This window comes from Micromonospora sp. L32 (genome assembly GCF_052068055.1).
Classification (GTDB): domain Bacteria; phylum Actinomycetota; class Actinomycetes; order Mycobacteriales; family Micromonosporaceae; genus Micromonospora; species Micromonospora purpureochromogenes.
Genome location: NZ_JBQHDD010000006.1, coordinates 452363 through 507681 on the forward strand (window position 1 = coordinate 452363; position 55319 = coordinate 507681).

The 55319-nt window shown below is 71.5% G+C and carries 57 protein-coding genes and 1 tRNA gene (2 of these 58 running past the window's edge); 33 read left to right on the plus strand and 25 right to left on the minus strand.

Going from position 1 to position 55319, the window contains the following annotated elements:
- Positions 1-78, minus strand: the start of a protein-coding gene (locus ACTMTB_RS19490; RefSeq protein ID WP_441147485.1) for a hypothetical protein. 411 nt of this gene lie to the left of the window's left edge; 78 of the gene's 489 nt are visible here — the first part of the coding sequence; it begins with the start codon at positions 76-78; its stop codon lies off the left edge, out of view.
- A 92-nt stretch (positions 79-170) separates the two neighbouring features.
- A complete protein-coding gene (locus ACTMTB_RS19495; protein ID WP_179802973.1) occupies positions 171-686 on the minus strand; it encodes a MaoC family dehydratase in 516 nt (171 codons plus the stop codon).
- Positions 687-1242: 556 nt separating this feature from the next.
- On the opposite strand from ACTMTB_RS19495, the gene trxA reads away from it, so the two are divergent.
- From trxA to ACTMTB_RS19510, 3 genes are all read left to right on the plus strand, one after another.
- Complete coding sequence (trxA, locus tag ACTMTB_RS19500; protein ID WP_441147487.1) at positions 1243-1605, plus strand: thioredoxin; 363 nt, start codon at positions 1243-1245, stop codon at positions 1603-1605.
- Positions 1606-1735: 130 nt separating this feature from the next.
- A complete protein-coding gene (locus ACTMTB_RS19505) occupies positions 1736-2176 on the plus strand; it encodes a hypothetical protein (RefSeq protein ID WP_441147489.1) in 441 nt (146 codons plus the stop codon).
- Positions 2173-3135 carry an MFS transporter permease gene (locus ACTMTB_RS19510; protein WP_441147491.1) on the plus strand — a complete coding sequence of 321 codons (963 nt, stop codon included), beginning with the start codon at positions 2173-2175 and terminating at the stop codon, positions 3133-3135. Before ACTMTB_RS19505 ends, ACTMTB_RS19510 begins: the two co-directional genes overlap by 4 nt.
- 21 nt (positions 3136-3156) lie before the next feature.
- Here ACTMTB_RS19510 and ACTMTB_RS19515 read toward each other — a convergent pair whose 3' ends face one another.
- Positions 3157-3576 carry a thiol-disulfide oxidoreductase DCC family protein gene (locus ACTMTB_RS19515; protein ID WP_154939833.1) on the minus strand — a complete coding sequence of 140 codons (420 nt, stop codon included), beginning with the start codon at positions 3574-3576 and terminating at the stop codon, positions 3157-3159.
- A gap of 91 nt (positions 3577-3667) precedes the next feature.
- Between ACTMTB_RS19515 and ACTMTB_RS19520 the strand changes: the two genes are divergently transcribed.
- The 3 genes from ACTMTB_RS19520 to ACTMTB_RS19530 are packed head-to-tail and all read left to right on the plus strand — an operon-like array spanning position 3668 to position 5954.
- On the plus strand, positions 3668-4714 hold the full coding sequence (locus ACTMTB_RS19520; RefSeq protein WP_441147656.1) for an Rv2578c family radical SAM protein: 1047 nt from the start codon (positions 3668-3670) through the stop codon (positions 4712-4714).
- 38 nt (positions 4715-4752) lie between these two features.
- The gene (locus ACTMTB_RS19525) at positions 4753-5160 is read left to right on the plus strand and encodes a CoA-binding protein (protein ID WP_441147493.1); all 408 of its coding nucleotides are present in this window, start codon (positions 4753-4755) and stop codon (positions 5158-5160) included.
- 41 nt (positions 5161-5201) lie between these two features.
- Positions 5202-5954 carry a hypothetical protein gene (locus ACTMTB_RS19530; RefSeq protein WP_441147495.1) on the plus strand — a complete coding sequence of 251 codons (753 nt, stop codon included), beginning with the start codon at positions 5202-5204 and terminating at the stop codon, positions 5952-5954.
- 12 nt (positions 5955-5966) lie between these two features.
- Here ACTMTB_RS19530 and ACTMTB_RS19535 read toward each other — a convergent pair whose 3' ends face one another.
- Complete coding sequence (locus ACTMTB_RS19535; protein ID WP_088964115.1) at positions 5967-7163, minus strand: acyl-CoA dehydrogenase family protein; 1197 nt, start codon at positions 7161-7163, stop codon at positions 5967-5969.
- Positions 7164-7343: 180 nt separating this feature from the next.
- Between ACTMTB_RS19535 and ACTMTB_RS19540 the strand changes: the two genes are divergently transcribed.
- Positions 7344-7847, plus strand: coding sequence for a DUF4190 domain-containing protein (locus ACTMTB_RS19540; RefSeq protein WP_441147497.1), 504 nt, complete (start codon positions 7344-7346; stop codon positions 7845-7847).
- An 11-nt stretch (positions 7848-7858) separates the two neighbouring features.
- On the opposite strand, the gene ACTMTB_RS19545 is transcribed toward ACTMTB_RS19540, so the two are convergent.
- On the minus strand, positions 7859-8764 hold the full coding sequence (locus ACTMTB_RS19545) for an SDR family NAD(P)-dependent oxidoreductase (protein ID WP_441147499.1): 906 nt from the start codon (positions 8762-8764) through the stop codon (positions 7859-7861).
- A 112-nt stretch (positions 8765-8876) separates the two neighbouring features.
- On the opposite strand from ACTMTB_RS19545, the gene ACTMTB_RS19550 reads away from it, so the two are divergent.
- Positions 8877-9395 (plus strand): DUF4190 domain-containing protein, encoded by a 519-nt coding sequence (locus ACTMTB_RS19550; protein ID WP_441147501.1) that lies wholly within the window; start codon positions 8877-8879, stop codon positions 9393-9395.
- Positions 9396-9437: 42 nt separating this feature from the next.
- On the opposite strand, the gene ACTMTB_RS19555 is transcribed toward ACTMTB_RS19550, so the two are convergent.
- Positions 9438-10394, minus strand: coding sequence for an HpcH/HpaI aldolase/citrate lyase family protein (locus ACTMTB_RS19555; protein WP_088964118.1), 957 nt, complete (start codon positions 10392-10394; stop codon positions 9438-9440).
- Between the two features lie 130 nt (positions 10395-10524).
- Here ACTMTB_RS19555 and ACTMTB_RS19560 point away from each other — a divergent pair, with 130 nt between their 5' ends.
- Positions 10525-11349 (plus strand): SDR family NAD(P)-dependent oxidoreductase, encoded by an 825-nt coding sequence (locus ACTMTB_RS19560; protein WP_441147504.1) that lies wholly within the window; start codon positions 10525-10527, stop codon positions 11347-11349.
- On the plus strand, positions 11346-11639 hold the full coding sequence (locus ACTMTB_RS19565) for a hypothetical protein (RefSeq protein WP_441147505.1): 294 nt from the start codon (positions 11346-11348) through the stop codon (positions 11637-11639). The genes ACTMTB_RS19560 and ACTMTB_RS19565 overlap by 4 nt, the downstream gene beginning before the upstream one ends.
- A 24-nt stretch (positions 11640-11663) precedes the next feature.
- On the opposite strand, the gene ACTMTB_RS19570 is transcribed toward ACTMTB_RS19565, so the two are convergent.
- Both ACTMTB_RS19570 and ACTMTB_RS19575 read right to left on the minus strand, forming a co-directional pair.
- Entirely contained in the window at positions 11664-13814 is a 2151-nt protein-coding gene (locus tag ACTMTB_RS19570; protein WP_441147507.1) for an APC family permease, read from the minus strand.
- A 193-nt stretch (positions 13815-14007) separates the two neighbouring features.
- A complete protein-coding gene (locus tag ACTMTB_RS19575) occupies positions 14008-14973 on the minus strand; it encodes a DMT family transporter (RefSeq protein WP_441147509.1) in 966 nt (321 codons plus the stop codon).
- 96 nt (positions 14974-15069) lie between these two features.
- On the opposite strand from ACTMTB_RS19575, the gene ACTMTB_RS19580 reads away from it, so the two are divergent.
- Positions 15070-15768 carry an HAD family hydrolase gene (locus ACTMTB_RS19580; RefSeq protein ID WP_441147511.1) on the plus strand — a complete coding sequence of 233 codons (699 nt, stop codon included), beginning with the start codon at positions 15070-15072 and terminating at the stop codon, positions 15766-15768.
- A gap of 49 nt (positions 15769-15817) precedes the next feature.
- On the opposite strand, the gene ACTMTB_RS19585 is transcribed toward ACTMTB_RS19580, so the two are convergent.
- Positions 15818-16309: a hypothetical protein gene (locus ACTMTB_RS19585; protein WP_441147658.1), complete on the minus strand. Its 492-nt coding sequence runs from the start codon at positions 16307-16309 to the stop codon at positions 15818-15820.
- Positions 16310-16371: 62 nt separating this feature from the next.
- Positions 16372-17241 carry a PhzF family phenazine biosynthesis protein gene (locus tag ACTMTB_RS19590; protein ID WP_441147513.1) on the minus strand — a complete coding sequence of 290 codons (870 nt, stop codon included), beginning with the start codon at positions 17239-17241 and terminating at the stop codon, positions 16372-16374.
- Positions 17242-17274: 33 nt separating this feature from the next.
- On the opposite strand from ACTMTB_RS19590, the gene ACTMTB_RS19595 reads away from it, so the two are divergent.
- The 3 genes from ACTMTB_RS19595 to ACTMTB_RS19605 all read left to right on the plus strand — a co-directional run bounded on the left by ACTMTB_RS19595 (position 17275) and on the right by ACTMTB_RS19605 (position 20399).
- On the plus strand, positions 17275-18558 hold the full coding sequence (locus tag ACTMTB_RS19595; protein WP_441147515.1) for a magnesium transporter MgtE N-terminal domain-containing protein: 1284 nt from the start codon (positions 17275-17277) through the stop codon (positions 18556-18558).
- Entirely contained in the window at positions 18551-19153 is a 603-nt protein-coding gene (locus tag ACTMTB_RS19600) for a DUF1003 domain-containing protein (RefSeq protein ID WP_154939861.1), read from the plus strand. The genes ACTMTB_RS19595 and ACTMTB_RS19600 overlap by 8 nt, the downstream gene beginning before the upstream one ends.
- 97 nt (positions 19154-19250) lie before the next feature.
- Positions 19251-20399, plus strand: a complete 1149-nt coding sequence (locus ACTMTB_RS19605) for an Mrp/NBP35 family ATP-binding protein (RefSeq protein ID WP_441147517.1) — start codon at positions 19251-19253, stop codon at positions 20397-20399.
- A gap of 183 nt (positions 20400-20582) precedes the next feature.
- On the opposite strand, the gene ACTMTB_RS19610 is transcribed toward ACTMTB_RS19605, so the two are convergent.
- Positions 20583-21005, minus strand: a complete 423-nt coding sequence (locus ACTMTB_RS19610; protein WP_088964127.1) for a preprotein translocase subunit TatB — start codon at positions 21003-21005, stop codon at positions 20583-20585.
- Positions 21006-21080: 75 nt separating this feature from the next.
- Complete coding sequence (locus tag ACTMTB_RS19615; RefSeq protein WP_441147659.1) at positions 21081-22418, minus strand: trypsin-like peptidase domain-containing protein; 1338 nt, start codon at positions 22416-22418, stop codon at positions 21081-21083.
- 255 nt (positions 22419-22673) lie between these two features.
- Between ACTMTB_RS19615 and ACTMTB_RS19620 the strand changes: the two genes are divergently transcribed.
- Positions 22674-23282, plus strand: a complete 609-nt coding sequence (locus ACTMTB_RS19620) for an O-methyltransferase (RefSeq protein ID WP_441147661.1) — start codon at positions 22674-22676, stop codon at positions 23280-23282.
- A 55-nt stretch (positions 23283-23337) separates the two neighbouring features.
- Here ACTMTB_RS19620 and ACTMTB_RS19625 read toward each other — a convergent pair whose 3' ends face one another.
- Both ACTMTB_RS19625 and ACTMTB_RS19630 read right to left on the minus strand, forming a co-directional pair.
- A complete protein-coding gene (locus ACTMTB_RS19625) occupies positions 23338-24813 on the minus strand; it encodes a leucyl aminopeptidase family protein (protein WP_441147519.1) in 1476 nt (491 codons plus the stop codon).
- Positions 24814-24957: 144 nt separating this feature from the next.
- The gene (locus ACTMTB_RS19630) at positions 24958-25125 is read right to left on the minus strand and encodes a DUF3117 domain-containing protein (protein ID WP_007455245.1); all 168 of its coding nucleotides are present in this window, start codon (positions 25123-25125) and stop codon (positions 24958-24960) included.
- A 190-nt stretch (positions 25126-25315) separates the two neighbouring features.
- On the opposite strand from ACTMTB_RS19630, the gene ACTMTB_RS19635 reads away from it, so the two are divergent.
- Together ACTMTB_RS19635 and ACTMTB_RS19640 are read left to right on the plus strand one after the other, a co-directional pair.
- Positions 25316-26134 carry a PaaX family transcriptional regulator gene (locus ACTMTB_RS19635; protein WP_088964130.1) on the plus strand — a complete coding sequence of 273 codons (819 nt, stop codon included), beginning with the start codon at positions 25316-25318 and terminating at the stop codon, positions 26132-26134.
- 4 nt (positions 26135-26138) lie between these two features.
- Positions 26139-26930 carry an enoyl-CoA hydratase/isomerase family protein gene (locus ACTMTB_RS19640; RefSeq protein WP_441147525.1) on the plus strand — a complete coding sequence of 264 codons (792 nt, stop codon included), beginning with the start codon at positions 26139-26141 and terminating at the stop codon, positions 26928-26930.
- Positions 26931-26978: 48 nt separating this feature from the next.
- On the opposite strand, the gene ACTMTB_RS19645 is transcribed toward ACTMTB_RS19640, so the two are convergent.
- The 4 genes from ACTMTB_RS19645 to ACTMTB_RS19660 are packed head-to-tail and all read right to left on the minus strand — an operon-like array spanning position 26979 to position 29388.
- The gene (locus ACTMTB_RS19645; protein WP_441147527.1) at positions 26979-27560 is read right to left on the minus strand and encodes a hypothetical protein; all 582 of its coding nucleotides are present in this window, start codon (positions 27558-27560) and stop codon (positions 26979-26981) included.
- Positions 27557-28156, minus strand: coding sequence for a DNA-3-methyladenine glycosylase I (locus ACTMTB_RS19650; protein WP_441147529.1), 600 nt, complete (start codon positions 28154-28156; stop codon positions 27557-27559). The genes ACTMTB_RS19645 and ACTMTB_RS19650 overlap by 4 nt, the downstream gene beginning before the upstream one ends.
- 42 nt (positions 28157-28198) lie before the next feature.
- Positions 28199-28696: an SRPBCC family protein gene (locus tag ACTMTB_RS19655; protein WP_357612772.1), complete on the minus strand. Its 498-nt coding sequence runs from the start codon at positions 28694-28696 to the stop codon at positions 28199-28201.
- Complete coding sequence (locus ACTMTB_RS19660; RefSeq protein ID WP_441147531.1) at positions 28693-29388, minus strand: DivIVA domain-containing protein; 696 nt, start codon at positions 29386-29388, stop codon at positions 28693-28695. The genes ACTMTB_RS19655 and ACTMTB_RS19660 overlap by 4 nt, the downstream gene beginning before the upstream one ends.
- Positions 29389-29542: 154 nt before the next feature.
- Between ACTMTB_RS19660 and folP the strand changes: the two genes are divergently transcribed.
- Positions 29543-30412, plus strand: a complete 870-nt coding sequence (gene folP / locus ACTMTB_RS19665; RefSeq protein ID WP_441147533.1) for a dihydropteroate synthase — start codon at positions 29543-29545, stop codon at positions 30410-30412.
- 12 nt (positions 30413-30424) lie between these two features.
- Here the strand turns inward: folP and ndhC are convergent, their stop codons facing one another.
- The gene (gene ndhC, locus ACTMTB_RS19670; protein WP_441147535.1) at positions 30425-30802 is read right to left on the minus strand and encodes an NADH-quinone oxidoreductase subunit A; all 378 of its coding nucleotides are present in this window, start codon (positions 30800-30802) and stop codon (positions 30425-30427) included.
- Between the two features lie 146 nt (positions 30803-30948).
- Between ndhC and ACTMTB_RS19675 the strand changes: the two genes are divergently transcribed.
- The 3 genes from ACTMTB_RS19675 to ACTMTB_RS19685 all read left to right on the plus strand — a co-directional run bounded on the left by ACTMTB_RS19675 (position 30949) and on the right by ACTMTB_RS19685 (position 35557).
- Positions 30949-32391: a hypothetical protein gene (locus ACTMTB_RS19675; RefSeq protein ID WP_441147537.1), complete on the plus strand. Its 1443-nt coding sequence runs from the start codon at positions 30949-30951 to the stop codon at positions 32389-32391.
- Positions 32392-32682: 291 nt separating this feature from the next.
- Positions 32683-34530: a 2-oxoacid:acceptor oxidoreductase subunit alpha gene (locus ACTMTB_RS19680; protein WP_441147539.1), complete on the plus strand. Its 1848-nt coding sequence runs from the start codon at positions 32683-32685 to the stop codon at positions 34528-34530.
- Positions 34523-35557 (plus strand): 2-oxoacid:ferredoxin oxidoreductase subunit beta, encoded by a 1035-nt coding sequence (locus ACTMTB_RS19685; RefSeq protein ID WP_441147541.1) that lies wholly within the window; start codon positions 34523-34525, stop codon positions 35555-35557. The genes ACTMTB_RS19680 and ACTMTB_RS19685 overlap by 8 nt, the downstream gene beginning before the upstream one ends.
- 96 nt (positions 35558-35653) lie before the next feature.
- On the opposite strand, the gene ACTMTB_RS19690 is transcribed toward ACTMTB_RS19685, so the two are convergent.
- A complete protein-coding gene (locus ACTMTB_RS19690) occupies positions 35654-36670 on the minus strand; it encodes a potassium channel family protein (protein ID WP_441147543.1) in 1017 nt (338 codons plus the stop codon).
- Positions 36671-36824: 154 nt separating this feature from the next.
- Here ACTMTB_RS19690 and ACTMTB_RS19695 point away from each other — a divergent pair, with 154 nt between their 5' ends.
- Positions 36825-37412, plus strand: a complete 588-nt coding sequence (locus ACTMTB_RS19695; protein WP_441147545.1) for a helix-turn-helix domain-containing protein — start codon at positions 36825-36827, stop codon at positions 37410-37412.
- Positions 37413-37552: 140 nt separating this feature from the next.
- Positions 37553-38149: an ATP-dependent Clp protease proteolytic subunit gene (locus tag ACTMTB_RS19700; RefSeq protein ID WP_441147547.1), complete on the plus strand. Its 597-nt coding sequence runs from the start codon at positions 37553-37555 to the stop codon at positions 38147-38149.
- Between the two features lie 260 nt (positions 38150-38409).
- On the opposite strand, the gene ACTMTB_RS19705 is transcribed toward ACTMTB_RS19700, so the two are convergent.
- Positions 38410-40191 (minus strand): adenylyl cyclase, encoded by a 1782-nt coding sequence (locus tag ACTMTB_RS19705; protein WP_441147549.1) that lies wholly within the window; start codon positions 40189-40191, stop codon positions 38410-38412.
- A 176-nt stretch (positions 40192-40367) separates the two neighbouring features.
- On the opposite strand from ACTMTB_RS19705, the gene ACTMTB_RS19710 reads away from it, so the two are divergent.
- From ACTMTB_RS19710 to ACTMTB_RS19720, 3 genes are all read left to right on the plus strand, one after another.
- Positions 40368-40688 carry an ArsR/SmtB family transcription factor gene (locus ACTMTB_RS19710; protein WP_441147551.1) on the plus strand — a complete coding sequence of 107 codons (321 nt, stop codon included), beginning with the start codon at positions 40368-40370 and terminating at the stop codon, positions 40686-40688.
- The gene (locus ACTMTB_RS19715; protein WP_441147553.1) at positions 40685-41158 is read left to right on the plus strand and encodes an SRPBCC family protein; all 474 of its coding nucleotides are present in this window, start codon (positions 40685-40687) and stop codon (positions 41156-41158) included. Before ACTMTB_RS19710 ends, ACTMTB_RS19715 begins: the two co-directional genes overlap by 4 nt.
- Before the next feature lie 464 nt (positions 41159-41622).
- Positions 41623-42147 (plus strand): GNAT family N-acetyltransferase, encoded by a 525-nt coding sequence (locus tag ACTMTB_RS19720; RefSeq protein ID WP_441147555.1) that lies wholly within the window; start codon positions 41623-41625, stop codon positions 42145-42147.
- A 119-nt stretch (positions 42148-42266) separates the two neighbouring features.
- Here ACTMTB_RS19720 and ACTMTB_RS19725 read toward each other — a convergent pair.
- Positions 42267-42342: transfer RNA gene (locus ACTMTB_RS19725), tRNA-Arg, on the minus strand.
- A gap of 552 nt (positions 42343-42894) precedes the next feature.
- A complete protein-coding gene (locus ACTMTB_RS19730; protein WP_441147557.1) occupies positions 42895-43029 on the minus strand; it encodes a hypothetical protein in 135 nt (44 codons plus the stop codon).
- Positions 43030-43052: 23 nt separating this feature from the next.
- Here ACTMTB_RS19730 and ACTMTB_RS19735 point away from each other — a divergent pair, with 23 nt between their 5' ends.
- The 4 genes from ACTMTB_RS19735 (at position 43053) to ACTMTB_RS19750 (ending at position 49830) form a co-directional block, all read left to right on the plus strand.
- Positions 43053-43373: a hypothetical protein gene (locus ACTMTB_RS19735; RefSeq protein WP_441147559.1), complete on the plus strand. Its 321-nt coding sequence runs from the start codon at positions 43053-43055 to the stop codon at positions 43371-43373.
- An 88-nt stretch (positions 43374-43461) separates the two neighbouring features.
- A complete protein-coding gene (locus ACTMTB_RS19740; RefSeq protein ID WP_441147561.1) occupies positions 43462-45450 on the plus strand; it encodes a type I restriction-modification system subunit M in 1989 nt (662 codons plus the stop codon).
- Complete coding sequence (locus ACTMTB_RS19745; protein WP_441147563.1) at positions 45447-46718, plus strand: restriction endonuclease subunit S; 1272 nt, start codon at positions 45447-45449, stop codon at positions 46716-46718. Before ACTMTB_RS19740 ends, ACTMTB_RS19745 begins: the two co-directional genes overlap by 4 nt.
- Positions 46711-49830 carry a type I restriction endonuclease subunit R gene (locus ACTMTB_RS19750; RefSeq protein WP_441147565.1) on the plus strand — a complete coding sequence of 1040 codons (3120 nt, stop codon included), beginning with the start codon at positions 46711-46713 and terminating at the stop codon, positions 49828-49830. Before ACTMTB_RS19745 ends, ACTMTB_RS19750 begins: the two co-directional genes overlap by 8 nt.
- A 977-nt stretch (positions 49831-50807) precedes the next feature.
- Here ACTMTB_RS19750 and ACTMTB_RS19755 read toward each other — a convergent pair.
- On the minus strand, positions 50808-51704 hold the full coding sequence (locus ACTMTB_RS19755; protein WP_441147568.1) for a TauD/TfdA family dioxygenase: 897 nt from the start codon (positions 51702-51704) through the stop codon (positions 50808-50810).
- A gap of 160 nt (positions 51705-51864) precedes the next feature.
- On the opposite strand from ACTMTB_RS19755, the gene ACTMTB_RS19760 reads away from it, so the two are divergent.
- From ACTMTB_RS19760 to ACTMTB_RS19770, 3 genes are all read left to right on the plus strand, one after another.
- Positions 51865-52278 (plus strand): NUDIX hydrolase, encoded by a 414-nt coding sequence (locus ACTMTB_RS19760; protein WP_441147570.1) that lies wholly within the window; start codon positions 51865-51867, stop codon positions 52276-52278.
- Between the two features lie 133 nt (positions 52279-52411).
- Positions 52412-53551, plus strand: coding sequence for a helix-turn-helix domain-containing protein (locus ACTMTB_RS19765; protein WP_441147572.1), 1140 nt, complete (start codon positions 52412-52414; stop codon positions 53549-53551).
- Between the two features lie 386 nt (positions 53552-53937).
- Complete coding sequence (locus ACTMTB_RS19770) at positions 53938-54501, plus strand: GIY-YIG nuclease family protein (RefSeq protein ID WP_441147574.1); 564 nt, start codon at positions 53938-53940, stop codon at positions 54499-54501.
- 20 nt (positions 54502-54521) lie between these two features.
- Here ACTMTB_RS19770 and ACTMTB_RS19775 read toward each other — a convergent pair whose 3' ends face one another.
- Positions 54522-55319, minus strand: partial view of a sacsin N-terminal ATP-binding-like domain-containing protein gene (locus ACTMTB_RS19775; protein WP_441147576.1) — the 3' end only. It continues 4464 nt past the right edge of the window; 798 of the gene's 5262 nt are visible here — the last part of the coding sequence; its start codon lies beyond the right edge, outside the window; it ends in the stop codon at positions 54522-54524.

Consider the following 55319-nt stretch of genomic DNA (forward strand, 5'->3'; position numbering starts at 1 on the left):
GGCGGAGTAGACGGCGGTGGTCAGCGGTGCGGCACGGCGTCCGGCAGAGGGCGGCTCTCCGGCGAGGGAGTGGCTCATCTAGACCTCCGGCGTCAGCATATGCCCCGGATCGCGAAAAGGGCCCCTTCCCGACCAGAACGCGGTGGGAAGGGGCCCCGTCGGGGCTGCGGTCAGCGGGGCTCGGGGAAGCTCGGCCGCTCCGGGTCGACGCCGTCCGGCACCGCCGCGGCGGCGTACTCCTTCTTGGGGACCATGACCTTGCGCCGGAAGACGCAGACCAGGGTGCCGTCCTGGTTGTAGCCGCGGGTCTCCACCGCGACGACGCCCCGGTCCGGCTTCGACCCGGACTCGCGCTTGTCCAGCACGGTGGTCTCGCCGTAGATGGTGTCGCCGTGGAAGGTCGGCGCGACGTGCCGCAGCGACTCGACCTCCAGGTTGGCGATCGCCTTGCCGCTGACGTCCGGCACGGACATGCCGAGGAGCAGCGAGTAGATGTAGTTGCCGACCACCACGTTGCGCTTGAACTGGCTCGCCGACTCGGCGTAGTGCGCGTCCATGTGCAGCGGGTGGTGGTTCATGGTGAGCAGGCAGAAGAGGTGGTCGTCGTACTCGGTCACGGTCTTGCCGGGCCAGTGCCGGTAGACCGCGCCGACCTCGAACTCCTCGAAGTAGCGGCCGAACTGCATCCTTGTCCCCTTCGACGGGCGGCGATGGAGTTCGGCACAGCATGCCTTACCGGTGGTTAAGGCGATGACGGGGGCGGCCGCCGAGTGGAAATGTCACACCGGGCGCATCCGGGGGGAGACGCAATGAGCGGCGGGGCCCTCCCCGGCACCCGCCGCCCACGCTCTGATGCCAGAGATTCTGCCGTACGGGGTGGACACATCGACAGAGACGGACGTCACATTTACCGTTTTGTGACATCACTGTGAGTAATCGACGGCACCGTGCTATGCGATCTTTAGCGGCACAGTCACCCCTTGTCAAGGCTGAAGTTACCGATTCGTACCGGCGGGTGGCGTGGATCTCCTTGGAAACGCTCCCATCACGGGAGGTGACGCAAGTGCGTGGTGCATTTGCGTTCCGCAGCGCGGAGTCGACAGATACGGTTCGATAGGTTGCCCGACCTGCGGCCGGCCCCGTCCCGGGCCGCGCCGGTTTCGGCCCGCCCGGGCCGGGAATTCAACCGGGGCTGCCCTGGTTCTACGGGACGAAAAAGCAATCCGCTGATCGGAGAGTGCAATGGCAACGGTTGAGCTGACCACGGCCAACTTCGACGAGGTGACCGGAAGCGACGGCATCGTGCTGGTCGACTTCTGGGCCGAGTGGTGCGGCCCGTGCAAGCGGTTCGCCCCGGTCTACGAGCGCTCCTCGGAGAAGCACCCGGACATCGTCTTCGGCAAGGTCGACACCGAGGCGCAGCAGGAGCTCGGCGCGAAGTTCGACATCCGCTCCATCCCGACGATCATGGCGATCCGGGACGGCGTGATCGTCTTCGCCCAGCCGGGCGCGCTGCCCGAGTCGGCGCTGGAGAACCTGATCGAGCAGGTCCAGGCCCTCGACATGGACGACGTGCGCAAGCAGCTGGCCGAGCACAAGCACTGAGCACCGCCCACGACGGCCGGGCTCCCCACCAGGGGGTCCGGCCGTCGGCGTACCCGCCGACACGCAGGGCCAGCGGCAGACTGCGCATGGACACCGTCGTGACGTCCCGATCCCGTATCGTCACGACCCGATGGAGACGTTGACCCCCCGCGGCCGCGCGGTCCGGCTGGGCGCGACCGCGCTCGGTCTGGCCCTGCTGCTCGCCGGCACCCTCTGGGGGGTCGACGACCACTTCCCGTTCGGGCCGTTCCGGATGTACTCCACGTCGGAGCCACCGAACGCGCCCGCCCCCGACACCCGGGTGGAGGGCGTCGACCGCACCGGCGCGGTGATCGCGCTCGGTCAGGACGCCACCGGGATCCGCCGCGCCGAGATCGAGGGCCAGCGGGACCGCTACGCCGCCGACCCGACGCTGCTGCGGCAGGTCGCCCACGCGTACGCCGAACGCCACCCCGGCGCGCCGGACCTGGTCGAGGTCCGCATCGTGATCCGCTGGTACGGCATCCGCCAGGGCCGACCCACCGGACGGTGGACCGACGAGACCACGGTGCGCTGGCAGGAGGCCCGGTGACCCGCTGGCTGACCGAAGCGGTCCCCCGCGGCCGGGTGGCCGCCTTCCGCACCCTGGTCTACCTCTTCGTCGCCGCCGACCTGGTCGTCTTCACCCCGTGGGTACGCACCCGGGTCGACGTACCGGGCGAGCTCTACCAGCCGTTGCTGATCGGCCGGCTGCTCCCGCTGCCCACCCCGACCCCCACCATGGTCGCGGTCATCTTCTGGACGCTGCTGCCACTGGCCCTGCTCGCCGCGACCGGCCGCGCGCCACGACTGCTCGGCTGGTCGGTCTTCGCGCTCTACTTCGAGTGGATGATCATCGCGATGAGCTACGGGAAGGTCGACCACGACCGGATCGGGTTCCTCGTCGCGCTGGCCGCCCTGCCCACCGTCGGCCGCGCCCGGCACGGCGACCCGACCCGCACGGAGGCCGGCGGCTGGGCGCTGCGGGTCACCCAGATCGCCGTGATCTGCACGTACTTCCTCGCCGCCTGGGCCAAGCTGCGTTTCGGCGGGCTGGACTGGGCGACCGGCTCGGTACTCGCCCGGGCCATCATCCGGCGCGGCACAGACCTCGCCGACCTGATCGCGCAGGTGCCGTACCTGCTGCTCGTCGCCCAGTTCGGCATCCTCGCCTTCGAGTTGCTCAGCCCCGTGGTGTTCCTGCTGCCCGAACGCTGGCGGGTGGCCACGGTCGGTTTCTTCTACTCGTTCCACCTGGTGACCATCGCGACGATCACCATCTCGTTCGCGCCGCACCTGGTGGCGATGACGAGTTTCCTGCCGCTGGAGCGGATCAGGCCGGTGGTGCGGGCCCGCCAACTGATCACCCGTCGCCGTGACGGCGCCGCGCCGACCGGCCCGGCACCGGACTCGCCGGCACCGGAGGACCAGGGGCCGGCACCGGACGACGTACCCGCTGCGGCGCCACCGATGGCCGGCCCGGCACCGGCGGTCGGGCCGGCGACGAAGTAGCCCGGCGACGCCGGCGGCGGGTCAGGCGTCGGTGGTGGGGCGGCCGCTCGGGCCGTACAGGCGCTCCCGCGCCTCCTGGGGCAGGGCGCAGGCGGCGGTGCCGCCGGGAAGCCGGTGCCGGTTGCGGGCCACCCAGCGGTACGCGGGCCAGGCGGCGAGGCGGACCGGCGGAACGCGCAGCCCCGCGCCGGCCACCCGCCACAGCGGACCGCTCTCGCCCAGCAGCCGGGCGATGGCGTCGGGCCCGGCGGCGCGGGAGCCGTCGGCGCCGACCCATTGCACCGCCTCCTCGCACTCGGCCTCGGTCAGCCCGAGGGCGTCGAGGTCGGCGAACTGCCACGGCACCACCCGGGCGCCGGTCGGGATGCGCCGCTCGATGAACTCGGCGCACCGGGTGCAGAACGCGCAGTCCCCGTCGTAGACGAAGGTCGACCTCTCCATGGCTCCATCCTCCACCCGCCGCCCGGCGGGCGGGAGCCGGTGTCCGGCGGGTCACTTGCACTCTTCTCGTACACATGTTCGAATGAGTGTCATGCGCTGGGAGAACCTCTCCGCTCCCCCGGACGAGGGGCATCCCGACGGGTCAGCGCCAGCGACTCCACCCCTGCCGCTGGCGCTGCCCGGCGCGATCGCCCGCACCTTCGACACCCCCGGCTTCGCCGGGATGACCTTCTACGAGGTGCAGGCCAAGTCGATCATCAACAAGGTGCCCGGCGCGTCCCGCGTCCCGTTCGAGTGGACGATCAACCCGTACCGCGGATGCAGCCATGCATGCACCTACTGCTATGCGCGCAACACCCACACCTACCTGGACCTCGACGCGGGTGCGGACTTCGATAGCAAGGTGATCGTCAAGGTCAACGCCGGCGAGCTGGTCCGGCGCGAGCTGGCCGCCCCGCGTTGGCGCGGCGCGCACATCGCGATGGGCACCAACGTGGACTGCTACCAGCGGGCCGAGGGTCGGTACCGCTTGATGCCGCCGATCATCGAGGCGCTGCGCGACTTCGCCAACCCGTTCTCCATCCTGACCAAGGGCACGCTGATCCTGCGGGACCTGCCGCTGCTGCGCCAGGCCGCCGAGGTGACCCGGGTCGGCGTCTCGTACTCGGTGGGGTTCGTCGACGAGGCGCTGTGGCGGGCGGTCGAGCCGGGCACCCCGAGCCCGCGCCGGCGACTCGACGCGGTACGCGCGCTCACCGACGCGGGCTTCGAGGTGGGCGTGCTGATGGCGCCGATCCTGCCCGGGCTCAGCGACAGCGACGAGTCGATCGACGCGACGGTGGCGGCGGTGGCCGCGGCCGGGGCGGCCAGCGTGACGCCGCTGGCCCTGCATTTACGCCCCGGCGCCCGCGAGTGGTACGCGCACTGGCTGGCCCGGGAGTTCCCGCACCTGGTGCCGCGCTACCGCGAGCTCTACCGGGCGGGCGCGTACGCGCCGCAGGCGTACCAGCGGGAGTTGACCGCGCGGGTGCGGATCGCGGCCCGCCGGCACGGGCTGCACCGGGGCGAGCGGGGCGACAATCGGCGGCTGCCGACCCCCGAGGTGCTGCCCGCCGCCGAGCAGCTGTCCCTGCTGTAGCCGGCGGGCCACCGCACCGGTGGGGTTAGAGTCGGCGGGTGCGTACCGCTCAGCAGATCCTCGCCGACTCGGCCGTGATCGCCGTCGTGGGCGCGTCCCGCGACCGCCGTAAGGCCGCGCACAGCGTGCCGTTGCAGATGCAGCGGTACGGCTGGCGGATCATCCCGGTCAACCCGACGGTCGACGAACTCTTCGGCGAGCGGGCGTACGCGTCGCTGGCCGACATCCCGCACCCGGTCGACCTGGTGGACGTGTTCCGGCCGGCGGCGGACGCCGTGCAGGTGGTCCGGGACGCCGCGGCGATCGGCGCGCCGGCGGTGTGGCTGCAACTGGGCATCGTCTCGGCGCAGGCGCGGCGGATCGCCGAGGAGGCGGGCATGGACTACGTCGAGGACCGCTGCCTGATCGTGGAGCGCGCCGCCGCCGGGCTGACCCGGCTGGGCTGACCGGCCGGGTTTTGCTGGCGGCCGACCCGTACCCTGCGCCCATGCCTCTGCCGCGGACGCTGCGCCTGCCCCCGACCCGGGACGGACTCTGGTCGCGCCGCCTGCTCTCCCTGGCCGTCGCCGCGGTGGTCGCGGTGGCGGTGGCCGCGCCGCTGCTGGCACTGACCCGGTCCACCACCTTCGACAGCTTCGCCTGCGTCGCCTGGCTGATATTCGGCGTGCACCAACTGGGACGGCGCTGGTGGCCGCGGCGGAACGGCCGGCTGGCCTGGACGGCCCGGGTGGCCGGCCGGGACGCGGTCGAGCCCGGACTGGTGGCCCGCCGGTCGCTGGCCGGCTGGACGGATCTCCTGGCGGACCTGACCCTGGTGACCGGGACGGCGGTGGTGATCACCTCGTGGTTCCCGACCGACCGGGAGTGGGGCCGGATCGTCCGGACACTGCTGGTCCTCGGCGCGGCGGCGGCAGTGGGACGGATCGCCTACCGGGAGGCGCGGTTCACCGGCCGGTTGGCGCTGACCGCCGGCGGGATCCGCTACGGCAGCCAGTCCTACGACTGGTCGAACATCGACCGGGTCAGCCTGCACAAGCGGGACGGCCGGCTGAACGGGGTACGGCTGCGACCGGTCAGGTGGCAGTCGCTGGAACCGGCGCCGGTGGTCGGTGGTCGGGACACCGCGGTGCCCGAGCAGCGGCTGGCCGCCGCGATCGAGGAGTACCGGTCGCGCCCGTACGTGCTGGCGGGCGGGCCGGTCACCGCCCCGGAGCCGGCTGCCGAGCCGGCCGGACGGTGACCGGCGCACCGGTCAGAGCTTGTACTCCTTGAGCAGGCCCCGGGAAATGATGGTCTTCTGGATCTCCGAGGTGCCCTCGCCGATGAGCAGGAAGGGCGCCTCCCGCATCAGCCGCTCGATCTCGTACTCCTTGGAGTAGCCGTAGCCGCCGTGGATGCGGAACGCCTCCTGGACGACCTCGGCGCAGTACTCCGAGGCGAGCAGCTTGGCCATGCCGGCCTCGACGTCGTTGCGCTGGCCGGCGTCCTTGAGCCGGGCGGCGTTGACCATCAGCGCGTGGGCGGCCTCGATCTTGGTGCCCATCTCGGCGAGCTTGAAGGCGATGGCCTGGTGCTTGGCGAGGGGCTGGCCGAAGGTGCGGCGCTGCTGGGCGTACTGGACGGCAAGCTCGAAGGCGCGGATGGAGATGCCACACGCCCGGGCGGCCACGTTGACCCGGCCGACCTCGATGCCGTCCATCATCTGGTAGAAGCCACGGCCGACCTTGTCCGCGCCGCCGAGGACGGCGGACGCGGGGACGGTGACGCCGTCGAGCACCATCTCGGTCGTCTCGACGCCCTTGTAGCCCATCTTGTCGATCTTGCCGGGGATGGTCAGGCCGGGCGCGGTCTCGCCGAAGCCGGGCTCCTTCTCCAGCAGGAAGGTGCTCATGTTGCCGTAGACCGACTCCGCGCCGGTGTCGGTCTTGACCAGGGTGGCCACCACCGACGAGTACGCCCCGTTGGTCAGCCACATCTTCTGGCCGTTGAGGACGTAGTTGTCGCCGTCGCGGACGGCCTTCGACTTGATCGCCGAGACGTCGGAGCCGGTCTCCGGCTCCGACATCGAGAACGCGCCGCGCACCTCGCCGGTGGCCATCTTCGGCAGCAGCCGGGCCTTCTGCTCGGCGGAGCCGTGCTGGGAGATCAGGTACGCCACGATGAAATGGGTGTTGACGATGCCGGAGATCGACATCCAGCCCCGCGACAGCTGCTCGACCACCAGGGCGTAGGTCAGCAGGGACTCGCCCAGGCCGCCGTACTCCTCGTCGATGGTGAGACCGAACAGGCCCATCTCCCGCATCCCGTCGAGGATGTCGGTCGGGTACTCGTCGGCGTGCTCCAGCCGCTGCGCGTGCGGGATGATCTCCTTGTCGGCGAACTCCCGGACGGTTTCCAGGATCGACCGCTGCACGTCGGTCAGGCCGGGCGTCTGGGCGAGTCTGGCCATCTCAGCCTCCGGGGGATCGGCGCATTACTCATGGGTAACTGAACGCTCGGTCAGTATCGGCCCCGGGACGGTCGAGGCCAAGGTGACCAGTCCACACAACCGCTGTGAAAAGGTTCACCGCTGCGGGTAGCGTCCGCAAGTGAGGAGCGCTGTGACCTGCGGCGGAGGAGGCGAACGGACGTGAGTCATCCACCACCCGGCGAGCCGGAGCAGCCGCCGTCGCCGTACGAGCAGCCGGGCCAGCCGTCCGGGCTGCCCCAGTGGGGCCAGCAGCCGGACCAGCGGCAGTGGGGCCAGCAGCCGGACCAGCCGCAGTGGGGCCAGCAGCCGGACCAGCCGCAGTGGGGTCAGCAGCCGCAGGAGCACCAGCAGTGGGCGCAGCAGCCGGCGTACCCGCCGCAGGGCCCGTACGGCCAGTACGGTCCGCCACCGGGAGGCGGCGGCGGACCGAACACCATGGCGATCCTGTCGCTGGTCTTCGCCTTCGTCTTCGCCCCGGCCGGGATCGTCCTCGGCCACCTGGCCAAGCGGCAGATCCGGCGGACCGGCGAGGACGGTGACCAGCTCGCCACTTGGGGGCTGATCCTCAGCTACGTCTTCACCGCGATCGGCCTGCTCGCCTGCTGCGGCTGGATCGCCCTGGCCGTCTGGGCCAACTCCGACGGCGGCGGCACCTACAACTGACCCGGGCGGGGTCAGCGGAACTGCGCCTCGCGGACGCTGTTGCCGCCGTCCACCACCAGCATCTGCCCGGTGATGTACGAGGCGGCCGGCGAGCAGAGGAAGGTGATGGCGGCGGCCACCTCGTCCGGGGTGCCGGGGCGCCCGACCGGGGTGCCCATCCCCTGCTTGATCTCGGCCACCGTCGAGGCCGCCGTGTAGATGGTGCCCGGGGCCACGGAGTTCACGGTCACCCCGTCGGCGATCATCTCCATCGCCAGGGCACGGGTCAGCCCGACCACGCCGGCCTTGGCCGCCGCGTACGCCGCCTCGGTGGGCAGCGCGTTCACCGGCCCGGCGGTGGCCGCCAGGTTCACGATCCGCCCCCAGCCCCGCTCGGCCATCCCGCCGATGAAGGCGCGGCTGCACAGGAACGCGGTGGTCAGGTTCCGGTCGATCTCGCCCCGCCACTCGTCGTAGCTGAGCTGGGCCACCGGGCGCAGCACCTCCGGGCTGGCCCGGCTGGCCAGGCCCGCGTTGTTGACCAGCACCTCGACGTCGCCGAGCTGCTCGGCCACCGCGTCGGCGAGCGCGCCGACCTCGGACTCGTCGGTGAGGTCGGCGACGAAGCCGGTGACGCCCAGCTCGCCGGCCCGTTCGTGGATCCGCCGGGTGGTGGAGACGATCGCCACCCGGGCGCCCAGGTCGGCCAGCCGGCGGGCGGTCGCGTACCCGATGCCGTCGGGGCTGCCCGCGCCGGTGACCAGGGCGACCCGCCCGTCCAGCCGCATGGTGACCGGCTCGGCCACCGGAACCGGCTCGTCCTGGTCGTCCGGCCCGACGGTGGCGACGGCGCGGGTACGCCGGGCCAGCCCGGGGCGGCTCACGTCCCGCCTCGGTCGGCTGCCGGAACGGTCGGCACCACGCGCGTCGATAGCCATGCCGAGATCCTGCCCGCTCGCGACGTCCCGGGCAACGCGGCACCACGGGGACCTCTTGTTTGTCCGGTCATGACTACCCTGACGGCGCACCCACACGCGACGGAGAGACCTGATGACCTATCCCCCACCGTCCGGCGGCTGGAGCAACCCGGCCGGCGACCCGACACTGCCGGTCAGCGGCCAACCGATCCCGGCGCAGCCGACGGGCAGGGACCCGTACGCCCCGCCGGACCCGTACGCCGCCGCCGTGCCGCCGCAGGCGGCGCCGGTCGATCCGTACCAGCCGCACGGCTACCCGCCCCCGACCGGCTACCCCGGGTACGGCTACCCGCCCGCCCCGCAGACCAACGGCCTGGCCATCGCCGCGATGGTCGTCTCGATCCTCGGCGCGCTCGGCCTCTGCGGCTACGGGCTCGGCGGCTGGATCGGGCTCATCGGCGCGATCCTCGGCCACGTGTCCCGCAAGCAGATCCGGGAGAAGGGTGAAGGCGGTGAGGGCTTCGCCACCGCCGGCATCATCGTGGGCTGGATCGCCACCGTGATCGCGCTGCTGGCCACCATCGCCATCGTGGTGTTCTTCGTCTGGCTGGCGAACCAGGACCCGTCGACCTACGACAGCAGCACCTACTGACCGGTGCCGCCGCCCCGGTCGCCCGGGGCGGCGGCGTACGGCTCATTCCGAGGGCGGGGTGAAGCTGGAGGTGCGGGTCATCCCGGCGGCGCGCCCCTTGGCGGCGATCACCAGGGCCATCTTGCGGGACGCCTCGTCGATCATCTCGTCGCCGAGCATCACCGCGCCGAGCTTGCCGCCGGCCTCCGAGGTGTAGTGCTCGTAGGCGTCGAGGATCAGCTCGGCGTGGTCGTAGTCGGCCTGGGCCGGCTGGTAGACCTCGTTCGCGGCGTCGATCTGGCCGGGGTGCAGCACCCACTTGCCGTCGAAGCCCAGCGCCGCGGAGCGCTTGGCCACCTCGCGGAACGCGTCGACGTCGCGGATCTGCAGGAACGGGCCGTCGATGGCCTGCTTGTCGTGCATCCGGGCGGCCATCAGGATCCGCATCAGGATGTAGTGGTAGGGGTCGCCCGGGTAATCCGGGATCAGCGCGCCGACCACCAGCGACTTCATGTTGATCGAGGCCATGAAGTCGGCCGGACCGAAGATGATGGTCTCGACCCGGGGCGAGGCGGCGGCGATGGCGTCGACGTTGACCAGGCCGGCGGCGTTCTCGATCTGCGCCTCGATGCCGATCCGGCCGACCTCCAGGCCCAGGGTCTTCTCGATCTGCGTCAGCGTCAGGTCCAGCCACTGCACCTGGGCGGCGTTCTGCACCTTCGGCAGCATGATGCAGTCGAGGTTCGCGCCGGCGCCCTCGACCACCTCGATGACGTCCCGGTAGGTCCACGGGGTGGTCAGGTCGTTGACCCGGACCACCCGGGTCTTGCCGGCCCAGTCGCCCTCGTTGAGCGCCGCGACGATGTTCTTGCGGGCGTCCGGCTTGGCCAGCGGGGCGACCGCGTCCTCCAGGTCGAGGAAGACCTGGTCGGCGGGGAGGCCCTGGGCCTTGCCGAGCATCTTGACGCTGGAACCCGGCACGGCGAGGCAGGACCGGCGGGGGCGACCGACTGCGGCCATTGGATGCGCTCCTTCCAGCGTCCGGCGGGCACGCCGACGCCACCTGGATGACGAGAACGAGAACTTAACGATCCCAAAGGGCGTTGTGACGCCACGGTAACCTCGTGCCGTGACCGGGGTGAATGGACCTGTGGAAGATCTCACTGAGCGTCGGATCGTGGTGGTGACCGGGGCCAGCTCCGGCATCGGCCTGGCCGCCGCGACGGCCCTGGCCCGCCGGGGCGACCAGGTCGTGCTGGTCGGGCGGGACCCGGGCCGGCTCCAGGCCGCCGGCGACCGGGTACGCGAGGCCTGCGGCGAGCGCCCCGAGCTGTTCCGCGCCGACTTCGCGGTGCTGGACGACGTACGCGGGCTCGCCGAGCGGCTGCGGGCCGCGTACGACCGGATCGACGTGCTGGCCAACAACGCCGGGGCGATCGTGCTGGAACCGCTCACCACCGTGGACGGCTTCGAGCTCTCGATGCAGGCCAACCACCTGGCCCCGTTCCTGCTGAGCAACCTGCTGGCCGACCGGGTCGGCCGGATGGTGGTGACGGCCTCCGGCGCGCACCGCAGCGGGGCGCTCGACCCGGACGACCTGAACGCCACGCTGCGCCCGTACCGGCCGGTCCGCGCGTACGGCACCAGCAAGCAGGCGAACATCCTGTTCACCGCGGAGGCGGCCCGGCGCTGGCCGGACGTCCGGTCGTACTGCTTCCACCCCGGGGTGGTGCGGACCCGGTTCGGGGCGGACAGCCGGCTGGTCGCCCTCGGCATGCGGCTGCTGCCGTTCCGCAGCCCGGAGCGGGGCGCGGAGACGCTGGTCTGGCTGGCCAACCAGGACCCGTCCCGGCTGGTCGACGGCGCCTACTACGCCGACCGGAAGCTGCGCCGGCCGCTGCGCAAGGCGGCCGACCCGCAGCTCGCCGCCCGGCTCTGGACGGCCAGCGCCGAGGCCGTCGGCATCGCCGGATGAGCGCGCCGGACGAGGGGCTCTTCCTGGTGGCGGTGGTCGACCTGGCACCCGACGCCGTCGACGCCGGCCACCGGTACGAGGACGCCGTGCTCGGGCTGCTCGGGCGGCACGGCGGACGGCTGGAACGGCGGTTGCACAGCACCGACGAACGGACCGAGGTGCACCTGATCCGGTTCGCGTCGCGGGCCGGGCTGGCGGCGTTCCTGGCCGACCCGGACCGGCTGGTCCAGCGGGCGGCGATCGGCGACGCGGCACCGACCACCCGGGTGATCGAGGTCCACGACCGCTGACCGCCCACCGGGCGGCCCCGGCGGTCACTCGCGGAGGTGCACCGGGACGCTGGTGACCACCACCCCCGGCAGCGGCCGCAACGCCCGGCGCAGCCGCTGCTCGGTCCGGCTGTGCAGCGGGCGGTGCCAGCTCCGGCGCAGCACCACCTCGGGCACGATCACGGTCAGCACCAGCTCCGGCCCGGTGTCGTGCAGCGCCTCCAGGTAGTGCGCCAGCGGCCCGATCACCGCCCGGTACGGCGACACGATGGTCTCCAGCCGCACGTGGTCCCCCCAGGCCCGCCACTGCTCGCGGAACCGGTCCGCCTCCGCCTCCTCCGGCGCGATGTGCACCGCCAGGGTCGGCTGGCCCAGCGACACCGCGTACGCCAGGGCGCGCAGCGATGCCCGGTTGAGCCGGGCCATCGGGACCACCACCAGGTGGCGTACCTGTTGGGGCAGTTCCTCGCCCTCGGCGGGCCCGGCGGCGACGGGCGCGACCGGCGGCGGGTGCAGGGCCAGCGCGGCGTGCAGGTTCCGGTAGTGCCGGTGCACCCGGTGGAAGAGGAACACGAGCAGCGGTACGGCGATCACCACCACCCAGGCGCCCTCGGTGAACTTGGCGACCGCCGCGGTGACGAGCACCAGCCCGGAGAGCGTGGCGCCGACCGCGTTGACCGCCAGCCGGCCCCGCCAGCCGGCCCCGCGCCGGCGACGCCAGTGCACCACCATCCCGGCCTGGGAGAGGGTGAAGGCGAGGAACACCCCGACCGCGTAGAGCGGGATCAGCCCCTCGGTGTAGCCGCCGAAGGCGACGAAGACCAGCGCGGCGGTCGCGGCGAGCGCGACCAGGCCATGGCTGAACGCCAGCCGGTCCCCCATGTGCAGGAAGCGGCGCGGCGCGTGACCGGCCCGGGCCATGAAGAACAGCAGCCGGGGGAAGCCGTTGAAGGCGGTGTTCGCCGCCAGCAGCAGGATCAGCGCGGTGGCGGCCTGGATCAGGCCGTACCAGGGACCGGTCGGAAAGGTGACCCGGGCCAGCTGGGAGAGCAGGGTCTCCTCCGTCGTCGGCACCAGGCCGGCCAGGTGGATCAGCAGGGTGAGCGCGGCGAAGAGCAGCACCAGCATCGCCACCATCCAGCCCAGGGTGGTGCGGGCGTTGCGCCACTCGGGCGGGCGGAACGCCGGGACCGCGTTGGACACCGCCTCGATGCCGGTCATCGACACCGCGCCCGAGGCGAAGGCGCGCAGCACCAGCAGCAGGCCGAGCCCCTCGGCCGCCGGCACCGCCGGCGGCGGCACCGGCGTGAAGCCGCGTCCGGTGACCCGCAGGTAGCCGACCGCCAGCAGGGCCAGCAACGCGACCACGAAGGCGTACGTGGGGAGCACGAAGATGTTGCCGGCGGTCCGGACCCCGCGCAGGTTGGCGGCGAGCAGCACCGCGATGACCAGCACCCCGAGCGGGACGGCGAACGGCGCCAGCCCGGGCAGCGCCGAGGTGACCGCGTGCACCCCGGCGGCCACCGAGACGGCCACGGTCAACACGTAGTCGAGGATCAGCCCGGCCGCGGCGGTCAGCCCCGCCGCGGTGCCCAGGTTGTCCCCCGCGACGATGTACGACCCCGCGCCGTGCGGGTAGGCGTGGATGGTCTGCCGGTAGGAGACGCCGACGGCGATCATGAGCACCACCAGCGCGGCGGCCAGCGGCAGGGAGAGCCCCAACGCCGCGCTGCCGGCCAGCACCAGCACGGCCAGCATCGCCTCCGGCCCGTACGCCACCGAACTGAGCAGGTCGGAGGAGAGCACCGGCAGCGCCACCAGCTTGCGCATCCGCTCGTAGAGCACCGCCGCGCTGGACAGCGGCGGCCCGAAAACGGCCCGCCGCAGCCGGGTCAGCGCCCGGCCGAACCGGGTGCCGGGCAGGTTGGCCGGTTCGGTGGCGACCAGTTCGTCCGGCTGCTCCCGGCGGAACATGGCGATCGGGGCCAGCCGGCCGAAGCGGGTCGGGGTGGGACGCTCCCCCTGCCGACCGAGGGTCGGGTCGATCGGCAGCTCGCCCGGTTGGTCGGCGCGCCAGCGGTCGCCGATCCGGCGCAGGGTGCCCAGTTCCTCCGGGTCGAGCGGCGGGAACTCGGCCGACGGGGTGACGACGGTGCCGCTGTCGGCCTCGTCCTCGTCGCCCGGTCGCCCCGCCATCTCGCCACACCTCCCTCCGCACTCTCACGCGCGAGCGGCGGTCGTGGCGGCGGAATCGGCGTTCTCCCGCGAAGCGCCGAGCGGGCGGTGGCAGCCGGCGGTGGGCCGAGCGGGCCGATCCGGGGTCGGGCGCCGGGTGGCCCCGGCGTCGGGCCGCTGGTCGACCGACCGGCGGGGACGGGGCGAGCCGGAGTCAGGCCGCCGGCGGGGCGGCGTCGGCGGGGACCGGGGCCGGTGCGGGGCGGCGGCCGGCACGGGCGCCACCGAGCACCACCACGGCCACCCCGACCAGCAGCAGGGCCAGCCCGGGCAGGGCGAGCGGGCGGGGCAGCTGAGCGAGCCAGACCCAGCCGATCAGGGCGGCGCCGGGCGCCTCCAGCAGGATCAGCACGCTGACCGTGGTGGCCGACACGCGGCGCAGGGCGTAGTTGAACATCGAGTGCCCGAGCAGCTGGGCGCCGGCGACGAGGCCGAGGATGGCCAGCCAGGTCGCGGAGTCGTACCCGCGCAGTGGCACGCCGCCGACCAGGCACACCACCAGCAGGATCAGCGCGCACACCCCGTAGCAGATGGTGGTGTAGGTGGTGGTGCTGATGGTGGCCCGGGCGCGCTCGCCGAACGCGGTGTAGACCGCGGCGAACAGGCCGCCGGTGATCGCCAGCAGGTCCCCGGCGAAGGCCCGTCCGGAGACGGCGACGTCCGCCCCGGTGGCGAGCACCGCGCCCGTCACGGCCACCGCGATGCCGACCCAGACGGCGTACGGCAGGTGCCGGCCCTGCCAGCGGGCGATCAGCCCCTGCCAGATCGGCTGGGTGGCGCCGAGCGCGGTGGCCGCGGCGACCGAGGTGAGCTGCGCGCTCGGCATCCAGGTGGCGAAGTGGGCGGCCAGCGCCACGCCGGAGAGCACGCAGTACCAGCCCTCCCGCCGGCCCGCCCCCACGGTCAGCGCCCGGAACTCGGCCCGGCGGCGGGCCAGCGAGAACGGGCCGAGCACGGCGACCGAGAGCAGGTTGCGCCAGAACGCGACGGCCAGCGCCGGGGCCGCGGCGAAGGCGATCAGCGGGGCGGAGGAGGAGACGGCGGCGACGGCGAGCGCGAGGACGCCGACGGTCAGCGGGTCCACCGTCGGGCGGTGCGGGGTGGGGGACACGGAGAGCAATACTCACACAACTTTGGACACCACTCAGCGTCAACGCTCCGTTACGATCATGCGCGTCCGCGCCGGCGATCCCTCGACGTCCGGAGGCGCTTTCCCATGCCCAGGTACCCTGCGGTGCTGTTCGACTTCTTCGGCACCCTGACCCGCTGCGTCCAGCGCGGCCCCGCCCACGAAACCACCGCCGACCTGCTCGGTTGTCCCGTCGACACGCTCGCCGCGGTCCTCGACCGCACCTTCTACCAGCGGGCCAGCGGCCGGCACGGCAACGCCGAGGCGACGCTGCGCTGGGTCTGCGTCCAGGCCGGCGTCCACCCCTCCGACGACGCCATCCGGGCTGCGGTGGCCTCCCGGCACCGGGCGGTACGCGCCGACACCCGGCTGCGCGACGACGCGGTACCCGCGCTCGCCGCGCTGCGGGAGCGGGGCATCCGCACCGGCGTGGTCAGCGACTGCACCCACGAGCTGCCGGCGTTCCTGCCGCAGCTGGCCGTCGCCCCGCTGCTCGACGCGCGGGTCTTCTCCGTCCACGTCGGCCGGTGCAAGCCGGACCCGGCGCTCTACCTGGCCGCCTGCCGTCGGCTCGCCGTGCGGCCCGAGGACTGCCTCTACGTCGGTGACGGTGGCAGCCGGGAGCTGACCGGTGCGCAGCGGGCGGGGATGACCGCCGTGCGGCTGGTCGCCCCCGACCTGGCCGGTCACCTGGTCTTCGACGCCGAGCCGGACTGGGACGGCCCGGTCGTCGGCTCGCTGAGCGAGGTGGTCGAGCTGGTCGACGCGGTGCCGGTGGGTTGCTGAGCGCTCAGCGGCTGTCGGGAAACACCGGGCGAGGTTTCCCGACAGCCGCTCAACGGCGGCGGACCTTGTGCAGGCGGAACGGTTTGCGGGTGGCGCGCACGGCGGGAGTCTCGCGCGGCACCTCGGCCAGCGAGTCGGCCGGCAGGTCCGTGCCGGCGTCCGGCGCGCCGGCCGGGGCGAGCCGGGTCAGCGCGCAGCCGTCGGCCGCCCAGCGGGCCACCAGGTCGGCGGTGGGTCCGGAGGCGTTCAGCCGCTTCGCCGCCACCAGCGGGGCGGAGGTCTCCCACGCCTCGGTGGCCGGCGCCAACCGGGTCACCTGGGCCGGCCAGGTCACGATCCGCCCGCCGTGGTCGCCGCGCAGGGTCACCCGCGCCTGCGCCGCCTCGGCCAGCCCGGGCGCGGACTGCTCGCCCGGCCCGCTGACCACGAAGAGCGACCCCTCCAGCGGCACGCACCACAGCGCCAGCGCCGGGCCGTCGCCGACGCTCACCCAGGCCACGGCCGCCTTCTTCATCGCCTCGTCGACCAGGGGCGTCGACATCGGGTCGTCCACCTCGTCCGTCACACCGGCATCCTCTCGTACGTGGGGCGTGCGGTCACCGGTCAACCGACGAACGGCGGGACCAGGATCTCGCCCCGGGCCACCGCCATGACCTGACCGGAGACGGTGGCGCCGACCGCCGCCCCGTCGGCCGCGGTCACCGTGCAGGCCAGCGCCGACGGGCGGTGGATCTCGATGCCCTGGCGGACCGCGTACTCGGAGCGCCCGTCGCCGGGGAGCAGCCCGCTGGCGACCAGCCAGACGCCGAGCCCGAGGGCGGCCGAGCCGGTCGCCGGGTCCTCCGGCACGCCGAGCCCGGGCACGAAGACGCGGGCGTGCGCGGTTTGCGTCTCGGCGTCCCAGGAGAAGACGCTGACATGCTCCACCCCGTACCGTTCCGCCGCCGCCGCGTTGACCTTGGCGCGGGCCACCGCGTCCGGGCGGACCGGAAGGTAGGGGAACTCCAGCCCGCAGCCGGCCACCCGGGGCGCCGGGCCGGCGTGGTCGTCGGCGGTGAGGCCGGCCATCTCCAGCAGCGGCTCCGGGTCCAGCTCCGGCCCGAGGGTGGGGGTGCCGCCGGTCAGGGTGGCACCGGTCTCGCCGACCTCGATCGGCAGCACCCCGGCACCGCACTCCTGGGTGATACTGCCCACACCGAACATGCCGCGCCGGCTGGCGGTGACCGCCGCGCCGACGCTGGGGTGCCCGGCGAACGGCAACTCCGCGGCCGGGGTGAAGATCCGGGCCCGGTAGGTGGCCCCGACCTGGGTGGGCGGCAGCACGAACACCGTTTCCGAGAGGTTGAACTCCAGCGCGAGCGCCTGCATCTGTTCGGTGGCGAGCCCTTCGGCGCCGAACACCACGGCCAGCGGGTTGCCGGCGAACGGGCGATCGGTGAAGACGTCCACGATCTCGTAGGCCAAGGTCGACATGTTGATAAACACTAGGCGCTTAGGCTGGTGCCCGTGAGCACGCCGAACCGGGTCTACATCGCCCGACTCGCCGGAGTCGCCGTCTTCGACCCGAACGGCGACCAGGTGGGTCGGGTCCGTGACGCGGTGGCCCGGATCCGTGCGACCCAACGTCCCCCCGAGGTGGTGGGTCTGGTCGCCGAGATGCCGATGCGCCGGCGGATCTTCCTGTCCATCAACCGGATCACCACCATCGACGCGGACGCGGTGGTGCTCGGCACCGGCACCCTCAACCTGCGCCGCTTCGAGAAGCGCCCCAACGAGCTGCTGGTGCTCCAGGAGCTGCTGGACCGGCGGGTCCAGCTCGAACCGGGCGGCCAGCCGGGCGCGGTGGTCGACGTGGCGATGGAGTGCAGCCGGGGTGGCGAGTGGTCGCTGTCCCGGGTCGCCGTCCGCGAGCAGACCGGCCGGCTCACCCGCCGCGGCCACCTGCACCAGGTCGAGTGGGACCGGGTGCGCGGGCTGAGCGGCATCGCCGCCAACCGGGGTACGGCCAACCTGCTCGCCGTGCTGGAGGACATGCGCCCCGCCGACCTGGCCAACGCCCTGCAGGACCTGCCCGACGCGCGGCGCAACGAGGTCGCGGCGGCGCTGGACGACGAACGCCTCGCCGACGTGCTCAGCGAGCTGCCCGAGCACGACCAGGTGGAGATCCTCGCCGCGCTGGACCGGGAACGGGCCGCCGACGTGCTGGAGGAGATGGACCCGGACGACGCCGCCGACCTGCTCAACGAGCTGCCGCCGCCGGAGCAGGACGTACTGCTGGACCTGATGGAGCCGAACGAGGCCGACCCGGTCCGCCAGCTGCTGCGCTACGCCTCCGGTACGGCGGGCAGCGTGATGACCTCCGAGCCGGTGATCCTGCCGCCGGACGCCACCGTCGCGGAGGCGCTCGCCCGGATCCGGGAGGAGCAGCTCTCCCCGGCCGTCGCGGCCCAGGTGTTCGTGGCCCGCGCGCCGATGACCACGCCCACCGGCCGTTACCTGGGCATGGTGCACTTCCAGCGGCTGCTCCGGGAGCCGCCGGCGGAGATGCTCGGCGGGGTGGTGGTCAACGACATCGACCCGTTGCGGCCGACCACCCCCCTGCCGGAGATCACCCGCCGGATGGCCACCTACGACCTGGTGGCGATGCCGGTGGTGGACCGCAACAACCGGCTGGTCGGCGCGGTCACGGTCGACGACGTGCTCGACCACTCGCTGCCGCGCGACTGGCGGGACCGGGACGCCGTACCGGCCCCGGCCCCCGCCGAGGGGACGGACAGCGCTGATGGCTGACCAGCGACGGGCCGAGCGACTGGACCAGCCGCGCGAGCCCCGGGGCGTCAAGCTGCCCCGGTTCGACCCGGAGGCCTTCGGCCGGTGGTCCGAGGGGATCGCCCGGGGCATGGGCACGGCGAACTTCATCGTCTACATGACGGTGGTCATCGCGCTCTGGTTCGGCTGGAACACCCTGGCCCCGGCGCACCTGCGCTTCGACCCGTACACCTTCACCTTCCTCACCCTGATCCTGTCGTTGCAGGCCTCGTACGCGGCCCCGCTGATCCTGCTCGCGCAGAACCGGCAGGCCGACCGGGACCGGGTGGCGCTGGAGGAGGACCGGCGGCGGGCCACCCTGCAGAAGGCCGACACGGAGTACCTGACCCGGGAGATCGCCGCGCTGCGGATCGCCATGGGCGAGGTGGCGACCCGGGACTTCCTCCGCTCCGAGCTGGCCCGGCTGGCCGAGGAACTGGACGAGGCGGCCCAGCGCCGGCAGCGGCTGGAACGCCGGCAGCAGGAGAAGGCCGTGCGGCGAGGCGGCGAGGGCCTCGACGAGCCCCGCGACGACCTGGACGGCGACTACGCCCGCGACGGCCGGCCGGAGGGCTGACCGACGGGGGCCCGGGTCCGCCGGAGGGGCCATCGATTCGCTCACACCGGCCCCGCTGGCGGCGGCGACGGATCACCCCCGACGTAGCATTGCGGGCATGTCAGCTCCCGTCAGCACCATCTCCGACGCGATCCAGGCCGCCCTGGCCACAGTCAACGACCCGGAGATCCGCCGCCCGATCACGGACCTCGGCATGGTCCGCTCCGCCGTGGCCGGCGAGGACGGCGTCGTACGGGTCGAGCTGCTGCTCACCGTCGCCGGCTGCCCGCTGAAGGACAAGCTGCGCTCCGACATCACCGCCGCCGTGGGGGCGGTCCCCGGCGTGACGGGCGTCGAGATCGAGTTCGGCGTGATGAGCCCCGAGCAGCGCCAGGAGCTCCAGTCGAAGCTGCGCGGCGGCAACGCCACCGCGGAGCCGGTGATCCCGTTCGCCCAGCCCGGCTCCCGGACCCGGGTGTACGCGGTGGCCAGCGGCAAGGGTGGCGTCGGCAAGTCGAGCGTGACGGTCAACCTGGCCGCCGCGCTGGCCGCCCGGGGCCTCTCGGTCGGCGTGGTCGACGCGGACATCTACGGCCACTCGGTGCCCCGGATGCTCGGCGCGGACGGCCGCCCGACCCGGGTCGAGGACATGATCATGCCGCCGCAGGCGCACGGCGTGAAGGTGATCTCGATCGGCATGTTCACCCCGGGCAACGCCGCCGTGGTGTGGCGCGGCCCGATGCTGCACCGGGCGCTCCAGCAGTTCCTCGGCGACGTCTACTGGGGCGACCTGGACGTGCTCCTGCTCGACCTGCCCCCGGGCACCGGCGACATCGCCATCTCGGTCGCCCAGCTGCTGCCGAACGCCGAGATCCTGGTGGTGACCACGCCGCAGGCCGCGGCCGCCGAGGTCGCCGAGCGGGCCGGCGCGATCGCCCTGCAGACCCACCAGCGGGTCGTCGGCGTCATCGAGAACATGGCCTGGCTGGAGCTGCCCGACGGCTCGCGGATGGAGGTCTTCGGCGCCGGTGGCGGCCAGGCCGTGGCCGACTCGCTGAGCCGGACGATCGGCGCGCAGGTGCCGCTGCTGGGTCAGATCCCGCTCGACACCCGGGTACGCGAGGGCGGCGACGCCGGCAACCCGATCGTGCTGGCCGAGCCGGACGCCCCGGCCTCGAAGGCGCTGGCCCAGATCGCCGACCGCCTCGCCGTCCGCCGCGAGTCCCTCCTCGGCAAGCCCCTCGGCCTCAAGCCCGCCGGCCGCTGACGACCCACCCCACCCGCGCGCTCCGCGCGCCCCAAGATCCGCCCAGATACAGAGAAAGAGTGGCCTTCCGCGCTCGGGAGGCCACTCTTTCTCTGAATGTGCACGCTGCGCGCCATGCCGGGGTCGGGTGCGCGAAGCGCGCGCGACCCGTGGGCGTGGTGCGGGTGGGGAGTGCGGGACGCGTCAGGTGGCGTCGTCGTAGCTGGGGCGGGGGGCCGGGGCGGGCGCGCCGCCCGTGGCGGTGGCCTTGCGGCCGCCCCTGCCGCGCGGGTCGGCGGCGTCGGCGACGTCCTTGAGCTCGTTGTGCACGCCGGTCACGTCCGCCCGCAGGTTGTCGTAGACGCCCTGCAACGGCTTCCGGATCGCCTGCTCGTCCTCTTCGCTGAGCAGGTGCTTGCGGATGAACGCCTTGGGGTGCAGGTCCTCCAACTGGATGTCGGTGCCCAACTCGCGGCTCAGGTCGCCGGTCGCGTTGCGGGCCATGCCGCGCAGGTTCCGGACCATCCGCAGGCCGTCGTTGATGACGTTGGGCAGCCGGTCACCGAAGATCAGCAGCGCCAGGAGCAACAGCGCACCGATCTCCCACCAGTTCAGGTTGTCGAGCACTGCTGGGGCCTCCTCGTCGGCGTCAAGGCAAGACTACGCACGTCGGGTGCCCGGCCGGGAGGGGGTGACCGGTCCTCACTTGGCGTCTGCGGCGAGCGTCACCGAGGTGTTCTGCCGGGCCGACCCCCGCCGGTACTCCACCGTCACCACGGATCCCGGGGCGAACTTGCGCACCAGCGCGATCAGGTCGGTCGGCTCGGTCATCGGGCGGCCGTTCAGCTTGAGGATGACGTCCCCGGCCTTCAGCCCCGCGCCGGCCGCCGGCCCGGACGGCTCCACCGCCGCCAGCCGTACGCCGGCGCCGCCGGTAACCGTGCCGGCGCCGCCCACCTGCGCGCCGATCACCGTACGGCGGGCCTTGCCGGTGCCGATGATGTCCTGCGTGATCCGCTTGGCCTGGTTGATCGGGATGGCGAAGGCGAGGCCGATGTTGCCCGCCTCCTGCCCCTCGGCGACCAGTGACTTGATCGTGGAGTTGACCCCGATCACCCGGCCGGCGGAGTCGACCAGCGGGCCGCCGGAGTTGCCGTGGTTGACCGCCGCGTCGGTCTGGATCGCCGCGTAGTAGCGGACCGGGCCGCCGGGCTCCCCGGCCTGCATGGTGCGGTCCAGGGCGCTGACGATGCCGGCGGTGACGGTGTTGGCCAGCGAGAGCGGCGAGCCGAAGGCGAGCACCGGGTCGCCGACCGCCAGCGCGTCGGAGTCGCCGAACTCCACCGGACGCAGCCCGGTGCGGCTGACCTTGATCACGGCGATGTCCGACTCCGGGTCCTGGCCGACGACGGTTGCCGGCGCGGTGCTGCCGTCGTTGAAGACCACCGAGGCCCGGCCGGTGGCGCCGGAGACCACGTGGTCGTTGGTGATCACGTGCCCGTCGGCGCTGGCGATGAAGCCCGAGCCCTCGCTCACCCCGCCCAGGCTGGACACCCGCACGGTCACCACGCTGGGCAGGACCTTCTCGGCGACCCCGGCCAGCGACTCGGGGCGACGCTGGGCCAGGCCCGGCGCCTCGGCCGGTCGGGCGCCGAGCACCACCCCGCCACCGGCCCCGCCGCGGACCGCGAAGGCGTACCCGAGGGCTCCGCCGAGGGACCCGGCGAGCAGCGCGGTGATCAACGGGACGAGCAGCAGCTGGCGCAGTCTCGGGCGGCCCGGGGCGTCCGGGTCACTGACCGGTTCCGGCGCGGCCCCGGCGTCGGGCGCGCCCGGGATGACCACGGCGGCCGGCGCGTACGGGTCACGCCACGGGTCGGCCAACGCGTCGGACCACCAGGGCGATGTCGTCCCGCCCGGGGCGCCGTGCGGCGCCGTAGGCGGCCCCACCGGCGTCGCCCCGGCCGGCGGTCCCGCCGATGCCGGAGTCCCGCCGGGCTGGCGCCAGTCCCAGCCGTCGGTCACGTCGGTGCCTCCCAGTCCGTCCCCCGACCCCCCGTGCCGCGTGGTGCGGCGGCCGTCGCGAAACGAGGGATACCGCTTCCAGGATTGCACGGATGAGCCGGATGGCATCAGCTCTTGCCGGGCGTGATCGTCGACGGCGGACGGCGCGGCTGCGCGCCGGAAGGCTCGCCTCTAGGCTCATACCGCCAACCCGCCCCCCGCACCACTCCCGCCGCCCGGAGGTGTCCCATCGCCACGGTCGCCAATTCCGGCACTCCGACGGCGCAGGCGCTGCAGTTCGCCGAGTCGTACGTCGGCGAGGACCTCGTCCTGCGGACCGCCCGCAGCCTCGCCCGGGAGGTGGGCCTCGACGCGGTGACGCCCGGGGCCGGGGCGGCGCTGCGCCTGCTCGCCGCCGCCGGCAACGCCCGGGCGGTGGTGGAGATCGGCACCGGCACCGGGGTCAGCGGCCTCTGGCTGCTGCGCGGGATGCGGGCCGACGGCGTGCTCACCACCATCGACCTGGAGGTCGAGCACCAGCGGATCGCCCGGCGCATCTTCGTCGAGGCCGGCTTTCCGTCGGGGCGTACCCGGATCATCACCGGCCGGGCGCTGGACGTGCTGCCCCGGCTCGCGGACGGCGCCTACGACCTGGTCTTCGTCGACGCCGAGGCGACCGGCTTCGCCGCGTACGTCGACGCCGCCCTGCGGCTGCTGCGACCCGGCGGGGTGCTGGCCCTCAACGGCACCCTGGCCGGCGGGCGGATCGGCGACCCGGCCGCGCGGGACGCCGAGACGGTGACCGTCCGCGAGACGATCAAGGCGCTGCGGGAGTCCGAGCACTGGATCCCGGCGCTGCTGCCGGTGGGGCACGGCCTGCTCGCCGCCGTGAAGTGCTGACCCGACGCCGACCGCCCGGGCCGGCGTCCGCCGCGCGCCGGCCGGGACCGCCGGCTCAGTCCAGCGTCGCCAGCCAGCGCAGCAGCCCGCGTACGCCCCAGCCGGTCGCGCCCCGGGTCAGTTCGGCGTCGTCGCCGTCGGCCCAGGACGGCGCGGACATGTCGATGTGCAACCACCGGTCGCGCAGGTCGCCGGTGAACTCGCGCAGGTAGAGCGCGGCGGTCACCGAGCCGGCACCGACGGCGGGCGAGCTGTGCAGGTCCGCCAGGTCACTGCCGAGGTGCTCGACGTAGTCGGCGGCCAGCGGCATCCGCCAGGCGGCCTCGCCGGCGGCGTCGACGGCGGCCAGCAGGTCGGCGGCGAGCTGGTCGTTCTCGCTGTAGAGGGCGCCGGTGCGCTTGCCGAGCGCGACCGCGTTGGCACCGGTCAGGGTGGCCAGGTCGATCAGCAGGTCCGGCTGGAGTTCCCGGACCGCGTAGGCCAGCGCGTCGGCGAGGACCAGCCGGCCCTCGGCGTCGGAGTTGGTGGTCTCGCTGGTCAGGCCGCCGTAGTGGCGGACGATGTCGCCGGGACGGAAGGCCGACCCGCTGACCATGTTCTCGGCCAGCGGGGCGAGCGTGGTGATCCGCACCGGCAGCCGCAGCGCGGCCGCGCCCAGCGTCGCCGCGACCACCGCGGCCGCCCCGGCCATGTCCTTGCGCATCAGCTTCATCGCCGGCACCGGCTTGATCGAGATGCCGCCGGTGTCAAAGGTGATCCCCTTGCCGACCAGCACCACGTGGGTGCGGGCGTCGACGGGCCGCCAGTCCAGCTCCACCAGGCGGGGGGTGCTCGCCGAGCCGCCGCCGACGGCGAGGATGCCGCCGAAGCCCTCGGCGGCCAGCTCCTCGGGCCCGCGTACCCGCAGGTGCAGGTGGGGCTGGTCGGCTGCGGCGGCCTCGACCTGCGCGACGAACCACTGCGGGTTCTTCACCGAGGACGGGGTGTTGGTGAGGTCCCGGGCGAGCCGGGTCATCCGGGCGGTGGTCTCGGCGACCTCGACCGCGTCGCGGTACGCGTCCGGGTCGTCGACCAGCAGGTCCACCCCGGTCAGCGCGGGCGGCTCGCCGGCCTCGGTCATCCGGAACCGGTAGGAGGCGAGCAGCAGCCCCTCGACGAGGGCGCGGACCGCCTCCGCGCCGGTCCCGGTCGGCACCGAAAACGTGATGTGCGTCTCATCCTTGCCGGCGCGGGTCAACGCCGCCCCGGCGGCCCGCCAGGCCCGGTCGGCACCGTCGCCGATGCCGAGCAGCAGCAGCCGGGCCGGGGTGCGGGCCGGTCGCAGGTGCGCGTACGTCTCACCGGCCCGGCCGGTCAGCCGGGTGGCCGGCAGCAGGGCGGTCGCCTCCGCCAGCACCTCGTCGGGCAGGGCCGGCCCGGTCGGGGCCAGCGTCGCCGGGGTGTCGCCCCCGTCGGTGTCGGCCGCGGCGCGGACGGGCAGGACGAGGGTGTCGAGCCGGTCCGGACCGGCTGACAGGCGGATGGCGAGCACGCTGGACCGTACCTCCGGGAAAGGATCGTGGTGCGGGGCCTGGCCACCCGCGTACACAGGTGAAGACCCTGAGCCACCGGCCGTGGCCGGTGGCTCAGGGATACGACGAACCGCCCGCGCGTCGCCGCGCGGCCTGTCGGTCGATCAGCCGGCGGCCGCCTTCAGTGCGTCACCCAGTGCATTGGCCTCGTCGGGAGTCATCTCGACGACGAGCCGGCCACCGCCCTCCAGCGGGACCCGCATGACGATGCCCCGGCCCTCCTTGGTGACTTCCAGCGGACCGTCGCCCGTCCGCGGCTTCATCGCCGCCATGTTGTCTCCCCTCAGACCTGTATCAGGGTCGGTGGGTTGCCCCACAGCCACTTCGTCACGACCATCCGCAACGTACGCGGAGGTGTCGACCAACGATTTTCCCTGATGAACACCGCCGGACCCAAACCGAAGCAGCATTGATGTAACAGCATCTAGCTTATCTTGAGAAGGCCTGTCACAATGTGCGGTCATGCAGGCACGGTCGGCACTCTTCGACCTGTACGGCGACTACCTCCGACCGAGGGGTGGCCGTGCACCGGTCGCCGCCCTGGTCAAGCTGCTGGCGCCGCTCGGGATCGCTCCTCCGGCCGTGCGCACCGCGGTCTCCCGAATGGTCCGCCAGGGCTGGTTGGACCCGCTCCGGCTGGCCACCGGACCGGGATATTCGATCACACCGAAGGCCGCCCGGCGACTCGACGAGGCGGGCGCCCGGATCTACCGCACCGGCCGGGTCACCTGGGACGGCCGGTTCGACCTCCTGGTGCTCCAGACCCCGACCGCCCGGCGGGACCGGCAGCGCCTCGCCGCCAACCTGGCCTTCCTGGGCTACGGCACCCTCGACGAGCACACCTGGGTGGCCACCCGGGCGAGCGAGGACGTGGACCTGCTCCTGGAGGAGGCGGGCGTGCGCTACGAGCGGTTCACCGCCGCGCACGCCGCCGGCACGCCGGGCGCGATGGGGGTGGTCCGCCGGGCCTGGGACCTCACCGAGATCGGGCACGCGTACGAGCGGTTCGTCGCCGAGCAGCGGCCGCTGCTGTCCGGGGTGACCGTGCGCAGCGGCGACGAGGAGGCCTACGCGGCCCGGTTCCGGCTGGTGCACGCGTGGCGTACCTTCCTGTTCCGGGACCCGCAGCTGCCCCCGGCGCTGCTCCCGGAGCGCTGGCCCGGCACCGCCGCGGCCAGCTTCTTCGACCGGCACGCGGCCCGGCTGCGGCCGGCCGCCGACCGGTACGTCGAGCACTGCCTCGACGCCAGCAACCGCATCGCCCGACAGAAGGGTCGTTAGAAACGTGACCGAGCCGCTGCTCGTCGACCGCACCGACGCCGTGGTCACCCTGACGCTGAACCGCCCCACGGCGATGAACTCGCTCGACGTGGCGCTCAAGGAGGCGCTCCGGGACACCCTGGCCGAGCTGGAGGCCGACCGTTCCTGCCGGGCCGTGGTGCTGGCCGGCGCGGGCGGGCAGTTCAGCGCCGGCCAGGACCTGCGCGAGCACGTGCAGACCCTCCAGTCGACCACCACGAACCCGCTGGACACCGTGCGGGCGCACTACAACCCGATCGCCGCCCGGCTGGCCAGCCTGCCCAAGCCGGTGGTGGCCGCGGTGCGCGGGATGGCGGCCGGGGCGGGCGCCTCGCTGGCCTTCCTCGCCGACTTCCGGGTCGGCGGCCCGAAGACGAAGTTCCTGATGGCGTTCGCCGGGGTGGGGCTGGCCGCCGACACCGGAGCCTCCTGGACGCTGCCCCGGCTGGTCGGCCACGCCAAGGCCGTCGAGCTGCTGATGCTCGCCGAGCCGGTCGGCGCCGAGGAGGCCTGCCGGCTGGGCCTGCTCAACAAGCTGGTCGACGACGACGAGCTGGTGCTGCCGACCGCGCAGGAGCTGGCCGCCCGGCTCGCCGCCGGCCCGACCGTCGCGTACGCGGCGATCAAGCGTCAGCTCTCCATCGCCGACGCGGGCACCCTCGCCGACGCCCTCGCCGCCGAGGCGCAGGCCCAGGCGATCTGCGGCGCCACCGCCGACCACAAGGCCGCCACGATGGCGTTCGTGGAGAAGCGCAGGCCGGTCTTCGAGGGCCACTGACGGCGCTGTCGCCGGCCCGGTCCGCCGGGCCGGCCGGCGCTCACCGGGTCAGTCGTCCTCTTCCGGGTCCTGGTTCGCCTCGGCGCCCAGCACGAACGCCTGCATGGCCAACTCGTCGCCGGACGGGGAGACGAACGCGGGCAGCTCGGCCGGGCCCAGCTCCTGCACGTACGACCAGAAGAGCCGGACCGCCTCGGCCCGGGAGTCCGCCTCGATCGGGAGGTCCAGGCTGACCAGCCAGGTGCGGCGCAGCGGCGGCGGGCCGAGCCGGTCGGCCAGCTCGCGGTAGATCCCGGAGTCGAGCGGGGTGACCGGCCCGGCGACCGGCACCTGGTCGGCCGAGGCCGGCTCGTCGAAGGCCCGCCGGGTGTACGTCACGACCAGCGAGTCCGCACCCGCGCGGGCCACCCGACCCAGGGCCACCAGCCGGGGCGGCTCCGGCACCAGCACCGCCACCGGGTCACCCGGACGCGGCCGGGACTCCCCGACCGGGGCGGGCAGCTCCAGGGTGTCGTGGTGGACGAGGCGTTCGGCGTCGTACCGGCCGGCCGGCAGGAGCACCGCCCAGGCGCCCTCAGCCGGCCCGTCGACGTCCGTCGTCCCGCTGGCGCGGTGGTCGGTCGCGGTCATGCCCCCATCTCATCACGGGCCGCCTCGGCGGCGGCCACGTGGCAGCCGGCCAGGTGATCGTCGACCATGCCGGTGGCCTGCATCAGCGCGTACGCGGTGGTGGGGCCGACGAAGCGGAAGCCGCTCTTCTTGAGGGCCTTGGCCATCGCGGTGGACTCCGGCGTCAGGGCGGGGACCTCGGCGAACGACTCCGGCCGGGCGGCCCGGGGCGGCGGCGCGTACGACCAGAGCAGCGCGGAGAGCCCGTCGGGCAGCTCCAGGGCGGCCCGCGCGTTGGCGATCGCCGCCTCGATCTTGGCGCGGTTGCGGACGATCCCCGCGTCGGCGAGCAGCCGGGCCACGTCGGCCTCGCCGTAACCGGCGACCCGCTCGATCCGGAACTCGTCGAAGGCCAGCCGGAACGCCGGGCGCTTGCGCAGGATGGTCAGCCAGGACAGGCCGGACTGGAACGCCTCCAGCGTCAGCCGCTCGTAGAGCGCGTCGTCGCCGCGCAGCGGCCGGCCCCACTCGGTGTCGTGGTAGACGGCGTAGTCCGGGGTGCTCGACCCCCAGGCGCAGCGGGTCAGGCCGTCGAGGCCGGTCACCAGGTCAGTCACGGCGTACACGGTAGGGCAGGGCCCCGACAGGCCCGGGTGAGGTCAGGGCAGCCGGCCCTGCTCGACCAGCCGGGCGAAGCGCTTCAGCGCCAGGGTGAGGCTCGCCTTGGAGCCCGGCCAGAGCAGCGGCCACGCCACCCGGCCGGCCGGCCCGCCGGGCAGGTGGAACCACTCGTGCCAGACCACCTGGGTGCGGTCCCGGGCCAGCGGGGTGCAGCGCAGCACGCCGGGACCGCGGAGCAGCTTGCCGCAGTGCACGACGCCGACCTCGTACGGCGCGTCGACCCGGACCACCCGCATCTCGTCGCGCAGCACCGCCGGTCCGAGCGTGGTGACCGCCTCGACCAGGGTGCCCTCCCCGCCGTCGCCCTCGACGACGCGGACCCTGGTGAACGGGATCCACTCGGACTGCCGCTCCCAGTCGGTGAGCGCGGCGAAGACCCGGGGGGCGGGGGCGTCCACGATCACCGTGGCGGTGAACTCGCCGGCCCCGGGCTGGGCGGCCTCACGCAGGCCGTCCACGCCCTCCGGGCCGGTCACAGCGACTCCGAGCGGACCCTGTCGCCGGGCCGCCCGCCGGCCGGGTCGGCATCGGAGTCGGTGCCGTCGGAGCGGGGGTCGGTGTCCACGGCCGCGGTGCGCAGGGCGGGCGCGGCGTCGTCGGACGCCTCCGGCGGGGCCCCGGCGTCAGCGGCGGCGGTGCGCAGGGCCGGGGCGTCGAGCGGCCGGGCGTCGTCGACGTCGAGCGGCCGGATGCCGTCCGGGGCCGCCGCGCTCGGCTCGACGTCCCGCGGCGCGTCGGTCGACCCGTCCGGCGGTGTCGCGGCGGCGCCCGCGAGTTCGGCGTACCCGGGGTCGGTGGCCGGGGCGTCGCCGGCCGCCTCCACGCGGGCGCGGCGCAGCGCGTCGGCGTCGGCCAGCCGGCCCTCGCGCAGCGCCGCGACCTCGGCCTCCAGCACGCCGATCAGCTCGGCCTTGTAGCCGATGTCGTAGGCCGCCCGGCGCATCGCCTGGTCGACCTGGGCCATCCGGTAGCCGCGCAGCGTGGTGTCGAAGCGGACCTCGCCGACGTCCGCCTCGCGCAGCGGGCGGCTGCCCGGCAGCGGCACGGCCCGGCCGTCCGGCTCGGCCGGGGCCAGCCCGGCGTCCCGGCCGGAGACCAGCACCGTCACCCCGAACACCACCGCCGCCACGGTCAACGCGATGACCAGTACGAGCAGAACCTGACCCATGGACAGATCGTGGCACGGCGACCGCCCCCCGAGCGACCCCAACCACCGCAGCGCCCCGGATCCCCTGGTGACGTCCCGGCCCGGCGGCGCGTCGGCCGACCGGATAGCGTCGTCAGCGGCCGGGCGACCCCGGCCGGCGACGGCGGGAGGCGGGATGGCCGGGGCGCTGCGGCTCGGTGGGCGGACGTTCGCACCGGGCGAGTTGGTGGTGATGGCGATCGTCAACCGCACGCCGGACTCGTTCTTCGACCGGGGCGCGACCTTCGCCCAGGACAGCGCGCTGCGCGCGGTGGAGGCCGCGGTGACCGAGGGCGCGGAGATCATCGACATCGGCGGGGTGAAGGCCGGGCCGGGCGACGAGGTCGACGTCGCCGAGGAGATCCGGCGGACGGTGGACACCATCGCCGCCGTCCGGGCCGCCTTCCCCGACGTGGTGATCTCGATCGACACCTGGCGGGCCGAGGTCGCGGTGGAGGCGGTGGCGGCCGGCGCCGACCTGCTCAACGACACCTGGTCCGGCGCCGACCCGGCGCTGGCCCGGGTCGCCGCGCAGACCGGGGCCGGGCTGGTCTGCTCGCACGCCGGCGGGCTCGCTCCGCGTACCCGGCCGCACCGGGCCGCCTTCGACGACGTGGTCGCCGACGTGGTCGGCACGGTGACCGGGCTCGCTGAGCGCGCGGTGGCCCTGGGGGTACGCCCCGACGGCATCCTGATCGACCCGGCGCACGACTTCGGCAAGAACACCCGGCACTCGCTGGAGATCACTCGCCGGCTCGACGAGCTGACCGGGACCGGCTGGCCGCTGCTGGTGGCCCTGTCGAACAAGGACTTCATCGGCGAGACGCTGGACCTGCCGGTGCCGGAACGACTGGAGGGCACCCTCGCCGCGACCGCCGTCTCGGCCTGGCTCGGTGCCCGGGTCTTCCGCGCCCACCAGGTACGCCCCACCCGCCGGGTGCTCGACATGGTCGCCTCGATCCGCGGCGACCGGCCCCCGACGCTCACCCGCCGCGGCCTCGCCTGACCGGCGCGGGCGTCAGGTCCAGCGGAGGATGTTCTTGCGCCAGGCGTAGAGGATGCCGAGCGCCACCACGGCCACGAAGATGCCCATCTCGGCGACGGTGACCAGGCCGAAGCCGGGGCGGTCGAAGACCAGCGCCCAGGGGAAGAGGAAGACCGCCTCGACCGCGAACAGGACGTAGAGGTACGCGTACACGTAGTAGCGGATCTGCATCTGCGCCCAGTCGCCGCCGACCGGGTCGAGACCGCACTCGTAGCTGGTCCGCTTGCCCCAGGGATCAGCCGGACGGGCAGGACGTAACACCCGATTGGCCGAGAACGCCGTAACGAAGAAGAGGGCGCTGGCGAGCAGCAGGAGCCCGAGCGTCGCGTACGAGCCCAGGTAACCGGTCACGGTGGGTCAGCCTACCGGCCACCGGTCCCGCCCGACCGGCCCGGGAGGCGTACCGAACACGTTACGAATTTGTTTCCCGGTGGGACTAGTGCCCTCCGGCAACTGTTACCGAATAATGAAGGCGCACCCAGTGTCACGGAGGACAGATGGCCCGCGTGGACGTACGCCCCGGCCGCCGGGCGCTCGCCTGGCGTACCTCCTCGCTGGTAGCGGCGTCGCTGGCCACCGGGCTGGCGGTCGCGCTCGCGGCCGCGCCGGGCCTGGCCACCGCCTCCCCGACGATGCTGCGGGTGATCACCACCGCGACCGACGCGACGACGCCGGGTGGTGAGCCGACGGACGGGACCACCCCGCCGGTCGAGCCGACCGCCACCGCGCCGCTGCCGACCACCGCGCCGCCGACGCTGCCCCCCGACCCGGAGCCGACCACCCCGGCACCCGAGCCGACCACGGCCACCCCGACGACGCCCGCCCCCGGCGACCCCGCCCCGACCACCACCGCGCCGACCACCACCGCGCCGGCCCCGCCACCGCCCCCGCAGGGTGGCGGCGGCCGGCCGGTGCCGCCGGGCGACCCCGCGCCGAGCCAGCAGGACACCGGTGCCCTCGGGGTACGGGTCACCACCCGCGACATCGTGCTCGGCCCCGGCTACTGGAACGCCCGGAGCACCACCACCACGCTGCGGGTGACCGTCGCCAACACCGGGACGCTCGCCGGGCGGGTCCACCTCGCCTACACCCTGCCCGCCGGGGTGACCGACGCGGGCACCCCGGGCTGCGCCGCCGTGGGCGGCGGCAACTGGCAGTGCGGCGAGTGGGCCGCCGCCCCGGGCGCGAAGTTCACCACCCTGATCCGGGTCCGGGTCGACGGACAGGCGTGGCGGAAGATGCCGCTCAACGGCTCGGTACGGGCCACCGCGTCCGGCGCGGGGACGGCCACCGCAACGGACAACGAGGGCTTCGCGGTCCTCTTCCCGCCCGGCCCGCCGGCGCCCGGGATGAGCCTCGACGCCGACGAGGTGGCCTTCGACATCAGCGGCGGTCCCGTCGAACTGGCCGTCCGGCTGGGCAACACCGGCCGGGTGGACGCCGCGGGACGGGTCGAGGTGGTCCTGCCCGACGGGGTCAGCGTGCTCTCCACGCCCGGCTGCGAGGTGGTCTCGCCGACGCGTACCCGTTGCGACGCCGGGACCGTGGCGGCGGGCCGTACCGCCACCCTGCGCCTGCCGGTCGCCGCCACCCCGCAGGCCCAGCGCGAGGCGCCGCTGGCCGGAGCGGTGATCGCCCAACTCGACCCACGCTCCGGGCGGACCCGGCAGATGCAGATGAGCTTCCGGATCACCGCGGCGGTGGCGCTGGCCACCCCGCCGGCGGCCACCCCGGTCCCCACCGGCTCGCAGGGCGTGATCGCCGCGGGCGGTCAGACCTCCGACGGGGGCGCGATGACCTCGGCGCAGCGGATCGCGGTCACCCTGATCGTGCTCTCCGGGCTGCTGGTGGTGCTGGCGCTCGTGCTGGCCACCAGCTCGTTGCGGCGCCGGATGAGCGGGCCGGTGCCGGACCCGTCGGCGAATCCGGCATCCGACTGAACCGGCCGGCCCGGTAAGGGTCGGCGGCGGTGATCTCGATTACGGCGGTCACCCCGAAACGGCCCACAACCGGACGAACAACCTTCGGATTCGTTCCCACTCGTCGGACCTCCACCAAGGATGCCCTAACGGCTCGACGTAGGCTCTGGGGTGAGAAACGACAGCGGGCCGGACCAGCCACGGGCGGATCGGCGCAGCGGCGCGTCAAGGAGGTCACGTGGCGGGGCAAGGCCGGGTCACCATCAGGTTCAGCCGCCCGCGCGACGGGGCTGAGCGAAGCGAGGTGCAGGCGTGACCAAGCAGATCCGTCAACTGGACCGGGTGGTCATCCGGTTCGCCGGTGACTCCGGCGACGGCATGCAGTTGACCGGCGACCGGTTCACCTCGGAGACGGCGCAGCTGGGCAACGACATCTCCACGTTGCCCAACTTCCCGGCCGAGATCCGGGCGCCCGCCGGCACGCTGCCCGGCGTGTCGAGCTTCCAGGTGCACTTCGCCGACTACGACATCCTCACCCCCGGCGACGCGCCGAACGTGCTGGTGGCGATGAACCCGGCGGCGCTCAAGGCCAACCTGGCCGACCTGCCCCGCGGCGCGGACATCATCGTCAACACCGACGAGTTCACCCGGCGCAACCTGGCCAAGGTGGGCTACGAGTCCAGCCCGCTGGACGACGACTCGCTCGCCGGCTACGTGGTGCACCCGGTGGCGCTGACCTCGATGACGGTCGGCGCCCTCGCCGACCAGGCGGTGTCCAAGAAGGACGCCGAGCGGGCCAAGAACATGTTCGCGCTGGGCCTGCTCTCCTGGATGTACTCCCGGCCGTACGAGTCGACGCTGCGCTTCCTGGAGCGCAAGTTCGCCGCCCGTCCGGAACTGGTCGCCGCGAACGTGGCCGCCTTCCGGGCCGGCTGGAACTTCGGCGAGACCACCGACTCGTTCTCCGTCCGGTACGAGGTGAAGCCGGCCAAGATGCTGCCGGGCACCTACCGGAACATCACCGGCAACGCGGCGCTCTCGCTCGGCCTGGTGGCCGCCGGCGTCCGCTCCGGGCTGCCGGTGTTCCTCGGGGCGTACCCGATCACCCCGGCGTCGGACATCCTGCACGAGCTGAGCAAGCACAAGCGGTTCGGCGTGATCACGATGCAGGCCGAGGACGAGATCGCCGCCGTCGGTGCCGCACTGGGCGCCTCGTACGGCGGTGCGCTCGGCGTCACCACCACCAGCGGCCCGGGCGTGGCGCTCAAGAGCGAGACGATCTCCCTCGCGGTGGCGCTGGAGCTGCCGCTGGTCATCGTCGACGTGCAGCGGGCCGGGCCGTCCACCGGCATGCCCACCAAGACCGAGCAGGCCGACCTGAACATGGCACTGCACGGCCGGCACGGTGAGGCCCCGGTCGCGGTGATCGCGCCGAAGTCGCCCTCCGACTGCTTCCACGCGGCGCTGGAGGCGGCCCGGATCGCACTGACCTACCGCACCCCGGTGATCCTGCTGTCCGACAACTACGTCGCCAACGGCTCCGAGCCGTGGCTGCTGCCCGACGTGGAGTCCCTGCCCGACCTGCGGGTCGAGTTCGCCACCGAGCCCAACGGCGAGGACGGCACCACGTTCCTGCCCTACCTGCGCGACCCGGAGACCCTGGCCCGGCCGTGGGCCATCCCGGGTACGCCGGGGCTGGAGCACCGCATCGGCGGCCTGGAGAAGGCCGACAAGACCGGTGACATCTCGTACGACCCGGCGAACCACGACTTCATGGTGCGGACCCGGGCGGCCCGGATCGAGACGATCCCGGTGCCGGACGTCGAGGTGGAGGACCCGGACGGCGACGCCCGGGTGCTGGTGCTCGGCTGGGGCTCGACGTACGGGCCGATCGGCGCGGCCTGCCGGGGCCTGCGCCAGCGCGGCCTGTCGATCGCGCAGGCGCACCTGCGCCACCTGGCACCGATGCCCGCCAACCTCGGCGAGGTGCTGCGCTCCTACGACCGGGTGGTCATCCCCGAGATGAACCTCGGCCAGCTCGCCCACGTGATCCGGGCCAAGTACCTGGTCGACGCGATCGGCTACAACCAGGTCCGCGGCCTGCCGTTCACCGCGGCCGAGCTGGAGACGACGCTGGAAGAGGTCCTGAAGAATGTCTGAGCCCGTCGCCCTGAAGCTCACCGCCAAGGACTTCAAGTCCGACCAGGAGGTGCGCTGGTGCCCCGGTTGCGGTGACTACGCGATCCTGGCGGCCGTCCAGCAGTTCATGCCGGAGCTGAACATCGCCCGGGAGAACACCGTCTTCGTCTCCGGGATCGGCTGCTCGTCGCGCTTCCCGTACTACATGAACACCTACGGGATGCACTCGATCCACGGCCGCGCCCCGGCGATCGCCACCGGCCTGTCGGTGTCCCGGCCGGACCTGTCGGTCTGGGTGGTCACCGGCGACGGCGACGCGCTGTCGATCGGCGGCAACCACCTGATCCACGCGCTGCGCCGCAACGTCAACCTCAAGATCCTGCTGTTCAACAACCGGATCTACGGCCTGACCAAGGGGCAGTACTCGCCAACCTCAGAGGTCGGCAAGATCACCAAGTCGACCCCGGTCGGCTCGGCGGACGCCCCGTTCAACCCGCTGTCGCTGGCACTGGGCGCGGAGGCCACCTTCGTCGGCCGCACCATCGACTCGGACCGCAAGCACCTCCAGTCGGTGCTGCGGGCCGCCGCCCAGCACCAGGGTTCCGCGTTCGTGGAGATCTACCAGAACTGCAACATCTTCAACGACGGCGCGTTCGACCAGCTCAAGGAGCCGGCCACCCGGGACGACTACCTGATCCGGCTGGAGCACGGGCAGCCGATCACCTTCGGCAAGGACGGGCAGTTCTGCGTCGTCCACCCGCCGCGCGGGTTCGGGCTGGAGGTCCGGGAGACCGCGGCCACCCCGGCCGAGGAGATCGTGGTGCACGACGCCGGAGTCAACGACCCCGCGTACGCCTTCGCCCTGTCCCGGCTGCCCGGTCTCGACCTGCGCAACACCCCGATCGGCGTGTTCCGCTCGGTCGACCGCCCGTCCTACGACAGCGTGGTGCAGGAGCAGGTGGCCGCCGCCAAGGCGAAGGTCACCGAGACCCCCGAGCAGCAGCTCGCCGGCCTCCTCGCCACCGGCGACACCTGGACCATCCTCTGACCCACCCGCTCCACGCACCTCTTACGGAGAAAGAGTGGCTATTCCGGACGGAATAGCCACTCTTTCTGTGTAAGTGCGTCCGGGCGCCCCCGGGGGTCAGGGGTGGGTGGCGGTGGTTTGGGGGCGGTCGTCGCGGACGTGGACGAGCATGTCGCCGGTTTCGATGACCGCGCCGGCCTTGTCGGCGAGGGTAACCACCTTGCCCCGGCGGACCAGCGCGATGACCAGGGACTCCAGCTCGCGGGGTGACTTGCCGACCTCGTGCCGCTCGGCGGAGCGCATCGCCAGCGCCATGCCCTGGCCGGGGGTGAGCAGGTCCTCCACCACGTCGATCAGCGGCGGCGCCGAGGTGGAGAGCCCCAGCAGCCGGCCGGCGGTGGCCGAGGAGACGATCACGTGGTGCGCGCCGCTCTGCCGCAGCAGCGGGGCGTTCTCCGCCTCGCGGACCGCCGCGATGATCCGGACCTGGCCGGCGGTGAGCTGCCGCGCGGTGAGCGCCACCAGCACCGAGGCGTCGTCGCTGTCGGTCGCGATGATCACCGCCTTGGCGTTGCGGACGTGCGCCTCCTCCAGCACCGACGAGCGGGTGGCGGAGCCCTCGATGGCGACCAGGCCGGCGGAGGTCGCCTGCCGCAGGGCGGTGCCGCTGCGCTCCACCACCACGATCCGGGACTTGTCCAGGCCGTTCTCCAGCAGGGCGGAGACCGCGCTGCGGCCCTTGGTGCCGTAGCCGCAGATGATGACGTGGTCCTTCACGGTTCTCCTCCACCGCCCCAGCCGACGGCCGGTCCGGTACTGCTCGGTCAGGACTTCCAGGGTGGTGCCGACCAGGATGATCAGGAAGAGCACCCGGGCGGGGGTGATGAACAGGACGTTGACCAGCCGGGCCGACGGCGAGAACGGGGTGATGTCGCCGTACCCGGTCGTGGAGAGGGTGACCACCGTGTAGTAGGCGCAGTCGAGCAGGGTCAGCCCGTTCTCGTCGACGTCGCGGTAGCCGTTCCGGTCGAGGAAGACCACCGCGACGGTCAGCAGCACCAGGCCCACGGCGGCGGCCAGCCGGAGGCTCAACGCGCTCAGCGGGCCCCGCCGCTGCGCCGGGAAATGGATCACCGTCGGTCCTGCTTCCCCCGGATCGCCTGCACGTCCACAACATAGCGGTTGGGCAGGCATCCGCACGCCGGGGTGGCCGACCGGGCGGGTGGGCGGGCACGACGACGGGCATGATGGGGGAAGTTCCGCCGACGCCGACCGCGAGGAGGCCCGCATGTCGTTGCTGCGCCGGGTGATCGGTGGGGTCCTGCGCCGGCTACGGCTGCGCCAGGGCCGGACGCTGCGCGAGGTCGCCGAAGCGGCCGGGGTGTCGCTGCCCTATCTCTCCGAGGTGGAGCGGGGGCGCAAGGAAGCCTCCTCCGAGGTGCTCGCCGCGATCTGCCGCGCCCTCGGCATCAACCTGTCCGACCTGCTCGAAGAGGCCCGCGACGACCTGCGCCGGATCGAACGGCGGATCCCCGCCGCGCCCCGGGCCGCCCTGTCCCGGCTGGACCGGGTGCCGGCCGCCCGCGGCGAAACCGGCCCGACTGTCCGGATCGGCTTCCAGCCCGCCGGGGCGACGCCGCCGGTGTCGGTCGCGCCGACCTCCTTCCGGCACCCGGCCGGGCCGGTGCTGCGGCTGGGCGGGCCGATCCTGCACGTCGGCGGTCCGGCGTCGCCCGTCGGGTCGACCGTCGGCGGGGCGGGGCTGCGGGTCCGGTTGATCGCCTCCGCGCCGGCCGGGCGCCCCGGCCCGCGTACCTCCAGGATGCTGGCCCGCCGCCGGGCCCGAACGGGCCGGCGGCGGCTGACCGCGGTGTAGGCCGGCCGCGGTTCTGCCGTCGGCGGATCTGCCGCCGGCAGAAATCCTGGGGCCGCGACCGGCGCCGGGCGCAGGCTGGAGACCGCCGGTTCCCGGGCGGTGCTCCTCGCCCGCCGGCGCCAGTCTGGAGGGCGGTCGCGATGATCGGGTACGACGTGCGCATGCTGGACGGCGGTCAGCCGACCTTCGGGGACCACGTTTTCGAGCGGCTGCTGCGGGAGCGGATCGTCTTCCTCGGCACCGAGGTCACCGACGCCACCGCGAACCAGATCTGCGCGCAGATCCTGCTGCTCGCCGCCGAGGACAGCGAGCGGGACATCTTCCTCTACATCAATTCGCCGGGCGGCTCGGTGAGCGCGGGGATGGCCGTCTACGACACCATGCGCTACGTGCAGAACGACGTGGCCACGCTGGCGCTCGGCTTCGCCGGGTCGATGGGGCAGTTCCTGCTCTGCGCCGGCGCGGCGGGCAAGCGCTTCGCGCTCCCGCACTCGCGGATCATGATGCACCAGCCCTCCGGCGGGATGGGTGGCACCGCCGCCGACATCACCATCCAGGCGGAAAACATGCTGCACGTGAAGCGGACCATGCAGGAGCTGATCGCCCAGCACAGTGGTCGCACCCTGGAGGAGATCCAGCGCGACTGGGACCGGGACCGCTGGTTCACCGCCGAGCAGGCCCGCGAATACGGCCTGATCGACCAGGTGATCGCCCGGGTGGACCAGCTCGCCGGCTGACCGGCGGGCCACGAGCGGGGGTCCCGTGCTGACGCGAATGCTGGACACCGACGATCCCGGCCCGGAGCGGACTCGCCCCCTCGATCGCGTCCGCCCGGCCGTGACCTGCGATCCTCGGTGCATTTCGAGCCTATGCCGGGCATGCGCCGCGCCGCTCAGCAAGAAGGCGCAGCGCTTTCGGAGCGAATCGTGTTACATGACCGCCCGCCCCCGGTACGGGGACGGGCGGTCACCGCCGCGCGGTCGCCCGCGCGCCGTGCTCACGGGTAACTGATCACCGGGCTGGTGCCGTAGCTGCCGACGACCGGGGTGCCGACCTCGTTGACGGTCCTCTCGATGCCGCCGCTGCCGTCGAGGAAGACGGTCACCATGTTGTGGAAGCGGACCCCGGGCCGGCGCGGCGCCTCGATCCCCCGGTCGCAGCGGATGTCCACGCCCTGGTTGAAGTAGGAGTAGACGCCCAGCCCCCAGGCCTCGTGCTCGCGTACCCGGTCACCGACCTTGTAGGACGCCCAGCCCCGGCCGGTGGGGCTGGTCCAGGCGGCCTGGCTCGGCGGGTCGTAGGGCAGCTCGCTCTGGTAGAAGATCGTCCGGCCGCGCTCGCCGTTCCAGATGGTCTGGTAGCGCTGGTAGTGCTCCACGAAAAGCCCGTACGCCGTCACGTCGTCGCCGTTGACGATCACGCCGGTGCCGGCGGTGTTGGCCGTCCAGCCGATGCCGTTGCCGTGGTCGCCGCGCCAGGCCCAGACGTTGTCGATCAGCGTGTGGTCGCTTTCCACCACCAGGCTGGTCCGTGCGCGCCCGACCCAGGGCCCGCCGATGCGGATGAAGACGTCCTGCACCGAGATCGGGTCGTCGGCGTGGTCGCGGCGGGAGTGCCGGTGGCCGATCTGGACCAGCACGTCCGACTCCGCCTCGCCGGCGTCGACCAGGATGCCGGCGATGCGCACGCCGTCGACGTCGGCGACCCGCAGCGCGGCGTCGCCGCCGGTCGGGGCGAGGCTCGGCATGCCGAGGCCGAGCACCACGGTGCCCGGGTGGATGACCCGCAGCGCGCGGTCCAGGCGGTAGACGCCCGGGGTGAGCAGCAGATGCCGGCCGCGAGCCAGCTCGCGGTTGATCCGCTGCGCGTCGTGGCTCGGACGGGCGATGAAGAAGTCCCGCAGCGGCAGCGAGCGGGTCGTCCCGCCGCCGGCCGCCCAACTGGTGCCGGCGGTGTCGCGGCGCAGCCCCGGCACGGCGACCCGCCAGCGGCCGGCGGCGTCCACGAACAGGTACGGCTTCTCCCGGGTCACCGGGCTGGTCGGCAGCGTGGTGTACGGCGGGTTCGGGAAGCCCTGGGCGGGTGCGCCGAGCACGCCGGAGAAGACCTGGTTCCAGACCCCGTTGGTCCAGTCGCCGCCCAGCTCGCTGTCGCGGGTCAGCCACTGCTGCTGGGAGCCGTTGATGGTGATGCCGTCCACCTTGGAGTCGGCGATGAAGCCGCCGCTGGAGTAGCCGCCGTTGCCGGGCTCCAGCCAGAGGATGCCCTTGACGTGCACCCGGCGCATCGGCGACGCCTGGGAGACGGCCCACTGGTTCGACCAGTCGGTGGGGGTGATGGCGAGGTTCTCCGCCGAGCGCCAGAAGTTGGTCAGCGCGGAGATGCCGGCCGGGGAGTTCGGGTCGGGCTGGCCGACGACGCGTACCGCGCCGTGGATCTCCACGTCGTCGGGGTGCTCGCCCAGGCCGGCCACGGTCGTGTAGTAGCCCAGCCGAGCGTTCACCTCGTAGCGGCCGGGCTTGAAGAGCACCGCGTACCGGTCGGTGCCCATCTCGTTGTGCTCCTGCCGGGCGAAGAGCCGGTCCACGGTGGACTGGATCTCGGCGGCCGGGGTGCTCGGGTCGTAGACGAAGACGTTCGGGCCGAAGTCGGGCTCGTCCTCGTGGTGGCGTGCGGGAGCGGCGGAGGCGGCGGAGGCGGGGGCGAGTCCCGCCGCGGCGGCGGTCGCGGCAGCGAGGGTGAGGAGCTGCCGACGGGACGGGTGGAGGTGGGCTGTCATCGACCTACCTGTCGGTGTGGGCTGCCGATCGGCGTCGTGAGAGCGCTCTCTCGGCGACGCGGCCGACATCCGGGCTGACATGGGTGGGGAATGAGCTTGTTTCTACCCCGCCGTGCCCGATCGCGCCAGAGGGGCGGCCCTTGACAGGGGTATCGGAAAGCCTAGACTTACCGTTCGTGGCCACTTACCAAGGGCGGATGTTGGACGCCCTGGGCGACGCGACCCGGCGGTCCGTCTTCGAACTGCTCGCCGCCGGCCCCCGTTCCGTCGCCGAGATCGCGGCCGAGCTGCCGGTCAGCCGTCCCGCGGTCTCGCAACACCTCAAGGTCCTCAAGGAAGCCCGACTCGTCTCGTCCACCCCTGTGGGCACCCGCCGCGTCTACGCGCTCGACCCACAGGGCCTGGCCGCCGTACGTGCCTACTTCGACCAGTTCTGGAACCACGCCCTGGCCGCGTTCGCGCAGGCCGTGGAGCAACCGCCCGAGGAGGCACCGTGACAACCGAGACCACCGGAGGGACCGTCGTACGCACCAGCGTCGAGGTCGCCGCCCCGCCCGAGCACGCCTTCACCGTCTTCACCGCCGGCATGGACCGCTGGTGGGAACGCTCGCACCACCTGCTGCCCGGCGAACTCAAGCAGGTCGGCGTCGACCCGCACGTCGGCGGACGACTCTGGGAGGAGAACGACGCCGGCGAGGTCTGCGTCTGGGGCACGGTCCTCGCCTGGGATCCGCCGCGCACCTTCGCCTTCGCCTGGCTGATCGGCCCCGACTGGAAGGTCCCGCTGCCGGACGCGACCGGCAGCCGGGTCACCGTCACCTTCACCCCCACCGAGACCGGCACCCGGGTCGACCTGGTCCACGACCAGCTCGACGCGCACGGGACCGGCTGGGAGGGCGTCCGGGACGCGGTGGCCGGTGAGGGCGGTTGGCCGGCCGGGTTGCGGCTGTACGCGGCGACCGTCTGACCGGTGCGCTGCGGGGTCGGTCCGGATTGTGGGGGCCGGCCCCCGCTGCCTCCGGTGCTCGCCCTCAGCCGGTGGTGGTCGCACCGGAACTCGGAGAGCCACCCGCGCACCCGGTCGTCGTAGTGGAGGTACGGCTCGTCCGGCCCGTGCCGCAGGATGTCGAGCGGCCGGCACATCGCCTCGTCGACCTCGTCGTCCGCCAGGTCGCTCCGGGTCCGGGTGGCCCGGCGTCCCACCTCGTCACGCGGCTCGTCGCTGTCGACGGACCTGCCCGATCGGTTCGCGGCGTGTCGCGGTGTCACGTCCTGCGGACAGCGCAACAAGCCGCAAACGGCGATGGCCCTGGCGACCGACTCGGAAGCTCGCCCGCACCCCGCGAAGCGGCGATCGCCCCCCGCCCCCATGGCATCCCCCTGATGCTCGGCCCCGTACTGGTGCGCCGTGTGGACCGTTACCGTCGCCGCATGCCCGAGCTGATCGCGCCCACCGTCCGCCTGCACGCAGCCTGGCTCGAAGCACATGACGAGTGGGGTCCCGGCGTCCACGAGGACGGTTTCGGACTCATGCCGTCCGACGAGGTGGACCCGCCCAGCGGGTTCGCGGCCTGGGTGGCCCGGCTGGCTGACGAGTCGGAGCCGGCGAAGGCGCAGGATGCCGGTCGGGTGCCGTGCACGTACCGGTGGATCGTCGAGGGCGAGCGGGTGCTCGGCGGGATCGCCCTGCGGCATAAACTCAACGACTTCCTGCTGCGGGTCGGCGGCCATGTCGGCTACGGCATCCGGCCGTCCGCGCGCCGGCGTGGGCTGGCCACCTGGGCGCTGGGCCGGATGCTCGGCGAGGCACGGGCGCTCGGCCTGGACCGGGTGCTGATCACCTGCGAGGCGGACAACATCGCCTCGGCGAAGACGATCGAGCACCACGGCGGTGTCCTGGAGGACGTCCGGGACACCGAACTGGGCACCGCACGGCGGTACTGGATCAAGCTCTAGCGACAGGTAGACCCTTGGGGAGGATCTCGGCGGGCAGCCTCAGACCTGCCCGCCGTCCGGGCCGGGACAACGAGAGCAATGTCGCGGACCAAGGAGGTTGGGGTGTGCAGGCGCTGACCTGGTGCCCCCGGCAGGATTCGAACCTGCGACACACGGTTTAGGAAACCGATGCTCTATCCCCTGAGCTACGAGGGCGCGAGGGCCCAGCTTACCTGCCAGCGGATAGCCACGAGTGCCCAGGAGCGCCCACCCGTGCTCACCGCTGGCAGCCGCCGTTGCTGCGACCGGTGGAGCAGACATCGAGCATGCGACCATCGCCTGGCAACGCCTGGTACCCACCGCTGCCCGACAATGACCAGAGCTACCTCGGCCTGCCCATGACTCACCGAGCACGTTCCGAGCGCTACCACCGGTTCCGCTCGGTCAGGCGCCGGGGGCGCGACAGGCTGCCGGCCCGTGCGGCGAGGCGCGTCAACAGCCAGTGACGCCGGCGTCGCGAACCGTCTGATCCGTAGGAGGGTCCCGCATCCGCTGTTAACCGCCTCGCCTCCCCGCTGGCTCGTGGTCGGCGTTTATCCGGTGGCGGCTGCTGGGTCAGGCTGGGGTCAGAGACTGCCAGCTTGCGAATCGCACAAGATCGGGCGGACGCGCGGGGTTGTCCGCTGTTCGGCGCGGTCTTGCACGGCCCGACTTGGCCCCAAATACACCGGCCTGTGGCCCATGGATGGCCCGGCAGGTTCGATGTGGTCAGGGAATCTGGTTCAGCGCCAGCCCGCCGGCGAGGAGGAGCGGCGCTGTCGCCACCGGCCAGGGCCACCAGCGGCGGGTCAGGCCGAGCCGGATCGGCGAAATCCCGAATCCGCCTCCCGACGGGTTGTTCATGCTCGCCGGCGCTGGGATGCGTCGTGGCGGAGCCCGTTACCCTGCTCGTCTGCTGCCAGAGCGGTTCGGGTTGGCGTTCACTCTCTGGCGCGGGCCGCCCGCCGGCCGGCTACAACGGGTCGGTGGAGAGCTGGCTCGCCGGCGAGGTCGCGCGGAAGCGGGCGCTGTTCGCTTACGCCCACGCCGACATGCGCGGTCGGCAGCCGGAGATCCCCGCCGAGCTGGCAATGCTGCGCGCCCGCGCCGAGCTGACCGCGCTGCCGTCGCCGAGCGCCGGGCGGTACTCACCGGGCCGGACGGCTTCAACGGCGCGGGCGCGAGCGTCAGTGATGATCGGCGGGTGACAAGACTGTCGGTAGGCTTGGGTCCCCCGAGCCGCTGCACGTTTGGTGTAGGGCAACACGTCGACCCACAACCTGGAGCACCGACCACGTGAGCGCGCTCAGCAACTTTGTGTGGGGCATCGCCGATGTCTTGCGAGGCCCGTACAAGCCGAACCAGTACGGCAGCGTGATCCTGCCGTTCACGATCCTGCGCCGGCTCGAGTGCGTGATGGAGCCGCACCGCGAGGTCATGACGGCGATGGTCCAGGAGGCAGCCGATGGCGGGTACGGCGCGATGTGGATCGCGAACCAGCTGCGCCGCCGTACCCGCACGGATGAGAGCGCGGGCCTGTCGTTCTGGAACACCTCCGCGTTCAACCTCAAGAAGGCGCTCGAGGATCCGGACAATCTCGCGGCGAATTTGATCGACTACGTCAATGGCTTCAGTGCGGACATCGACGTCTTCAAGAACTTCGGGTTCGAGGCGCAGATCAAGGAGCTCGACGAGCACAATCGTCTCGGCCTGGTCACCCGCGAGTTCGCCGAGATCGACCTGCACCCGGACAAGGCGGACAACGCCGCGATGGGTGATCTGTTCGAGAACCTGATCTACAAGTTCGCTGAGGCCTCGAACGAGCAGGCCGGTGACTTCTACACCCCGCGCGATGCGATCCGCCTCCTGGTCGACCTCGTCTTCGCCGAGGACCCCGAGGCGTTGCGCGCCCCCGGCGTGTCCCGCAGCGTCTACGACCCGACGGCGGGCACCGGCGGCATGCTTTCGGTCGCCGAGGAGCACCTGCTGGCGATGAACCCGAAGGCGAACCTGAGCCTGTTCGCCCAGGAGATCAACAAGCACTCCTACGCGATCTGCAAGTCCGACCTGCTCCTAAAGGGGCAGGGCGTGTCCAACGTCCGCCTGGGCGACACCCTCGCCGAGGACAAGTTCGCCGACCGCGGCTTCGACTTCATCCTGTCCAACCCGCCTTTCGGACAGGACTGGAAGGCCTCGGAGAAGCAGGTCCGCCGCGAGCACGAGGCCGCCAACGGGCGCTTCGCCCCAGGCCTGCCCGGGATCGGCGACGGCGCCATGCTGTTCCTGCTTCACGTTGCTTCCAAGATGCGCGACGTCGACGAGCAAGGCCGAGGCGGCCGGGCCGGCATCGTTCTCAACGGGTCCCCGCTGTTCAACGGAGGCGCCGGTTCCGGCCCGTCCGACATCCGCGGGCACCTGCTTGAGAACGACCTCGTCGAGGCCATCGTCGCCCTGCCGACCGACATGTTCTACAACACCGGCATCGCGACCTACCTGTGGATCCTGGATAACACCAAGCAGCCCGAGCGCAAGGGCAAGGTCCAGCTCATCGACGCCACCGGGTTCGCCACCAAGATGCGCAAGTCGCTGGGCAACAAGCGCGTCGAGATCAGCGAGGCAGACCGGGCTAAAGTCCTACAGGCCTACGGCACGATGGCGACCTCGGACATCTCCAAGGTCTTCGACGCCCTCGACTTCGCCTACTGGTCAGTCACCGTTGAACGCCCCCTGCGCCTGAACTTCGCTTGCACGCCCGAGCGCATCGAGGCCGTGGCCGAACACAAGCAGCTGAGCAAAATCGGCGGCTTGGTCGACTCGCTCGGCACCTTCGGCACCGAGCTGTACCGCAATCGCGAGGACTTCCTGCGAAAGCTCGGCAAGCATCTCGGATCCGACGGCGTCCGCCTCACCACCGCGCAGCGCAAGACCCTGTGGCAGACCCTCGGCGAGCGCGACGACGACGCCGACATCTGCACCGACTCCAAAGGCAATCTCGAGCCCGACACCGGGCTGCGCGACACCGAGATCGTCCCGTTCGGCTGGGGGGACCACCCCAAGTCGCACGACGCGAAGGACGAGACGATCGCCGCGTACTTCGACGCCGAGGTCAAGCCCCACGTCCCTGACGCCTGGATCGATGAGTCCAAGACGAAGGTCGGCTACGAGATCCCCTTCACTCGCCACTTCTTTCAATACGTCCCCCCGCGGCCGCTGGCGGAGATCGACGCCGACCTGGACAGGGTCGTCGCGGAGATCCTCGACATGCTCAAGGAGGTCGAGGCGTGAGTGAGCAAGCGAACCGCATTCAAGTTCCTCAGAGGCGTTGGGAGCAGGTCCGCTTGAAGTGGCTGTTCCAGCCCTCAGCCGACGCGAACCGGCCGGACGAAGAGGTTCTGTCGGTGTACCGAGACTATGGGGTCATCCCGAAGTCCTCACGGCGCGACAACTTCAACGTGACGCCGCAGAACCTCGACAGGTATCTTCTCGTCCGCCCCGGTGACCTCGTGGTGAACCGGATGAAGGCATGGCAGGGCTCGCTCGGCATATCCCAGCACCGCGGCATAGTCAGTGGCGATTATGAGGTGCTGCGTCCGCGGAGCGATGATCTGCAACCGCGATTCGCGCACCACCTTCTTCGGTCGAGCGTTCTTGTGAGCGAGTACCGAGGTCGATCTACGGGCATTCGACCCTCTCAGTGGCGCCTCTATTGGGAGCAGATGGGCAACATCGCGGTGCCCGTTCCCTGCGTGGAGGAGCAGCGGCGGATCGCGGACTTTCTGGACCGCGAGACGGCTCAGATCGACGCCCTGGTTGAAAAGCAGGAGCAGTTGATCGCTGGTCTCCGTGAACGGCGCGTTGCGGTCGTCAGCGACGCGCTAACCGCTGCCGACGATTCCTTCCTCGTGCCGCTGAAGTACATGCTGGCTGGCATTGATCAGGGAATAAGTCCACAGGCCGAAGCGCGTCTTGCGGATGAGCCGGGCACGTGGGGGGTTCTCAAGACAGGTTGTGTTAATCGAGGTACCTTCCGGCAGGAGGAGCACAAGCGGCTTCCCGATGATTTCGAAGTTGATCAACGCCTAGCAGTCAAGGTCGGAGACGTGATCGTCTCCCGGGCAAGCGGAACCCCTGCACTGGTTGGATCGGCTGCCATCGTTCGTTCGGTCAGGTATAACCTGATCCTGTCGGACAAACTGTTCCGGCTTCGCTCAGCCCGCGACGTGGATCCACAGTTTCTCGCCTGGTCCTTGAACGGGTCCTGGTATCGATCGCAAGTTCACCAGTCGATAAGCGGCGCCGAAGGGCTCGCCAACAATCTCCCGCTGTCGTCGCTTCGGTCTTTCAAACTCTTCCGGCCAACTCTTGGTGACCAACGTCGCATAGTTGAGTACCTGAACGAGCAGACTGCCAAGATCGACGCCTTGATCGGGAAGGCGGAGGAGTTCATCGGTCTGGCGCGAGAGCGGCGTGCTGCTCTGATCACGGAGGCTGTGACGGGCAGGATCGACGTGTCGACGGGCAAGGCGCGCGAAGGGGCGTTGGCGAATGGCTGATGCGACGCGTGAGGAAGCGTTCGAGGTCGAGATTGCCGAGTACCTCGCCGCGCACGGCTGGTTGTACTCGCCGAACGCAGACGGCTATGACCGTGAGCGCGCCATGTTCCCGAAGGACGTGTTCTCGTGGCTGGAGGAGACGCAGCCAGAGGAGTTCGCGAAGGTCGTGTCGCTGGGCGCGGCGTCGGAGGCAAAGCAGCGCGCGCACCTGCTAGACACCCTCGTCAAGCGGCTCGACACGAAGATGGAGAACGGCGGCGGCACGCTCAACGTGCTGCGCCGGCCCTTGTCGCACATCAACGGGAAGTTCCGGATGTGCCAGTTTGCACCTGCGTCGTCCCTCAACCCGAAGACCATGGCGGATTACGGGAGGGTCCGGCTGCGGGTCATGCGTCAGGTCACGTACTCGCCGGACGGTGGCGGCGGGCGGATCGATCTGGTGTTCTTCGTGAACGGCCTGCCGGTGGCGACGCTCGAGTTGAAGACGTACTTCAAGCAGCAGGCACGGTCGGCCGTCGAGCAGTACCGCAAGGACCGCGACCCCAAGGGGCAGCCGCTGCTGGCGTTCGGGCGGACGCTGGTGCACTTCGCGCTGGATGACGACGAGGTCTGGATGACCACGCGCCTCGCCGGGCCCAAGACGTTCTTCCTGGAGTTCAACCGCGGCACCGCCGACGGTGGGAAAGGGAACCCTCCGGTGCCGGGTGGCGCGGCGACATCCTACTTGTGGGAGCGGGTGCTGCAGCGTGACTCATGGCTGAACATCCTGGGGTCGCTGATGTTCCTGCGCCACGAGGAGGACACCGATCCAATCACGGGGCGTACGTCGAAGAAGTCGACGCTGATCTTCCCGCGGTTCCACCAGTGGGAGGCGGTCACCGAGCTCGTGGCGGCTGTTGGTGTGGAGGGGCCAGGGTCGCGGTATCTGGTGCAGCATTCGGCCGGGTCGGGCAAGACGAACACGATCGCGTGGACCGCGCACCGCCTAGCACGTCTGCACACCGCCGAGAACCAGAAGATGTTCGACAAGGTGTTGGTGATCAGCGACCGGAACGTGCTGGACCGGCAACTGCAGGACGCAGTGCGGCAGGTCGACAACACATCGGACCTAGTGACCACGATCGACCCGGCGGAGGTGCGGCGGGCCGGCGGATCGAAGTCGAAGGCGCTGGCCGCCGCCTTGTCCGGGAAGTCGTTGATCGTGATCGTCACGATCCAGACGTTCCCGTTCGTGATGGACCTGATGAGCGGTGACTTGGCCGGGAAGAACTTCGCGGTGATCGTGGACGAGGCGCATACCTCGCAGTCGGGCGCGACGGCAGCGGACCTGCGCAGGGTCCTGACTGCGGGCGGCATTGAGGTTGCCGAGGACGAAGAGATCTCGGCCGAGGACGTACTCAACGCCAAGATCACTGCGATGACGTCGGCGCGGGCGAACGCGCAGAACGTGTCCTACCTGGCCTTCACGGCAACGCCGAAGTCGAAGACGCTGACGTTGTTCGGGCGTAAAGATCCGGCCGATCCCAATGGGCTGCCGCTGGCGTTCCACGTGTACACGATGCGGCAGGCGATCGAGGAGGGCTTCATCCTCGACGTGCTGCGCGGGTATCAGACGTATAAGACAGCGTTCGAAATCGAGCAGCGCGCTGGCGAAGGCGTGCGCACCCTGACCGGTAATGGGGACGCGGACCTGGTGGACTCGAAGGCCGCATCGCGCGGGATCATGCGGTTCGTAAAGCTGTCCGAAGCGAACATCGGGCAGAAGGTCGAAATCATCGTCGAGCATTTCCTGGCGAACGTGGCGCACCTGCTGGAGGGGCACGCGAAGGCGATGGTCGTGACCGACGGGCGGGTCGCTGCGGTGCGGTACAAGCGCGTGATCGACAAGTACATCGCCGACAAGAAGTACCCGCTGAAGACGATCGTGGCGTTCTCCGGGGCGGTGAACGATCCGGAGTTCGGCATCGAGGGCGCGACGGAGTCGTCGATGAACCCGGGGCTGGGGTCGGACCTGGCCGCGGAGTTCCGCCGGGCGGACTACCGGGTGATGATCGTGGCCGACAAGTTCCAGACCGGGTTCGACCAGCCGCTGCTGTGCGCAATGTACGTGGACAAGAGGCTCCCGGACGTGCACGCCGTGCAAACCTTGTCCCGCCTAAACCGCACCTACCGCACTCCAGGCGGGGAGCGGAAAGACACTACGTTCGTACTGGACTTCGTCAACGACCCCGCCGAGATCCAGGCCGCGTTCGAGCCGTACTACACCGAGGCCGTCGTCGAGAGGGAGACCGACCCAAACATCGTGCATGAGATCGCGGCCAAGCTCGCCGAGGCCGACATCTACTTGCGGTCCGAGGTGGACGAGTTCGCCTCTGCATGGTTCTCCGGCGGGTCCCACGCCGAGTTGGCGGCGGCGGTGAAGCCGGCCAAGGATCGTTTTGCGGCTCGTTACGAGGCTGCGCGTTCCCGTGATGATCGGGCGGAGCGGGAGCGGCTGGAGTTGTTCCGCAAGGACGCGGGAACGTTCGTGCGGATGTACGACTTCATGTCACAAGTCGTTGACTACGGAGATACCGACCTCGAGAAACTGTGCGTGTACTTGCGCCAGCTGGTGCGGGTGATCGAGGTCGACCGGGTCGCCACCGCTGTGGACCTGTCCGATCTCGTGCTCAAGCGCGTTAAGCAGATCGACCGCGGCAAGGCGTCGATCACGCTCGGGTCCGTTGATGCGTCCTTGCCGCCGATCTCCGGTGCCGGGTCTGGAGGAGTGAACCAGGACCCACAGCTGGTGCGGCTGGTCGAGGTCATCGCGCGCATCAACGACCTGTTCGGCGGTGAGCTCGGGCCTGCGGAGATTGAGGGATTCGTGAAGCCCGTCGCGGCCAAGGCCGAGCAAGCGCCTGGTATCGCCGACCAGATCGACAACAATGCCAAGGACCAGTTCCTCGACTCACGGGATCTGCGGGAGTCGATCGTTGACGCCGCCTTCGACGTGGAGTCGGCGGTTGGGAAGCTCTCCGGCGCCGCGATGGGCGATGACGCGCGGGCGGAGAAGCTGATCCGGATCATCGGCGAGTTCATGTGGGAGACAAGGCGCGAACGGAACGCGTGAGGTCCTGGCGGCCCACCACAGACCTGTGGGGCTCGGATACTCGGTTCGGCCGTCTGAAGTGCGGTTCTGTGCGAGCTCGAGGCCTGCACGACTGAGACAGTCTCGTCGGCCGGTGTCACAGGCCGGTGAGTCGGTGGTCGAGGGCCGGTGTGGCGGGCGGGGGCGCCGACGGTACAGACGGCGGCGGCGAGGCTTGGCGGGGCTGCTCGGGGCACGGGGAGCAGGTCACTAGAGCGGGGTGCGGTCATCGCAGCCACCCCAGGAACCGGCGATGGAGTAGGCCAGCGGGGGCCCAGCCCATGTCCTGGCTCGCAGCAACCATGCAGGAGCCCATGTACAGGGCGAGGGAAATGGGAGCGCTTTCGAACTCGGCTCGCAGCTCGTGGCGTCGTGTACGGCATGGCCATGGGGCGCCGCAGCCGGCGCAGGTCCAGATCGGCAGAACCGGTCCGTGCGTGGTCATGACGCCTCACCGGGCCAGTGCCCTCGTCTGTGTGATGTGCGGTGTCTCGACCGGCAGGGCAGCCCACCGCCGCAGCGGCGGACTAGCCTGACCTTGCTCCGTGACCACACCCGCCGGTGTCTACGTTCCATGGTCAGGGGGTAGGAGACAATCTGCTCAGACGGCATCGTCTCTGATTGCCACCGGCAGGTCTCCTGGAAGAGGGTCACGTCGTGCTCCTCCAGCTGCTGATTTTCATGCTTCCGGCTCCTGGCAGCGCTTTGGCCGCGCTTTAGCTGGCCATTTGCGCGGAGTTCGACCGGCGCGGAATCGCCCCGACGTTATGGACGTAGATTTCTCGTTTCGCGCATCGCGATCGGCTTGGCCGACTGTGTGCCTAGCGGCCGGTTGCATTCCGGGCAGCTTAGGGATGATCCGCAGGTGCGGCACCATTGCAGCGAGCGCTTGAATGTGAGCAGCCCGGCGAGGAAGCCGAGCACAAGCGCTGAGCTGATGGCCGCGATCGAGGTCATGTTCATGGCGTGCCTTTCAGAGGCCGGGCGTCGACATCGTTGATTGGCTCCATGCTTGGCGGGCGCAGCTGTGCCACCCGCAGACGGTGGGCGAGGTAGTGATGTGGTATCGACGGACGCCAGGTGGCCCGCAGGGCGGGTTGCGATCCCTCTGCTGGGCAGAAACCGCTCGGCAGAGCGTGGGTAGGCAGTGGGTCACCGATGATGCGCAGCATCAGGCGGTTGCCGGCGAACCCGGTTCTGCCGTGGAGCCAGCGGTCGTTGACCAGGACGTAGCCCTGGCACTCACGTAGGTCAACTGGAATGGTCAGCTGCTCGACAAGCACGCGAAGCCGGTCGATAGACAGCGCGAGCATCGGCGCGAAGCGCGCCAGCTCGTCGAGGCGCAGCCGGACGGCCGTCCGGCCTTCGGTCGTCTGTTCGAAGACCGCGCCCAGGTGGCCGGGTCCTCCGCCGAAGCACGCGGATCGGGGCTTGGACAGCGCCGCGAGCATGGCGGGTTCGGTGCGGGCGATCTCGTCGTAGAGGTCACGTCCGTCCACCAAATGACTGCTTCCACCGATCTGCGCCGGTCGAAGACAGGCCAGCATCAGGACGCGCGGTGGCCGGCATACAGCCGATCCGTCGGTGTGGGGCCAGAGCTGGCGATCGGTGAAGCCAGCGAGGCTGGCTTCTCCGTCTTTGGCCGCTGGCCGCTGGGCGATGGTGGTCACTCCGTCGGAGTCGCTGTCACGGTGCGTCCGGATCCTGATCAATGACCGGGCCGCACACAAAAGATCGTTCCGCTCGATTCCACCCTGGAACAAGGCAATGCCGTGCGTGATAAGCCCATTTAGGATGCGACTGGTGCTGTCCGGGTCGCGCAGGTCCACGTGGGGCAGGTCTTCAATGTCGCGCATCTAATCACCTCGCCGAATTGCGTTGTCGGCGTTCAACATGGCTGCACCTGGCGGATGGATCAAGTGACGGATTGTCAACGCCGAGGCCCCGACGGCGGGCCATGACCGTGCTACGTTCCAGACGGTCCAGGTCTTGGCAACATTGGAGGGAAGCAGGCCGATGAGCTACCAGCCGCACCTGTTCCCCGTCTCGGCCAAGGGTGTCGTGGTCCGCGACGGCCACGTGCTGTTGCTACGCAACGAGCGCGACGAGTGGGAGCTGCCGGGCGGGAAGCTGGATCTCGGTGAGGAACCGGCCGAGTGCGTGGCGCGGGAAATCGCCGAGGAGGCCGGCTGGCAGGTGACCTGCGGCCCGCTGCTGGACGCTTGGCAGTACCACATCCGCGACGGCGTCGATGTCCTGATCATCACTTACGGCTGCCACGTCGCCGCCGACGCCGACCCGGTTGTCAGCCACGAGCACAAGGAAATCGGCTTGTTCACCGAGGCCGAGGTCGCGGCGCTGCGCATGCCAGAGGGGTACAAGAGGTCCATCGCGACCTGGTACGACAAGCTCAGTACCCGAGTCATGTAGGCGGCCGACGATGCGGTGCGGCGGTTGCGGGGCGATGGTTGGCCGCTGGAGCGCCTCGCCGCTGTGCCCGGCTTGCCATGCCATCGCCGGTGCCGCCCTGCCAGTCCCTGTCCAGCGCCGTGGAGGCTCGGCCTTGTGGTTGTGGACCAGCGACACCGCACGGGCCGCGCTGGCCAGCGGCGATCTCGCGGTCATCATTCGCGCCTACCGGGCCGCGACCGGTGTGAGCCAACGGCGTCTGGCGGAGTTGCTCGGCTACGACGCGACGTACATCTCGATGATCGAAACAGGGCGGCGGGAGATTAGCGATGTCGCGGCCCGGCTACGTATCGCCCGCCGCCTCGGCCTGCCTGCGCACGCGCTCGGGGTGAGCGACCCCGACGACGCCGACTTCACCGCGATGCTTCAGTTTGGCGAGTCGACTATTCGCCTCGCCGCGATCGCACGACAGTCCGGGCATGGCGCCGAAGCCGTCAACGAGCTCTGGCCGCTGGTCACCCGCCTAGAGAGCCGGGTCGCCGACGCGCACGTTGAGCGGGATGTCATGCTCCTGCTTGCCCGCGCCCGCGCCGAACTCGGCGTCTCACTCGGCTATGTCTTGCCCGAGGAACGACTGGTCAGAGCCGCCCGCTGGACCGGCCGGGCGCTGTGGCTGGCCGAACACCTCAACGACCAGCACCTGCTCGCCTTCACTCTCCGGGTACACGGCAACGAGCTGCGCAAGGTCGAACGGCCCTCCGCCGCCGTTGCCCGACTCCGCCGCTCAGTCGAACTGGCGCCTGATGCCGACCGAGGTGCGGCCCTGGTTCAGCTCGCCCGAGCCGCCGGCGAACTCGGCGACCCTGCCCTGTTCGACCGAGCCATCACCGACGCCCGGCGCCTGGTCGACGCCAAACCCGGCTCAGCGCTCACCAGCCTTTACGCCCTCCACGAAGTGCACCTGCGCGGACTGGTCCACACGGGCCGACCCGACCTGGCCACCGACCTGCTCGATCACCGCCGCATGTCTACCACCTCGATACCACCGCAATGGCAGGCGATCCTCCACGTCACCATCGGCGAAGTGCTCCTCGCCCGCGCCGACAAGTCCCAAGCCGAAACGGCGTTCCAGGCTGCCATCACCATCGCCGAGGAGCACCGCCTACCACACCAGATCCAACGCAGCCTCCGGGCCTGCACATCGCATCTTCCCGCTGTCGGGGAACTCGCGCGCCAAGCGCTGGAACGGCTCCGCATCCCCGAGCCCGACCCGGCCGGCACCCAAGCCACATAACCTCGTCCAGCCGCCCTGTGACCGCCACGGTTCGCCGACAGTCAGCATCGGTCCATGCCTTGCCTGGGACAAAATGGGGCCCAGGACACCGGCGGAAGGAGCGGAGGTCGCTGTCCGCCCACAAGTCAGTCCCTGCTCGCGTTGACGGCGAACCCGGACGGTTGCCGGACCGAGCACGCCCTCGCGAGGCAGGAACTGACCGGCAGAAAGCGAGAGCTGGCGGCGCTGACGCTCGCCAATGACGCGATACCGATCCGCTGGCGGCCCGTCCTGTCTCGTTGGCGCGCTCGTAGTGACGCCGGCCCTCGCGAGACCGGGTCGGCGTCTACCCGAGAGGGCATGTCCCGGATATTGTCGTTCGGCAGTTGCTCTGCGAAGATCATGCGATGCCGAAGCATGGCGGCCACCTGTTTGGCGCATACGGTATGTTTTGGGATCCGACCGAGGTCTCGTGGAGCCCGGGCTCCGGCTCGAACGCCTGGCAGCTCCTAGGCCGGCAGAAGCGGAATGCCGGACATTTACGTCTCTGTGATTTCAGGAGGGCTCGGGGGGTCTACGTCCTTTTCGATCACTTCGGCCCCATGTATGTCGGTCTTGCGCGGGGGCAGGGGGGAATTGGTGGCCGACTAAAGGATCACCTATCTGATCACCTCGCTGGATCTTGGTCGCGCTTTTGCTGGTTTTCATTCGATGACGTCATTGAAAGTGAGCTCGCCGGCTGGAAGGTGATGAGTCCACGTGACCATCCAGTGCCGAGCACGGGCGAAACCGTTGTTCGCGAGGTCGAGGCCCTCCTCATTACGATTCTCGGCGCTCGGAAACAGAATCAGATGAGGTTTCTCGGGGCGCAACTGTGGGAGCAGCTCACCGAGAGCGAGGCGGCGACAATCTTGGAGCGGAGTGCGGTAGACGCCGACGGCTTCACGTTCCGACCGACGTACAGTTACTGATGTTGCCCATAACTTGATCTTTAACCCGTGTGCGGGTCGAATTGCAGCCTGATGGAACGTCCCGCTACCCGGTATCGCCGAAGTCCGCCGGGAGCGAGCGGGTTTGGCAGCAGGATGATGCGCCGTCGGGCGGACTCGAGGACGTTCACAATGAACAAGATCAAGTATTCCTCATCAGGTCCGAGGTTTTGTGCACGGCACACTTCGGTTTCGCCGAGGGTGAACTCGGGGTGGTCGTTGACAGTCGCCTTGACCTCGAAGAGTCGAATCCGTTCCCTGGTCATGATGCGGAAGTCGTAGCCCAGGCTGTCGTCGCCTTTCCCGTCGCCGAGCAGGAGGTTGCGGTAACCGGACATCCAACTGTCCTCCGGAGGGATGCCAAATTGATGGCGTAGCCACTCCCCGGCAACGACTTCCCCTGCGAGCCCGATGGTCTTCAACGCTTCGGGATCCGACTGGATGCCTGCGGTCCAACCGCGGGCGCCTCCGGCCCGGCCACCGCCCGCGTGTGCGCTGTGGAACTCACCGAGGGCGCGGGGTTCGGCCGGCATCGCAAGCAGTTCCGGGGTGATGCTGCCGCGGACGGCATCGGCGAGTTTCACGAGGTCAGTTTCCGCGGAGTATGTGCGTCCGTCGAGCAGTACGAACGTGGGTTTTCGCCGCTGCTGGTCCTTGTCCTGGTCGATGCGCTGTCGGGCTTCGGCAATGTCCTGGTCGGTGAGTCCAAGTTCCGCGCGGTTCGTGGTCAGCGGCATGCCAGTCGGCCATTGATGGTTGGCGTGAAGCCAGCTAGTGACGACGGGTGCGGTGAGCCGTTC

What these genes read in the sequence shown, in the direction of transcription:
- ACTMTB_RS19750 (WP_441147565.1), top strand. Translation starts at nt 46,711, where the DNA reads ATGGCTGATGCGACGCGTGAGGAAGCGTTCGAGGTCGAGATTGCCGAG.
- ACTMTB_RS19535 (WP_088964115.1), bottom strand. Translation starts at nt 7,163, where the DNA reads ATGGCCAGACTCGCCCAGACGCCCGGCCTGACCGACGTGCAGCGGTCG.
- ACTMTB_RS19730 (WP_441147557.1), bottom strand. Translation starts at nt 43,029, where the DNA reads ATGAACAACCCGTCGGGAGGCGGATTCGGGATTTCGCCGATCCGGCTC.
- ACTMTB_RS19700 (WP_441147547.1), top strand. Translation starts at nt 37,553, where the DNA reads ATGATCGGGTACGACGTGCGCATGCTGGACGGCGGTCAGCCGACCTTC.
- ACTMTB_RS19755 (WP_441147568.1), bottom strand. Translation starts at nt 51,704, where the DNA reads ATGCGCGACATTGAAGACCTGCCCCACGTGGACCTGCGCGACCCGGAC.
- ACTMTB_RS19600 (WP_154939861.1), top strand. Translation starts at nt 18,551, where the DNA reads ATGGCTGACCAGCGACGGGCCGAGCGACTGGACCAGCCGCGCGAGCCC.
- ACTMTB_RS19580 (WP_441147511.1), top strand. Translation starts at nt 15,070, where the DNA reads ATGCCCAGGTACCCTGCGGTGCTGTTCGACTTCTTCGGCACCCTGACC.
- ACTMTB_RS19570 (WP_441147507.1), bottom strand. Translation starts at nt 13,814, where the DNA reads ATGGCGGGGCGACCGGGCGACGAGGACGAGGCCGACAGCGGCACCGTC.
- ACTMTB_RS19520 (WP_441147656.1), top strand. Translation starts at nt 3,668, where the DNA reads ATGCGCTGGGAGAACCTCTCCGCTCCCCCGGACGAGGGGCATCCCGAC.
- ACTMTB_RS19515 (WP_154939833.1), bottom strand. Translation starts at nt 3,576, where the DNA reads ATGGAGAGGTCGACCTTCGTCTACGACGGGGACTGCGCGTTCTGCACC.
- ACTMTB_RS19630 (WP_007455245.1), bottom strand. Translation starts at nt 25,125, where the DNA reads ATGGCGGCGATGAAGCCGCGGACGGGCGACGGTCCGCTGGAAGTCACC.
- ACTMTB_RS19555 (WP_088964118.1), bottom strand. Translation starts at nt 10,394, where the DNA reads ATGGCCGCAGTCGGTCGCCCCCGCCGGTCCTGCCTCGCCGTGCCGGGT.
- ACTMTB_RS19605 (WP_441147517.1), top strand. Translation starts at nt 19,251, where the DNA reads ATGTCAGCTCCCGTCAGCACCATCTCCGACGCGATCCAGGCCGCCCTG.
- ACTMTB_RS19585 (WP_441147658.1), bottom strand. Translation starts at nt 16,309, where the DNA reads ATGTCGACGCCCCTGGTCGACGAGGCGATGAAGAAGGCGGCCGTGGCC.
- ACTMTB_RS19635 (WP_088964130.1), top strand. Translation starts at nt 25,316, where the DNA reads ATGCAGGCACGGTCGGCACTCTTCGACCTGTACGGCGACTACCTCCGA.
- ACTMTB_RS19550 (WP_441147501.1), top strand. Translation starts at nt 8,877, where the DNA reads ATGACCTATCCCCCACCGTCCGGCGGCTGGAGCAACCCGGCCGGCGAC.
- ACTMTB_RS19495 (WP_179802973.1), bottom strand. Translation starts at nt 686, where the DNA reads ATGCAGTTCGGCCGCTACTTCGAGGAGTTCGAGGTCGGCGCGGTCTAC.
- ACTMTB_RS19660 (WP_441147531.1), bottom strand. Translation starts at nt 29,388, where the DNA reads ATGGGTCAGGTTCTGCTCGTACTGGTCATCGCGTTGACCGTGGCGGCG.
- folP (WP_441147533.1), top strand. Translation starts at nt 29,543, where the DNA reads ATGGCCGGGGCGCTGCGGCTCGGTGGGCGGACGTTCGCACCGGGCGAG.
- ACTMTB_RS19770 (WP_441147574.1), top strand. Translation starts at nt 53,938, where the DNA reads ATGCCGAAGCATGGCGGCCACCTGTTTGGCGCATACGGTATGTTTTGG.
- ACTMTB_RS19685 (WP_441147541.1), top strand. Translation starts at nt 34,523, where the DNA reads ATGTCTGAGCCCGTCGCCCTGAAGCTCACCGCCAAGGACTTCAAGTCC.
- ACTMTB_RS19545 (WP_441147499.1), bottom strand. Translation starts at nt 8,764, where the DNA reads ATGGCTATCGACGCGCGTGGTGCCGACCGTTCCGGCAGCCGACCGAGG.
- ACTMTB_RS19705 (WP_441147549.1), bottom strand. Translation starts at nt 40,191, where the DNA reads ATGACAGCCCACCTCCACCCGTCCCGTCGGCAGCTCCTCACCCTCGCT.
- ACTMTB_RS19760 (WP_441147570.1), top strand. Translation starts at nt 51,865, where the DNA reads ATGAGCTACCAGCCGCACCTGTTCCCCGTCTCGGCCAAGGGTGTCGTG.
- ACTMTB_RS19645 (WP_441147527.1), bottom strand. Translation starts at nt 27,560, where the DNA reads ATGACCGCGACCGACCACCGCGCCAGCGGGACGACGGACGTCGACGGG.
- ACTMTB_RS19720 (WP_441147555.1), top strand. Translation starts at nt 41,623, where the DNA reads ATGCCCGAGCTGATCGCGCCCACCGTCCGCCTGCACGCAGCCTGGCTC.
- ACTMTB_RS19675 (WP_441147537.1), top strand. Translation starts at nt 30,949, where the DNA reads ATGGCCCGCGTGGACGTACGCCCCGGCCGCCGGGCGCTCGCCTGGCGT.
- ACTMTB_RS19590 (WP_441147513.1), bottom strand. Translation starts at nt 17,241, where the DNA reads ATGTCGACCTTGGCCTACGAGATCGTGGACGTCTTCACCGATCGCCCG.
- trxA (WP_441147487.1), top strand. Translation starts at nt 1,243, where the DNA reads ATGGCAACGGTTGAGCTGACCACGGCCAACTTCGACGAGGTGACCGGA.
- ACTMTB_RS19530 (WP_441147495.1), top strand. Translation starts at nt 5,202, where the DNA reads ATGCCTCTGCCGCGGACGCTGCGCCTGCCCCCGACCCGGGACGGACTC.
- ACTMTB_RS19695 (WP_441147545.1), top strand. Translation starts at nt 36,825, where the DNA reads ATGTCGTTGCTGCGCCGGGTGATCGGTGGGGTCCTGCGCCGGCTACGG.
- ACTMTB_RS19565 (WP_441147505.1), top strand. Translation starts at nt 11,346, where the DNA reads ATGAGCGCGCCGGACGAGGGGCTCTTCCTGGTGGCGGTGGTCGACCTG.
- ACTMTB_RS19505 (WP_441147489.1), top strand. Translation starts at nt 1,736, where the DNA reads ATGGAGACGTTGACCCCCCGCGGCCGCGCGGTCCGGCTGGGCGCGACC.